Here is a 57,671-nt window from a genome sequence, read left to right on the forward strand (position 1 = left end):
GGCTATAAAAAACAATTGTGCGACCTTGTTCAAAACCTCACGGACCGGGATCGAAAACAGATACACCGCGCATTGCGGAATGCGGAAAGGAGAAAAGCATGAGTACGATTGCATTTTGGAGCCCGCTACCGGGCGGGAGCGGAAATTCGGCGCATGCAGCGGCGACGGCAGCGGCGATTGCGATGGATTACCGGTTGAAATTGCTGCTGGTGCATGGCGGCACGGCCAAAGAAAGGGTGGAAGGCGCCTTCCCGATGTCGGCCCATACACTGGATCACGGATTGCTTTCTTTTCAGGATCATGGGATGGACGCGTTGGAAAGACTTTGCTTGAACCGCAGACTGACCCGAGAAAATTTGCAGGACTATACGCTCCCGCTTCTTCCGGACCGCCTCGATTTGGTCCAGGGGAACGCCAAGCCGGAGGGAACGATGCCCGGTTACCGGAAGCAGCTGCTGCAGTCTATATGCGCAGTGGCGAGTCAATGTTACGACCTGGTCATGCTTGATGCGGGAAGCGGGAACCCGAAGGAAGGAAGCGGTGACCATGCCCTGCTTGAAGCGGCGGACCTGGTTGTGGTCAGCCTGAATCAAGGCATCGAGGGTTTGGATTCGTTTTTTAAAGGTGGAAACTGTCCGCCGATGGTTAAGGAAAAACCGCATATCGTCGTGCTTGGCCGGTACGATAAATACTCCCACTGCACCTTGAATAACGTCAAGCGCAGGTTCGGTTATAAAGGCGTCATACATGGCATTCCTTACACGACGGATTTCTTGGATGCATGGAATATGCGCGGCGTTCTGCCGTTCCTGCAGCGAAGCCGCAGCCTGAACGGCAGGCAGCCGGCTGCAGCCTTTCTGGCAAGCATCCGCTCGCTCACCAAAGACATTTTGACGCAGCTGGAAATGACCTCGTTGCTGAAGCTGGTCGAAAGGGGAGCGTAAATGATCTCCGGAATGATCGTCAACATTCTGATGATCGCGCTCATCGTTTTGTTCATCCTGCTGCTCCTTTACGTCAAATGGCTCGATTACCGGCGTCCGCTGGCCGTAAACCCTGCGGGGGGCAAACAATACACGATCGACACGATGACGGAATTCGTGAAGGAGACGCTGCATGAGCTGACCCACAGGCAGCTGACAGATCTTGGGCTTCACGAAGAGGAATACAGGCGGAGGATCAACAAGCGAAGCGAGCTGCGTAAAGCGCTGAAGGATTGCATTTCCGGCGATGTGCGCGAAAAACGATACGTCAAGCAGTTTATGGCCGATCTTCTTGTCAAAAGTTTCGGTCTCAATGAAGAACGGATTCAAGACGCGATTCCATTTGAGGACATCGGGCGGCTGACGCCTCAGGATCAATTTGAAATCATTTTTTATTTATATCAAAAGCAGTATGGCCCGGAGGCGTTGTCTATGTTGTTCGAACATTACGGACTGGCTGAACCCCGGATCCTGGAAGGTTACGGGGATCAGCCGGTGTATGCCGTGACGGCGGAAGACATCGACCTGATCTTTAAGGCCGAATATCGCGATCTTGCGTTCAGCGAGAAGCTGGATATCGTCGTGCAGCGCATCTATCAGCAGTATAAAGGATTTTCCGTCGTGGACGATTTGCGGGATCAGCGGATCGACGGCGTAAGCGGAGGGGTCAGCGGAATTTTGGCGGACGACGGGCTGCTTGACATATATCCGGAGAATGCCGGTTTTCTATATCCGCCGCTGTATGAAGATTGCCGCAGGCCGCTCTCTGTGACCGAAAGCGTATGGGTATTTTATAAAGGGAAATCGGTGCATATGTCCTTCCTTTCTTTCGGATCGGAGCTAGAGCTGAAACGGGTTTGCCAGAACATTTATAAATACAATCATCCCGGGCAGTTATCGGAATCAAGCGGCTACAAGGTCAATGAGATGAAGGACGGATCGAGGGTGGTCGTCGTCCGGCCGCCTTTTGCAGAGTCGTGGGCGTTTTTCGTGCGGAAGTTCGATATCCCGAACGCGTCACTGGAACAGCTGGTTACGGGGGAAAACGCCGAACTGCCGATCGCGCTGCTTGGCTACCTCATGAAAGGCAGCAGGATCACCGCGATCACGGGAGCGCAGGGCTCCGGCAAAACGACGCTGCTGATGGCGATGGTAGAGCATATCGATCCTACATATACGTTGCGCGTTCAGGAAATGGCGTTTGAGCTTCATTTAAGGAAAATATACAGCCGGAGGAACATTCTTTCCTTCCGCGAGACGGAACGGATTGCGGGGCAGGAAGGACTGGATCTGCAGAAGAAAACGGACGGTACGGTCAACATTTTGGGCGAAGTCGCAAGCGACGAGGTGGCCGCTTGGATGATTCAAATGTCGCAGGTGGCCAGCTTGTTCACCGTGTTTACTCATCATGCCAAAACGTTCAAGGACCTCGTGTTCTCCCTGCGGAACTCGCTTCTCAAAATCGGGGTGTTCCATCATGAACGGATCGCTGAGGAGCAGGTGATTCAGGTCATTAATTTTGACGTCCACTTGAAAAGGGACAAGGATGGCAGGCGGTACATCGAACGGATCACCGAATGCGTGCCGCAAGCGGATGCGGCGGATCAGACCGAAAGCGGACGGAGCGAAGAGGAAACGCTCACGCCGATGCCCTGCGGTATTCGCGGGTTCCAGAACGATGCAAGGAACAACGAAAGCCGAAGGCTGTTTCTTGCCCGAAATATTGTGGAATACCGGGACGGGCGGTATGTTGCCGCCAGTGCCGTTTCGGAGCGGAACGTGCTCGAGATGGCGGACCAGATGAGTCCTGAAGATGCCGGCATGTTCATCGATTTTCTAAACCAGCATTGGGGCGGACGTTATGAGTATTAAATCCATTTTGTTTGTCGTATTGGTTGCGTCTCTCGTTTTGTTTGCGTCGGCTTTTGCGGTTTTGGCCTGGATCGGCAGCAGGCGGAGGCAAGCCGTTCATTTGGAGTTTTTCGGGGCTGCGGGTAGCCGCGGCATAGGATGGAAGGCCCATCGGAACCGTGCCTTGCAAAAAGCATACGTGCTGATGGTTCGGGTTCCGCTGCTATCGGCTTACATCCGCCGGATCCGAAAACGGCTTTCAGGCGTTCACGCCTATGATGAATTTAAGCTGAGACAAGAAACGGCAAAAATCACGTCAGCCATTTTAGGCTTGTTAAGCCTTGCGTCCGTTATTTTATTGCTGCTGAATCCGAGCTTCGGATTTTTGCTTCTGGTGCTGCTGACGGCGGCCATCATCAACAGCTTATTGGTCGACATGTACGTGAACCGCTTGGAAAAGCGGCTTCTGGTCCAAATGGTAGACCTGTTTTCGGAAGTCAGGCACCGTTACCAGCAGCATGAAATGATCGACGAAGCGCTTTACGAATCGGCCGAAACGGCCGGCTACGAGGCAGCGGTCCATACGCGCAAAATCTATGAAGCGATAAATGCCAAGGACCCGGCGCAGGAGCTGGAAAAATACTACGAAACGGCTCCGAACCGATTTTTAAAGGCGTTCGCGGGCATTTCCTACATGATTATGGAGTTCGGGGACAAGGTGAAGGAGCAGGGTTCGATTTATTTAAAAGGGCTCAGCGGCTTGACCAAGGAAATCCATCTCGAGATTCTGCGCCGCGACAAGCTTGATTATCTTCTGAAAGGATTAAACGTGATCGCCCTGGCCCCCGTGTTTTTTGCCAAGCCGATCGAACGATGGGCCCGGGGAAATTTCCCGGCCATGGACGCGTTTTATACAAGCAAACTGGGGTACGTGACCAAAATCGTTATTTACGTCGTGATTATTTTGTCTTTTGTGTTGTTGCAGCGGCTGCAGCAGGACAATGAAACGGCGTACCGATCGGCAGACCGGAAAAAGCCGTGGGAGCAATGGCTGTACTCTTTTTCCGCGATTCGGGCGGCCGTTAACTTTGCGGCTCCGCGCTCCGGGACGCCGGCTTACGCCAAAATCATCCGTTTGCTTCGGGAGAGCAGCACCCATCTGCGGTACGAATGGTTTTATATCCGCCGGATTGCATTTTTCCTGTTGGCTTTCGCGGCGACGTTGACCTTATTCCTGTTTTTGCATCAATCGGCCCAAAAGCATATTCTGATCGATCCGGTGGAAGGAACGACCTTTTTCGGACAGGTATCGACTGAACAAAAGGCGGAAGGGCAAAAGCTCAGCGACCAGGACCGGGAAATCATGGAGGAGGTTGGCATGTCTTCCGCGGCCGGTTACGACGATATTGCGAGCCGTTGGACCATCAAACATGGGCAGGGAAACCCTTCGAACAAAGATACGATGGCGGCGGCCGCGAACCGGATCCTTGCCAAACTGAAAGCTTACAATGCGGAATATCTCAAATGGTGGGAACTGCTGGCCGCTTTTCTGGCGGCTTGGGCGGGATACCAGTTTCCGCTTTGGCTGCTTTACTTCCAGCGGAAGATTCGTTATATGGACATGCGGCATGAAGTATATCAGTTTCAAACCGTCATCTCCATGCTGCGGGAAATGGAACGGATTTCGGTGGAGGAGATTTTGGAATGGATGAATCGGTTCGCCATCATTTTTAAAACGCCGATACAAAAATGCGTGCTCCATTATGACCACGGGGCCGAGCAAGCTCTTGCCGTGCTGAGGGAAGAGGTCCGATTGACGGAGTTTCAAAGACTGGTGGACAAGCTGCTTTTATGCGTCGAAAAAATTCCGATCGCTCAGGCTTTTGACGATCTCGAAAACGAAATGGCCTTTTATTTCGAGCAGCGCAAGCAGGAATACGAAAAAATCATCGACACGAAAGCGGCGATCGGAAAGACGCTCGGTTTTGCGCCGATGTATGCCCTTGTATTTATGTACCTGGTCATCCCGTTGATCGTGATGAGTTTCATGCAAATGAATGTGTATTATGAACAAATCCAAAAAATTTAAGGAGATGTTGTCCAATGAATAACGCATCCAGCGCACTAAAGGTTGCCGCAGGCATTTTTCTGACCATTGCCCTCATTACCATCGTCGTTATCTTGTTTATTTCGGCCCAGGAAGCGACCAAAACGGCCCAGAACAATTTTTCGGACATTCAAACCGAACTGTCGCAAGCTTCCTTTACGGTGTATGACGGCACGAGCATCAGCGGATCGCAGGTGACGAACGCCTTGCGGAAATTCAGGGATAAGGACCAGTTCGGCATCCTCGTTAAAACGGGGAAAAACAGGGGAGGGCAATGGTATGGCAACAGCCTGTACATCGGAAACGTCGCGGACGACAAATACGGCTCGGTCGTTGACATTAATAACCGGGTCGGGGATTTGCGGAATACGATGATCGAGTCCAGCGACGAATACGTCAATCCGAGCGGAAAATTCAAGGCGAGCATCATTAAAGACAGATCCAACGTCGTGCGCGGACTAGTCTTTGAGCAGTAAACGAAACGAAGGTGAGGGAAGGCATCATGAACGACAACGTTCAGAACATGGTCGGCTTAAGCGTCATCCTTGCCCTGTTTTTGAGCGCCTGCTACTTTACGTTGGGACTGACCGGCCGGATCAATGCAGCCCTGCACGAAACATCTCCGGTTGTTGCCGGACAAAAACGGAGCGTTTATGAAACGTTGATGCAATCGAGGCCCGATCGTTACAGCGGTCCGCAAGCATTGATGCTTGCTTCGGATCAGATGAAGGCGGGGGTCCGCATTTGGGTTGATGGCGTTCCGATTGCTTCGGTCGAACCGCTGGAGCTTGCGGGAAAATCCATATTTCAATCGAATGCCGGGTACCGGGCGGAATATATAAGGAATGTGAACGGCTTGTTGGAGGAAATACGGTTTGCCAAACTGATGCCCGGCGAGGATGACCTATGAGCAGCGCCGTTTCAAAGTTTGTAGCCGTCCTGTTGGCGGTTGCGCTCATGTTCGTGTACCCGGCGGCAGAAGCATACCGGAAGCAGGATGATCTGTCGCGGATCGTCGTCTATAACGCGGTAACCCAGTTTGTTGACGCCGTTCGGAACAAAGGATACGTTACACCTGTCATGTATCAGGATTTTCTAAGTGAAATGGCCGCCACCGGCAATGAATTTGACGTTCAAATGGAACATTTGCATAAAAAATATACGCCTGTATATTCGGACGCGGCGAATCCGGCAACGTTCCAGCAGAAAGTCGATGTGTCCTATGAAGGCTTTTATACGGCGGATATTTTGTCTGTCATCTATCCGGACAATGTGCTGCCGAAAGATCATGAAGACAGAATGTACCGGATGAATGCGGGCGATTTTTTTAAGGTCACGGTTAAAAACGTCAACCGAACGGCAGGCACGATCATGACGGATTTTATTTCCGGCTCCGTTCCGGGGGATGCTCCCGTCCTGGCTTTTCCGTATGGAGGCATGGTGCTTAATGAAGATTACTGATTTTTCGATCGTGTTTGTCCTCATTTTTGTCCCGGCATTTCTGCTCAGCGGGTTTTACGTCAAAGATCAGCAGACGGTACGGTTCCTTGAATTGAAATACGTTACCGCCCTGCGGACGGCGGTGCAAGACGGAGCCAGCGTGCTGAACCGAAACGAAAAGCAGGAGTTCGAGGCGGGATACGGGTCCGAAAAGTTTTTTCGGGCCGACAAAGAAGAGGCGTTGGCGGTTTTCTACAAAAGCTTGTACGCGAATTTGGGGATCGAAGACGATCTTCCCGCGCAGGCGGCGCTGGATCATTATATACCGGCCGTGGCCGTCATCGATTACGACGGTTATTACGTTTACGCGGACGAAGAGTACACGGGTGAAGATGGACACCCGCGGGTCCGGCATGTCTGGAGCCCCAAAAAACCTTTTGCCTACGGCGACGAAAACGGCAATCTCGTCCGTTTTACGTTGGATAACGAGGTGGAAGCGTACGATTTTACCGCAGGACAGTGGATCCGCGGCTTGCAGAGGGAACTGGCGGCTTCGACGAACGTCCCTCTTCTTGCCCGTCCGGAGTTGTTTGAGCAGGTAAGGAGGACGACCATCGTGCAAACGATCCAAAACGATTTGGCCAATGTCATTAACCGGCATAACGAATTTGCCGCCAAAAACGGCGTCTCATATTTGTTCACGCTGCCTTCAATCTCCGGGGAGGAATGGAACAACTCGATTCGGGATATCGGCATGATGGCATTCATTCAGGGCATACCCGTCGGCCATGACTACATTAACAACTATGCCCTCGGCGGTGGCAGGCTCGTCAAGCGGCCGAATTTGTTCGCCGGATCGGATCCTGCGACGGGCATTCGTTATTTTGAACGCGGAAGCTGCCGGAGCGGACTCGTTTACGAAGAAACGTTTACCGATGCCAAAGAAGCCGCAGCCAACGGTTATTTCGAAAGAAGCTGCAATCGCTAAAAAAACGCGAATTTCTGGAACGGCGAAAGAGGCGGGGGTGAGTGCGGAACACTCATCACCTACATGATCGCGATCAACGTTTTTTCATGTCTTTCAACTAAACTCCTACTTATGATAAAATGGTATCTTGAATGCCCTTATTGGGATGGAATCAATCCAGCAAAGAACTATTTATCATAGACAGGAGCCAGAACGTATTTATGAGTTTATTGACCGTTGAAAACGTCTCCCATAATTTCGGGGAGCGCACATTGTTTAAAAACGTTTCCTTCCGCCTGTTGGCAGGCGAGCATGTCGGCCTCGTCGGCGCAAACGGCGTCGGCAAGTCGACGCTGATGAACATTTTGACGGGACAACTGTTAAAGGACAGCGGGAAGGTAGAGTGGACGCCTAAGGTTCGTTACGGCTACCTCGACCAGCACTCCAAGCTGACTCCCGGCAAAACGGTGCGCGACGTCCTGAAGGACGCTTTCCTGCCGCTGCTTGAGCTGGAGCAGGAAATGATGGAAATCACAAACAAAATGGCGGATGCGACGCCGGAAGAACTTGAAACCTTGCTTGAGCAGATGGGCGAAATTCAGGAGCAGCTGGAAATCGGCGATTTTTACATGATCGACGTCAAAGTCGAGGAAATGGCAAACGGACTCGGATTGTCCGCCATCGGACTGGACCGGGACGTATCCGCGCTAAGCGGCGGCCAACGCACGAAGGTACTTTTGGCCAAGCTGCTGCTGGAGAAGCCGACCGTGCTTCTGCTGGACGAACCGACCAACTATTTGGACGTCGAGCATATCGAATGGCTGACCCAATATTTGAAATCCTATCCGTACGCCTTTATTCTGATTTCCCACGACACGGAATTCATGAATCAGGTCGTCGACGTGATCTATCATTTGGAATTCGCCAAGCTTACCCGATATTCGGCCAATTACGAGAAGTTTTTGGAGATGGCCGACATTTCGAAAAACCAGCATATCGATGCTTATGAAAAACAGCAGGAATTCATTAAGAAACAGGAAGATTTTATCCAGCGCAACAAAGCCCGTTATTCCACTTCGGGTCGGGCGAAAAGCCGCGAGAAGCAGCTGAACCGCATCGAGCGGATCGACAAGCCGGAAGAAGCGGCGAAGCCGGTGTTCAACTTCAAGGAAGCCCGCGCCAGCGGCAAGGTTGTGTTCGAAGGCATCGATTTCGAGATCGGCTACAACCATCCGCTGCTGCCTAAGATGAGCATGACGATTGAACGCGGCGATAAAATCGCCATCGTCGGCTGCAACGGAGTCGGAAAATCGACGCTGCTCAAAACGATTTTGGGCAAAATTCCGCCGATCAGCGGGAAAACGTATTTGGGCGATTTCCTATATCCTGCTTATTTCGAGCAAGAGGTGCGCCCGGGCAACATCACGCCGATCGATGACGTCTGGAACGAGTTCTCTTCGCTAAACCAGCATGAGGTTCGCGCGCATTTGGCGCGCTGCGGACTGAAAAACGAGCATATTACCCGTCCGTTGAACATGCTGAGCGGCGGCGAACAAGCCAAGGTCAGATTATGCAAGCTGATGATGCGCGAATCGAACTGGATTCTGTTCGACGAACCGACGAACCATTTGGACGTCGTCGCCAAAACCGAGCTGAAACGCGCTCTGCAGGAGTATAAAGGGACCATTTTGCTCGTATCCCACGAACCTGATTTTTATGAAGATTGGGTCACGAAAACTTGGAACGTCGAAGAATGGTCGCATCAGAAGGCTTGATTCCTCGGTTTCATTCAACTGCTGCCGTGTTCCGCAAGGAACGCGGCTTTTTCAAGTCAACCGCGTGATGTCGCGGTCACCGGTTGCCGCGGGGAAAGCCATACAGGTTGGGATATCCGCCTAACGCGGATGTTTGCAACGACAGAACAAAGCATAGGAGATGGGGCATGTGAGCATCGGAAATGATCGTTATTCCAGACAAGAGCGGTTTGCTCCTTTAGGCCCGGAAGGCCAGCGCAAGTTAGGGGAAAGCCATGTGTTGATCGTCGGCGCAGGCGCGCTGGGGACTTCGATAGCCGAAACGCTCGCCAGAGCGGGAATCGGACGCTTGACGATCGCCGACCGGGATTACGTCGAATGGAGCAATCTGCAGAGACAGCAGCTTTTTTCCGAAAGGGACGCCGTGCAAAGGCTGCCAAAAGCGGTTGCCGCCAAACAAAGGCTGGAGGCGATCAACTCTTCCATCCGGATCGACAGCCATGTCATGGACGTGAGGCTCGACGAACTGGTCTCGCTGGTCCAAGGGGTGGATCTGATCATGGATGGAACGGATAATTTCGATACGCGGCTTTTGATCAACGATATCTCCCAGAAATACCGGATCCCGTGGATCTATGGAGGATGCGTAGGCAGCTACGGCATTACGTACACCATTTTGCCCGGCGAGACCCCTTGCCTGAACTGTTTGCTTGGCGCGGTTCCGCTTGGAGGGGATACATGCGATACTTCGGGCATCCTGCCTCAAGCGGTTCAAATGGTAACGGCGCATCAGACGGTCGAAGCCATAAAGCTGTTGAGCGGACATCCGGAAGCGCTTCGCGATAAGCTGCATACATTCGACCTTTGGAGAAATGAACAGATGTCCATGGGCGTGCGGCACGCCCGGAAAACGGACTGCCTTTCCTGCGGCGAAAGCCGGATCTTTCCGTATTTATCGGCATCCAATCTGGAAAAAACCGACGTGTTATGCGGTCGGGACACGGTGCAAATCCGTCCTGCCCAAAAGCGTCGGCTTGACTTGGACGAAACCGCAAAACGTCTGTCCAAGCTGGGGGAAGGGAAAGTCGAAGCCAATCCGTTTCTCGTCTCATTTGAGACGGACGGGCGGCGGCTCGTTATTTTTGCGGACGGCAGGGCGCTCATTCACGGGACGAAAGATATCGCTGAAGCAAGATCGATATATCACCGCTATTTTGGCTAATCATGTCTTTCGACAAACCATTCCGGATGGAATGGTTTTTTTGCTGGGCGGCAACCCTATGGTAAGCGTTCCAGACGGACAACTAGCAGAAACTCGGGTGATATGAATGCATGAACGGCTGCTGGCGGTAGGGGAGTTTTTTGTACAAAGCGGCTTTGTCGACGCCCTTCGGGCAGACGGATACGAAATCATGAAGGCATCAAGCGAATATGAAGCGCTCCGCGCCATCGGCGAGCATACGATCGACCTGCTTTTTTTGGACCATGCGGATTATGAAGGGAGCTCCTTGCCCAAATTTATCAAGGCGCTGCTTCGGGAACAAGCCGACCGGCCTTTTCCGATCATTTTGTTTGAAAATCCGTTTCATGAGCGTGCGGTCATTCAAGGGCTTGAAGCCGGAGCAAACGATGTGGTGCCGCGAACGGTATCAAAAGAGGAACTGATGGCGCGTATTCGAAACTTGCTCCGGATTTTCCGGATCGAGGAGGAGCGAAGCCGCAAAAAAGTGACGGTGAGGGATTTGAGCATCGACCCCGGAAGCCGGAAAGTCGTCAGGGGAGGAAATGACATTGAATTGACCGTTAAGGAATTCGATTTGCTGCTTTATTTGGCGCGCCATGCAAACGAGGTTTGTTCGCGGGAAGACATTTTGAAACATGTGTGGGATTACGATTTTGACATGGGGACCAACGTAGTGGATGTTTATATCAGGCATCTCCGAACGAAAATGGATAAAGGTTACAGCAGAAAATTGATTCAATCCGTACGCGGAGTCGGATATATAATAAAAGAAGGCGAGTAAGATTACTCTTACCGCCTTCCTATAAGCTGGGGATACCCGAATGCTACAGTACGCGACGTGCTTTCAGGTAAGTTCTTTTCCAGTTGCCGGAGTTCAAATCGGAGACCGTTACGCCGGGGGAACCGTAAGTGTGCAGGATTTTACCGTTGCCCGCATACACCGCCACGTGTGTTACGTTGTGGCCGTTGGCTCTGCCGCCGCTGGAGAAAAATACGAGATCGCCGGGTTTCAGGTTCGATTTGGAAACCGCTTTGCCGACTTTGGATTGCTCCACGGACGTGCGCGGCAATTTGATTCCATAATGTCCGAAGATGTACTTCATAAACGAAGAGCAGTCGAAAACTTTCGTTGTGCTGGTAGAAGCACCGAATTTATACGGTCTGCCCATGAATTTTTTTCCATAATTAACGATTGCTTGTCCTTTGGAAGAAGAATAGGAAGTCGCCTTTACCGACTTGGAAGAAGCTGCTTCCGTTACAGATGTTCCCGTTGCCAGCATTCCTGTAATACCTATGGTTGCACATAGCCCTACGGCTACTAATTTTTGGAATAGATGTTTTTGAGTCATGTTGTGATTACCTCCAAATTTCGTTTTCTTTCAGGCTCGATTCCGAGTATAACAGTTTTGTAACAACCTAAAATATGGATGGCATGCCTCAAACCATTGCGACTCCAACAAATTTCCCGCTTTATTAAAAAACGATTAAAAGTTACAAAAAATTAAGAAATTGATTGCAACTGGTGTGAAAATAAAGAAAAACCCTTGATACACAAGGGTTTTTCGGTGTCTTTTCGATGGTTCGATTTCAGAACGCTGTAACCATTTTAAACTCTTTCAATGGCAGCGTACCATCCTTTTTCCAATCGGTTAATCACGGCTTTGGATCACGAGCAGCAGTCCGCTTGCAATGCTTACCCGGCCGCGGTCTCCAAGAAGAACGTTGCTGATGCCGAGGGAATCGCCTATTTTGAGCGTGGCGTCTTCAAGCGGATATTGAAACCCTTCGAGGGTAATGCCCGTAACTTCTGGCGTCATCGGAAGCAAGGATACATATTTGAAGCCCCGGTCGAGCACTTCGATCGTGGAGCCGGTTAACGTAATATAATTGTTGCGATCCATGATGGCGCATTGGATTTGATGCTGGAGCGCCCAGTTCAGCATTTGCACATTGGCCAGCGTGTGGTCCATGCGCGTTCCCGTCCCGCCGATCAGCAAAATAAAGTCCGGCTCCTGCCTCGCCGCCATTTCGAACGCGAGCTCGGTGTCGGATAGGTCTTTGTCGACCGGATCGCATTCGATGATATTTCCGCTTTCCGCACGGACATGCTTCAATTCCTGCGGCGATATCGAATCGAAGTCGCCGACGGCGAGATCGGGTTTGATGCCGTGGCGAATCAAAAACAGGGCTCCTTTGTCCGCTCCAATGACAAAATCCGCCGGCTGAATTTCATTAATATATTGGGGATACAGATCCCCTCCGGAAAAAATAACGACGCGTTTACGGTTCATCGACGTTTCCCCCTAAATCCATTTCATTCCTACTAAGTTGTGATTCCAGTATAAAGGAGGAGTTCGCAAAAATCCAAAAAGATAAAATCGATCTTGCGCAATCCGGCCGGGCACGACTACAATAATGAAGACATAGGATAGGGGAGAGGTTAGAGAGAAATTGGACATGCATGCATTTGAAATATTCAGCATCATCGGCACGATCGCTTTTGCGATGTCGGGCGCATTCGTCGCCATGGAGGAAGAATACGACATCCTGGGCATCCTGGTGCTAGGACTTGTGACGGCGTTCGGCGGAGGCGTCATCCGAAACGTGCTGATCGGCGTGCCGGTTACGACGTTATGGAGCCAAGGCCTGCTGATCAAGCTGGCGATTTTGTCGATTATCGTGGCATTCCTGCTGCCATTGGGTTGGATCAAACATTGGAAGCGGACGGAGGCTTTTTTCGACGCTATCGGTCTGTCGGCTTTCGCCATTCAGGGAGCGCTTTACGCCGCAAACATGCACCATCCGCTGTCGGCCGTCGTGGTTGCCGCAGTGATGACGGGCATCGGCGGAGGGATTATTCGCGATTTGCTTGCGGGACGCAAGCCGCTAGTGCTCAAGGATGAAATCTACGCCGTATGGGCAGCCATCGCCGGTGCGATGATCGGGCTGGACTGGGTCCGTTCGACCTGGCAGGCGGTCCTTCTCTTTGCTGTGATCGTCCTGCTGCGCATGCTTTCCGTACATTATAGATGGAAGCTTCCGCGGCGCTCGCTTCACATGTCTTCTTCGACCGATCTATCCATAAAGGGAACCAAGGGCAAACAAAGCCGGAAGACAGCATAACAGAGGAGGCAATTCAACAACATGGTATCCGTATTATTCGTATGTTTGGGCAACATATGCCGTTCGCCGATGGCCGAGGCCGTCATGCGCCATAAAGTAAAGCAAGCCGGGCTTCAACACCTGATCACGGTGGACTCGGCCGGAACCGGAGACTGGCACCTTGGCCAAAAACCGCATCAGGACACGCGCCGTATGCTGGACGAGCAGGGGATCGGTTACGAAGGCATTTCGGCCCGCCGCATCGCAAGCCCGGATTTTGAAACCTTCGAGTACATCGTGTGCATGGACAACAGCAATCTCGAAAACGTGAAAAAGCTTCCGGGATCCAAAACGGAACGTTTGCTCAAATTTATGGATCTGCTGCCGGAGCATGAGCTTCGGGAAGTGCCGGACCCGTATTACACGGGGAACTTTGAGCAGGTTTACGAGTTGATCGATGCCGGCTGCGAAGCGTTATTAAATAAAATCCGTTTAGAGAAGCTGTAACCTGCTGAAGATTTTGCAAATGAACCGTACATTTTTAATGAAAAAGCGGCATTGTTGCCGTTTTTTCGGAAAAACAATGAAAACGCAATCATTTTTGAATGAGGGGAGGTTCGAAAAAAAGAAAGGTGAACAAAAGAACGTTATGCCGCAAGTCGGCGTACGTCTTCAGTTCACCTTTTTAATTCTTAACCCGCATGATTGTGCAGGATCACGCACGGAAAAAATACGTCAGCGCATTCGGCAGTTCTTTTTGCCAAAATCCCCAAATATGCTTGCCGTCTTTTTCCGCATACTCCACTTTAGCTCCTCTGTCCAGAAGCAGTTCGCGGGTCTGGCGGTTTAACTCCACGAAATTATGGGTGCCGTGATCGGTTTCGAATGCCGTTTCCTGCAGTCCGACAATCATATAAACGTCCAGCCAGGACAAGTCGTCCTGCGCTTCGAAGATGTCCTGGGAAGCCGGATAATACGCGCCGGAAAGGCTGATGATGCGCCGGAACAGCTCCGGATACCGGACAGCCAGGTGCAAAGAGACGCTGCCGCCGAGGGAGTCACCGGCCAGAACCCGCTCGGATGCTTCCCGCCGCACGGGATATTTGGCTTCGATGAAGGGAATAATCTCTTCTGCGAAGCAGCGCGTATAGGCATCGAAACGGCTGCCGAACGGCGCGTATTCATCGGTGCGGACCGAGGTATCCACGTCAACCCCGACGATGATGAAAGGGTCGGTATGACCGTCGAGAATCAAATAATTGGCGGTCGTCGCGATCCGTCCGAAGTTAAAAAACTCCTCGCCGTCCTGGCAATACACGACAGGGTAGCTCAAAATTTCATTATATCCCGGCGGGAGGTAAACGCGAAGATTGCGTGTTTCATTCAGAAACCGGCTTTCGATTTGTTCCTTAAGAATCGTTCTTTTTAAATACTTTGAATCCGTCATCCGTGTTCACCCTTCTTGCAGTTGATTTTTCATCCCCATAAACGTTGCCGTTTGCGTTTCCATCATGTGGGAATATTCAAGCTTTTGTCAAATACTCGAAAACTGTTATAGTTTTATCGATACACTGTTACATATACAAAACTCGATATTTTCGAAATTTATCCGCAATAGCTTTGACGAATCGAGTAAAACAGGTGTATAATAATTCTATAACAGCAGAGCCTGATATTCAAATTTTTTTGTTGAGGTGAAGATAATGAGCAAGGTGCCTTATGAAGTGTATACCGAGGAAGTCGAAGCACTTTCCGTGCTCTCTCCCGAAGGTGAAATCATTAACGAAGATAAAATGCCTAACCTTACTGATGATCAACTGAAAGAAATTATGTACCGCATGGTATTTACCCGCACCTGGGATGACCGCGCCGTGAACCTTGGCCGTCAAGGCCGCCTGGGCTTTTACGCTCCGGTATCCGGTCAAGAAGCGACGATGGTCGGCAGTGAATTTGCATTGGAAAAAGACGACTTCATTTGCCCTGGTTACCGCGATATGCCGCAAATCGTATGGCATGGACTGCCATTGTATCAAGCGTTCCTCTACTCCCGCGGCCATCAGCATGGCGGCCAAATTCCGGAAGGCGTCAACGTATTGATGCCGCAAATCATCATCGGCGCGCAAATTTTGCATGCGATGGGCATCGCGATGGGTTACAAGCTGAAAAAGCAAAAACAAGTGGTCATCACTTACACCGGTGACGGCGGTTCTTCCGAAGGCGACTTCTACGAAGGCCTCAACTATGCTGGACGTTACAAGCTTCCGGTCATTTTCTTTGTGCAAAATAACGGCTATGCCATTACAACTCCTTTCTCGAAACAAACGGCGGCGTTGTCCATTGCCCACAAAGCGGTAGCGGCAGGCATCCGCGGCGTCAAAGTCGACGGAATGGACGTGTTCGCAGTCATCAGCGCGGTTCGCGAAGCTGCTGAACTTGCCCGCAAAGGCGAAGGCGCTACTTTGATCGAAGCGGTAACTTACCGTTTCCGTCCGCACTCCTTGTCCGACGACGCGACAAAATACCGTACGAAAGACGAAGAAGGCGAATGGAACGCGAAGGATCCGATCATCCGCCTCGGCAAATATCTGGAGAAAAAAGGGCTTTGGTCCGAAGAAGATACGGCTCGCGTAAAAGAAGAAGCGAAAGCGAAAGTGAACGAAGAAATCAAAAAAGCGGAACAAACCGAGAAAATGACTGTTCCTGGCCTCATCGACAGCATGTTCGAAACGACGCCGAAACATTTGGAAGAGCAAAAAGCCGATTTCCAATAATCGAAAATCCGCTATTTGGACTTGCAACGTGAACAGTGAATGTTAAGGAGGAAATGAAGCAATGGCACAAATGAATATGAAAGAAGCAATCCGCGACGCAATCCGCGTGGAGATGAAGCGTGACCCTAACGTCATTGTGTTCGGTGAAGACGTTGGTAATGTGGGCGGCGTATTCCGTGCAACGGAAGGGCTGCAAAAAGAATTCGGCGAAGAGCGCATTTTCGATACGCCGCTGGCTGAATCCGCGATCGGCGGCCTGGCTGTCGGTTTGGGAATCCAAGGCTTCCGTCCGGTAGCCGAAATCCAGTTCGTCGGCTTTATTTTCGAAGCGCTGGACCAAATGTTCGTGCAGGCGGCTCGCATGCGTTACCGTTCCGGCGGCCGTTACAACGCTCCGATCGTGTTCCGCACGCCTTTCGGCGGCGGGGTTAAAGCAGCCGAACTCCATACCGACTCGCTCGAAGGTTTGGCGGTGCAAACTCCGGGTATTAAAGTGGTAGTGCCTTCGAACCCGTACGACGCCAAAGGCCTGCTTATCGCGGCCATCCGCGACAACGATCCCGTATTTTTCATGGAGCATTTGAACTTGTACCATGCGTTCCGCGCGGAAGTGCCTGAAGGGGACTACACCGTAGAAATCGGCAAAGCGAATGTGGTTCGCGAAGGTTCCGACGTAACGATCATCGCTTACGGCATGATGGTTCACACGGCGACGAAAGCTGCCGAAGAGCTTGAAAAAACGAAAGGCATCAAAGCCGAAATCATCGACCTGCGCACGCTGAATCCTTTGGACATCGACACGATCGTTGCATCGGTGAAGAAAACGAACCGTGCCATCGTCGTGCAGGAAGCGCAAAAAACTTCCGGCGTTGCCGCAGAAGTTATCGCGCAAATCAACGAAAAAGCCATTTTGCACCTGGAAGCGCCGGTTCTCCGCGTAGCGGCTCCGGACACGGTATATCCATTTGCGCAAATCGAAGATACATGGCTTCCTACGCCGGCTCGGATTATCGCTGCAGTCAACAAAGTCATGGAATTCTAAGAAAAAGAGTTTTGATAGGAGGTACTAAAGGTGGCAAAATTTGAATATCGGTTCCCGGAATTGGGCGAAGGCTTGCATGAAGGCGAAATTATTAAAATGCACATCAAGCCGGGCGATAAAGTAACAGACGACGACATCATCATGGAAGTACAAAACGACAAAGCAGTGGTCGAGGTTCCTTGCCCGGTGAACGGTACGGTGCAGGAAGTTTTCGCCAAGGACGGACAAGTGTGCCGCGTAGGCGAGGTCGTTGCCATTATCGATGCGGAAGGCGAACTTCCGGAACAAGAGGCTCCTGCAGCGGATCATGGTTCCATGGAAGCTGACGCGGCTCAAGGCGGCGCGGAAACGACTTCTTCTCCAGCCCAAAACAGCCCTGAAGCGGCTAAGCAAGGCGGAGAAAACGCTCCGGCTCCTGCAGCTCCAAACAAAGAAGTGCTGGCTACGCCAAGCGTACGCAAATTTGCGCGCGAACAAGGCGTTGACCTCACTCAAGTGACAGGCACAGGCAACAACGGCAAAATCACCAAAGAAGACGTCGAAGCATTCAAAAACGGCGGAGGCCAAGCAGCCGCTCCGGCAGCGAAAGAAGAAAAAGCCGCTCCGGCAGCGTCCGCGGCAGCTCCGGCAGTGGATGCTCGCGCAGAAGAAGAACGCGTGCCATTCAAAGGCATCCGCAAAGCGATTGCCAATGCGATGGTTAAATCGGCTTACACGGCGCCGCACGTTACCATTATGGACGAAGTGGACGTTACAGAGCTGGTAGCCTTCCGTACGCGCATGAAACCGATCGCCGAGAAAAAAGGAACGAAAGTCACCTATCTGCCTTTCATCGTCAAAGCGCTGGTTGCGGCTTCCCGCCAATTCCCTGCATTGAACGCGACAATCGACGAAGAAAACAACGAAATTGTCTACAAAAAGTACTACAACATCGGTATCGCTACGGATACGGACAACGGCCTGATCGTACCGGTTATCAAAGATGCCGACCGTAAGAGCATCTGGATGATCGCAGACGCGATCCGCGACCTCGCGGCACGCGGCCGCGAAGGCAAGCTGACTCCGGCTGAAATGAAAGGCAGCACGATCTCCATCACCAACATCGGTTCCGCCGGCGGCATGTTCTTTACTCCAATCATCAACTTCCCTGAAGTTGCGATTTTGGGTACCGGACGCATTACGGAAAAACCTGTCGTGAAAAACGGCGAAATCGTTGCCGCTCCTGTTATGGCTCTGTCCTTGAGCTTTGACCACCGCATCATCGACGGCGCGACGGCTCAAAACTTTATGAACTATATCAAATCGCTGCTCAGCAATCCTGAGCTGCTGGTAATGGAGGTATAAGACATGGTAGTAGGAGACGCTTCTCTCGATATCGACACATTGGTCATTGGTGCAGGTCCTGGCGGTTACGTTGCCGCCATCCGCGCCGCACAGCTGGGTCAAAAAGTTCTGATCGTTGACAAATCCGAAGTGGGCGGCGTGTGCTTGAACCGCGGGTGTATTCCTTCCAAAGCGTTGATCGCCGCGGCACATCAATACGAGTCGGCTAAACATGCGGACGCATTCGGCGTATCCGTCGAAAACGTCAAAGTGGATTTTTCCAAAACCCAGGAATTCAAAAACAGCGTTGTTAAGAAACTTACAGGCGGCGTTGCGGGCCTTCTGAAAGGCAACAAAGTCGAAGTTTTCCATGGCGAATGCATGTTCATCAGCGAAAACGAGGCACGCTGCTTCAACGAGCATGAATCTCCTCGTTACCGTTTCAAACACTGCATCATTGCGACGGGTTCCCGTCCGATCGAGCTGAAAGCATTCCCGTTCGGCGGACGCATCCTGTCCTCGACAGAAGCTCTCAACCTGCCTGAAATTCCGAAGAGCCTCGTCGTCATCGGCGGCGGCTACATCGGAGCCGAACTTGGCCAAATGTTCTCGAAATTCGGAACGAAGGTAACGATTCTCGAAGGTATGGATACGATCCTGAACGGATTCGATCCGGACATGACGAAGCTGGTCGTGAAGAGCATGAACAAAACCGGCGTCGAAATCATTACGAATGCCATAGCCGAAAGCGCAGAGCAAACGGATAAAGACGTTACGGTTAAATATCAGGTGAACGGCGAAACGAAAGAAGTCACGGCAGACTACCTGCTCGTAACGGTTGGACGCCGTCCAAACACCGACGGAGATCTGGGTCTGGACCTGATCGGCATCGAAATGACCGACCGCGGACTCATCAAAGTCGACCATCAAGGACGCACCAACAAGCCGAACATCTTCGCCATCGGCGACGTTGTTGCCGGACCTGCATTGGCGCATAAGGCTTCCTATGAGGGCAAAGTAGCTGCCGAAGCCATCGCCGGACATCCTTCGGTTGTCGATTATAAAGTGGTTCCTGCGGTAGCGTTCGTCGATCCTGAATGCGCAAGCGTAGGTTACACCGAAAAAGAAGCGAAAGAAAAAGGCTATAAAGCGAAAGCGGCCAAATTCCCGTTTGCGGGTAACGGACGTGCGCTGTCCCTGAACAATGCCGACGGTTTCGTGAAATTGATTTTCGACGAAGAAACCCAATTGGTTCTGGGCTGCCACATCGCCGGTATCGAAGCTTCGAACCTGATTGCCGAGCTGGGTCTCGCAATCGAGATGGGTGCTACGCTTGAAGATATCGCTTTGACGATCCATGCTCACCCAACGCTGGGCGAAATCGTGATGGAAACGGCTGAGCTTGCGCTTGGCAATCCGATTCATGTCATTGCGCCGCGCAGATAATGAGTCTTCATTAAATAACGTGATGAACAAGAGCCTTGCATGCTGCAGGCTCTTGTTTTTTTGCATTTACTTCCGATCCTTGTACATAACACCAAAATGACGCGAGCAATATACGGTTTTTCCGAACGTTTTGGATGCTAGAGGATGAAATTATGTATTTTCTCGCAGCTTTGCGGCATGGTAAACTAGTAAAAAGGATTTTGGTTAAAACGAAGGATCAGATCTTACGGAAGTCGCCCTGCGGGTATACCAAGTTAACGAACCTTTAGTGTAAGTTGGTCCCGGCAAGGCAAACAGAGCGAAGTGGAAGGGTTGGAACGAACATGAAAAAGTATTTGGATTTGCTTCATGATATTTTGGAAAATGGAACGCCAAAGGAGGACCGCACGGGAACGGGCACGATCTCGGTTTTTGGAAGACAGCTGAGATTCGATCTTTCCGAAGGGTTTCCGCTGCTGACGACAAAACGGATTCATATCAAATCGGTAGTGCATGAACTGCTGTGGTTCCTCAGCGGCGAAACCAATATAGGTTATTTGAAGGAAAACGGCGTGACCATTTGGGACGAGTGGGCCGACGAAAACGGGGATTTGGGGCCGGTATACGGCTCGCAATGGCGCCATTGGAAGTCGCCGGACGGAACGCACATCGATCAGATTGCAAACGTCATCGATTCGATCCAAAACAATCCGGATTCGCGGCGGCATATCGTCAGCGCTTGGAACGTGGCCGAAATCGAGCGGATGAAGCTTCCGCCATGCCATTTCGTCTTTCAGTTCTACGTGGCGGGAGGAAAGCTGTCCTGCATGCTGACGATGCGGTCCGTCGATACGTTCCTGGGCCTTCCGTTCAACATCGCCAGCTACGCCCTGCTGACGCATATGGTCGCGCAGCAATGCGGGCTCGAACCCGGAGAGTTTGTCTGGTCCGGCGGCGACGTGCATATTTATACGAACCATTTGGAGCAGGTCAAAACGCAGCTGGAGCGCGAGCCGTACGAACTTCCGCGGCTGGTGATCAAACGGAAGCCGGAGTCGATTTTCGATTACAAGTTCGAAGACTTCGAATTTCTCAATTATAAGCATCATCCGGGCATTAAAGCGCCGGTCGCTATATAAGCAATCAACTTCATTTTCCCTGAAAATAGGAGCGTGAATGGCATGAGCATGACGTACATTTTGGCCATGGGTAAAAACAGGGTCATCGGCCGCGATAACGCCCTTCCTTGGCGGCTGCCGAGAGACATGGCATTTTTCAAAGAGCAGACGATGGGCAAAAAAGTGCTGATGGGGCGGAAAACGTGGGAATCGTTCGGAGCCAAGCCGCTGCCCGGCCGCACCAATATCGTAATGACGCGGGATCCTCAATATACGGCTGCCGGCGCGCAGGTGATCCATACCGTCGAAGAAGCGGTCGAAACGAGCCGGGGGGAAGAAGTGATGGTGATCGGCGGCGAGGAAATTTACCGGCTGCTGATGCCCTACGCCGACCGCCTGCTCATTACGGAAATCGACGAGACGTTCGAAGGGGATACGTTTTTTCCGGAAATCGACGAAAGCGAATGGAAATGTATTCAGGAAGTACAAGGAATCCGTGACGAAAAAAATCCGTTTGATTACCGTTTTTGCACGTACGAACGACGGTAGCCTCAACGCATAACTGGCATCGCAATGTAAACAGCATGTTAATTAGTACAAATAATTATTCGGATAATCCATTTAATATTCAAAGAATGGGATGCTACTATAATTGAAATATCATTGCGTCGTTCTTATAGATGCGTAGAATCAACAGGAAAAGAACGGATGGGGGAAACACGTCATGTCTACACCTACAGGATTTATGGAATACAGCCGCCAGCTGCCGGCCGACCGCGAGCCGGCTGAACGCATAAAAGACTGGGAAGAATTCCACAAGCATTTGTCCGAAGAAGAGCTGCGCACGCAAGGCGCACGCTGCATGGATTGCGGCACGCCTTATTGCCATACGGGAATCGACATGACCGGAGGCACGTCGGGATGCCCGGTGAACAACCTGATTCCGGAGTGGAACAATTTGGTCTACCGCGGGCTTTGGAAGGAAGCGCTCGACCGCCTGCTGAAAACCAACAACTTTCCCGAATTTACCGGACGCATTTGCCCGGCTCCATGCGAAGGCTCGTGTACCGTGGGCCTCATTGGCCAGCCGGTAACGATCAAAACGATCGAGCAGGCGATCATCGACAAAGGTTTTGAAGAAGGCTGGATCGTTCCGACACCGCCGGAAAAACGCACAGGCAAACGCGTCGCCGTCGTCGGTTCGGGCCCGGCAGGCCTGGCTGCAGCCGCCCAATTGAACAAGGCGGGCCACAACGTGACCGTCTACGAACGGGCCGACCGGATCGGCGGACTTCTGATGTACGGCATTCCGTCCATGAAGCTGGATAAAGCGGTCGTGCAGCGCCGTGTGGACCTGATGGCTGCCGAAGGCATCCGCTTCGTGACGAATACCGAAATCGGCAAGGACATTTCCTCGCAGCAGCTTGTTGACGATTACGATGCCGTGGTGCTTTGCGGCGGCGCAACCAAACCGCGTGAATTCAATATCGAAGGCAGCGACCTGAACGGTGTTCATTACGCGATGACCTATTTGAACGGTACCATCAAAAGCCTGCTGGATTCCGGGTTGTCCGACGGGAAGTACATCTCCGCGGAAGGCAAGGACGTCATCGTCATCGGCGGCGGCGATACCGGCTCCGACTGCGTGGCTACGGCGCTTCGCCATGGCTGCCGCAGCATAACCCAATTCGGAACGCATCCGATGGCGCCGCTTGAACGCGATCCGATCAGCAACCCGTGGCCGCAGTTCCCGAACGTGTATACGCTCGATTACGCGCAGGAAGAAGCCAAAGCGGTATTCGGCAATGACCCTCGTGAGTTTTCCATCATGACGACCAAATTCGTCGGGGATGAGCACGGCAACCTCAAGGAGCTTCATACCGTGCAAATCCAGCGGATCGTCGACGAGACCGGACGCAAAATTTATCAGCCGATTCCGGGCACGGAAAAGGTGTTTCCGGCGCAAATGGCTTTGATCGCCATCGGTTTTGACGGACCGGAGCAAACGATCGTAAATCAGCTCGGTTTGGAAACCGACCGCAGATCGAACGTCAAGGCACCTTACGGCAAATATCAGACGAACGTCGATAAAGTGTTCGCCGCCGGCGATATGCGCCGCGGCCAAAGTTTGGTCGTCTGGGCGATCAACGAAGGACGCCAGGCTGCGCGCGAGGTGGACAAATACCTGATGGGCGCAACGGTCCTCGTATAAATAATCCGTTATTCATTATCCTTTTCCGAAAAGACTTCCCTAACTAAATAGGGAGGTCTTTTTTTAGTAGAATATCCTGGTCTGTCTTTAATGAAAGCACGTCGATAGAGTTACTCTTGTAAAAAAGGCTCGGCATAACCGCTTTTCAACAAATCAGGGGATCATTCAATGAGCATGCGCAAAGTCGCCGTTTCGAACGTGCTGAGATTGTCGCTTTCATTGAAAGAACGTCGGTTTTATGCTATCCTATTACTATTCGAATCTATGAAATGAACGAAACGCGGCCCGAGGAAGCTTCCTTTTCTCGGCCTTTTGCATTCCTAACAGCTATATGATTTAGAGCCCCGGAAAGCAGCCTGGCCATTCATGCTGAAGCTTCCATTTGCGGGGGTATTGCCGTGGAAACGCGAACGTCCACTTGAGGAGAGACGGTAGTTTGAAAACTCTAGTAATTGCAGAAAAACCCGATATGGGGCGCAACATCGCGGCCGTTATCGAACCGAAGGCCAAAAATGCCCGCACCTACATCGAAGGCGAGAATTACATCATTACTTGGGCGATCGGGCATCTGATCGGTCTGGCCGAGCCCGACGCCTATGATGACAAATATAAAAAATGGAACATCGGCGACTTGCCGATCATTCCCGATCAATTCAAGCTGAAGCCGAATCCGAAAACGAAGGATCAGCTTAAAGTGATCGCCGAGCTTGCCAAGCGCAGCGATTTGCTGATAAACGCATGCGACGCCGGGCGGGAAGGCCAGCATATTTTTTGCCTCATCCAGCAGCATCTGAAGCTGCGGCAGCCCGTCAAACGGCTGTGGATTTCGGACCTTACGCCCGAAACGATCCGGAAAGGTTTCGAGGAGCTCAAGGACGGCAGCGAATACGAAAACCTGTCCAAAGCGGCAAGGGCGAGAAGCGAGGCGGACTGGCTGATCGGCATGAACGGCTCGCGCGCTTTTACGACGAAACATAATGTGCTGCTGTCGGTAGGGCGGGTTCAGACCCCTGTGCTTGCGTTGGTATACGACCGGCAAAAGGAAATCGACGCGTTCAGCTCCGCCAAATTTTACGACGTAGAGGCGTTTTTTAAGCAGGGAGACACCGAATACAAAGGCTTATGGCAGGGCGAACGCATTCAGGATGAAGAAAAAGCCAAGGCGATTGCCGCGAAAGTGAAGGGAAAAGACGGAGTCATTCTAAGCTATGAAGTCAAAGACACAAAGGAATATCCGTTTAAGCTGTACGACCTTACGCTGCTGCAGCGGGAGGCAAACGCCAAATTCGGTTTTTCAGCCAAAAAAACGCTGGACCTGGCGCAGGCGCTGTACGAAAAACACAAGGTGATCAGTTATCCGCGAACCACCTCGAACTATGTGACCGAGCAAAACATACCGCAAATGTACAAATCGTTGGACCAGCTCCGGGGAACGGATTATGCGAAATTGGCGGAGCAGGCCGACAAGAAATTCGTACATAAAAACAATAAGTCGGTATGCAATCCGGCCAAGGTGGAAGATCACCACGCCATATTGCCGACCAACAAAACGGCCCGCAACCTGGCGCCGGACGAAGCCAAAATATACGATCTGATCGTGCGCCGGTTTTTGTCCCATTTTTACCCGCCGGCCGAATATAAAATGCATACCGTCATGACGGAAGTGGAAAAGGAATCCTTTAAAACGACGGTGAAGCAGCTCCTTTCCGAAGGCTGGAAAATCATTTATGCCGATCAGAAAAAGGACGCCAAAAAAAGCCGTTCCAAAAAAGGCAAGGAAGATGAGGACGACGCGCAGCCCGAAGAAGAGGTCACCACGCCTTTTCATCTCGATGGGAAAGCGGGCGTCCGCTGCGTCCGCAGCGAAGCGAAGGAAAAAGAAACGCAGCCGCCCAAGCCATACACCGAAGGAACGCTGCTGAAAGCGATGGAGAGCGCGGGCAAACAGATCGAAGACGAAGAGCTGAGGGATGCGATGAAGGATTCGGGCCTCGGCACGCCGGCCACTCGCGCCGCCATCATCGAGCGCTTGAAGCAGGTCGGATACATCGTGATGAAAGGCAAACGGATCGTCATTACCCAAAAGGGAAAAATGGCCGTCGAGGTCATCCGCGGGGCCGGGGTCGATCTGTTGACTTCGCCGGAGATGACGGGGCAATGGGAGCGCCGATTGAACGAAATCGCCAAAGGGATCGCTTCGGATGAAACGTTTATGGCGAACGTAAAAAAGTTTGCGACCATGATCATCAGCAAGGTGAAAATGCAGTCCCGGGTCGCCAAAGAATCCTTTGAGGAAAAGCCGGGCGAGGAAACCAAACCCGCCAGAAGCCGCAAAAAAACGGCGAAGGACGGGGACGGTACTGCGTCGGCGGCTGCGTCGGCCAAACCCAAGGCGGCGAAAAAGGCTGCTTCCCAAAAAACGGCCGAACCAAAAGGCGATGCGAACGAAGGCAGCCGGGAGGCAACCAAACCTGGCGCATCCCGATCGGAAACCCGTACCGTGACCGGCATCGCTCCTTGCCCGCGGGCCGGCTGCCAAGGCACCTTGATCATGGGGCGACGGGGTTATGGCTGTTCCCGATACAAGGAGGGCTGCACGTTCGTCATTTGGAAGGATCAATTCGGCGTTTCGCTTGAACCGGAAGACATCGCTTCGTTGGCGGCAAACGGGAGAACCGCGAGAAGTTTTCACGTAACGGGCGACGGGCGGGAGCGGCAAGGCGCGCTTGTTTTGCTGGATCGGGAAAAAGGCCTTATCGGGGTTGAGGAATCGTAAATGAAGCGATATAAAAAACAACGGACTCTTAATTCAGAGCCCGTTGTTTTTGTTCCTCTTGGACCTTCCGTTCGACGATGCCCGGAATTTCCTCGATCGAGGAGATCGTGTAAAATGAGCTGTCCGGCTTTTGCTTAAGCTCCACCATATTGAACGCCCACTCGTTGTCCTGCCGGATGTAAATGCTGTTCAGTCCGGCGGAAAGGGCGGGAGCGACGTCCGTCCGCAACGAATTGCCGATCATCCAGGTGGAGATGCGGTCAAACGCGCCGCTTTGCAAAATGTTTTCCAGCGTGGCTTCATTTTTGTGCTGCGTAATGTAGATCCGGTCGCCAAAGTAGTCGCTAAGCTTCATTTGATCGATTTTGCGCTGCTGGATCTTGGTTTCGCCTCCGGTATAAAGGTACAGCCGGTGGCCGTCCTTTTGCAGCGTTTCGAGCGTTTCCACCATGCCGGGGTATGGCTCGACATCGCGTTCGTATACGCTGAGACCGAGCTTGTTCAGCTCCAGCTCTTCCTCCGAACGGACCGGACGTCCCAATTTGCGGCAGAAAAACCGGTACGTTTCGATGAGGGATTTCGGGAAATTGCCGCTGCTGAAACCGGTCCGGCTTACCCGCTCGACGTCGATGTCGATTTGCTTTTGCCGGATTTCATCGGTTGTAAACGTGCCGGCCCCGAGCCAATGATGCATCAGCTCGAAAAATTCTCCCAGTACAAGCCCGAAATATTTATTGCAATGGATGAGCGTGTCATCCAGATCGAATATGATATGCTGCTTGAACGTATGATTCATCGTTGTCACTCCTTATAGACGCATGTAAGATTCCAGAAACATCTGGAGCTCCGACGCACCGTCCGGACGGATGCTGAATTTCTCTTTCTCCTCGACGCCCAGGTGGATCCGCAGCAAGCCGGCCACCCGCAAGATCATCAAATGATGTTTGAGCAGCTCTTCGGATTGGTCCAAATCCCGGATCATTTCTTTGAGGGAATGCGGCTTTTCCGCCACATAGCGCAGCAGGCGCAGCCGTTTCGGGTCGGAAAGCGCATGGGTCATCCGCAGCAGGCATGTAGGCGGTTCGTCTTCATCCTCCTCGGGCACGTCGACGGGATATTGGATCAGCATCATTTTTTTGTAATAACAATAAGCGTTGATCGGCCGGTTATGAACCGTCGGGAAAAGAACAATCGTTTGCACTTCCGGCGCGTTTTCGATCACGAGTCCCCCCGAAGCGTACTCCACGAGGCTCAGCGGGTCCATTTTCGTGAGCAGGATCCGTTTTTCCAAGGCGTCCTCTTCGATCAGCGGGATAATGTCCGGTTCGATGTTCTTGAAATAATGCTCGTACCACAGCTCGAGCAGCGGCGTGTAATGATCGCGAATCCGCCGGGCTTCCTCGACCGTAAAATCGGGAAGGTACGGGGACGCCGCCGCGTAAAGCACGTCCTCGGGCGTTTCGTACAGGCATTCCAAAAAGTTCGGCACCGAGTCGCCGTTGTTTCGGTGAATCGCCCAAGCATAAAGCACGTCGTAGTCGTCGAACGGCCAAGCCGCCGCCTGCGACAAGGCCGCGGACACTTCCGGCGCGAGCTTGTTTGCGACTTCACTGATCCATTCGGGCCCGATGTCCAGATTGCGGACCCATTTCTTCGATATATATACCATGAAACTGCCCAGCAGCTCGTATATGGGTGAAACGTCTACCTTCACTTCATAGTTCATGAAACTGACAACCTCCTATGAAATCAGTGCACCTTCATTCATTATGGCTTGTTGAGTAGCGGGTTGTCCACTATAATGTTCAAGTAGTTTGCCCGGAAGTCTAGAAGGAGGAATTATTTTCGTGTCTAACCATCGCAGTAAAAACAGCAGCACGTCTTTTCATTATTTCATATTGCTTACCGTGATTGTAGCGGCCGGGATCAGCCAAGGGCTGCTTTTGCCGCTGCTTTCGATATTTTTGGAACGACTCGGCGTGTCGTCCTCGATGAACGGATTAAACGCGGCGGCCCTTTACGTCGGCTCGTTTGCCATGACGCTGATCGCCGAACGGACGCTCGGAAAACTCGGCTTTAAAAAACTTGCGAGCGCCGGGCTGGTGCTTGTATTGATCTCCGTCATCCTGTTTCCGCTTGTGCCCAGCGTCACGTTTTGGTTCATCCTGCGTCTGTTGGTCGGCATCGGAGACAGCGCGGTGCATTATACCGCCCAGCTTTGGGTGCTCATGGTAACCCCGGAAGAGAAAAGAGGCAGAAATCTTTCGATATACGGCATGTCCTATGGCCTCGGATTCAGTCTGGGCCCGCTTGGCATTCCGCTGCTTAAGCTCGGGGACAGCGCGCCGTTTATCGTGCTGGCCGTTCTTGTTCTGCTCGTGCTCCTGCTGGTGCTTGTGAAGCTGCCCGACCTGCGCCCCGAGAAGGTTGACGCGGAGGAGCGTCCCGCCAAACGTTTCCGCCGCAGCTACGCGCTTGCCTGGTATGCGCTTGTTCCCGCCTTGCTGTACGGCTATATGGAATCGGGAATCAACAGCAACTTTCCGATTTACGGCCTGCGCGTCGGACTGAGCGAGCAGCAGATCGCGTTTTTGCTGCCGTTTATCGGGGTTGGCGGACTGATCCTCCAGCTCCCGCTCGGCATGCTCAGCGACCGTTTCAGCCGGAAGCGAGTCCTTATGATCTGCGGCATCCTTGGCGGCTTGTCGTTTATGCTCGTGCCGCTGGCGGGGACGTCGACGGCCGCGATCCTGGTCCTGCTTCTCCTCGCCGGCGGCATGATCGGTTCTTTCTTTTCGCTCGGGCTTGCGTATGCGGCGGACATCCTTCCGAAACTGCTGCTGCCCGCGGCGAACGTCATCGCGTCCTTTCATTTTAACGTCGGCAGCATCGCCGGACCGAATATCGGCGGGACGCTGATGCAGTACGGATGGAACGGAGGGCTGTTCGTCGCGCTCGGTTTGGGATTTATCGTCTTCGGGCTGCTGGGCGTTTTCTTCGGAAAAAGGCGAAAAGCCGATTCCGGCGTATCGCTGTACTCCTGATTGTGAATGCATTATGATAGAAGAAAGAGAACGAGAGACAAGAGGAGAAATGTCATGATCAGAATTCAGCATTTGACCAAATCCGTCGGAGTCGATAAAATTCCCGTTTTAAAAGGCGTCTCTCTCGATTTCCAGCGGGGGGAAATGATTGCGCTCGTGGGGGCGAGCGGAAGCGGAAAAAGCACGCTGCTGCGCTGTTTGGCGCTGAAGGAAAAATGGGATCAAGGCAGCTTTGTCGTCGACGGAACCGACATTTTAAAAGATCCGTTTGCCGGCAAAAGAAAAATAAGGCGCGAATGGGCATACTTAGAACAGAACCCGCAGTTGAACCTGAACCGTACGGCTTTGAAAAACGTGTTGATCGGTCAATCCGGCCAAACGCCGCTGTGGCGGATGGCGACGGGCATGGTGCGGTCGGACGATTATATGGGTGCGATGGACGTCATCGAACAGCTGGGCCTGCTGGAGAAGGCGCATGATAAATGCGAGAAGTTAAGCGGCGGCGAACGGCAGCGGATCGCGATCGCGCGCGCCCTGGTGCACGGCGCCAAGGTGATCCTTGCGGACGAGCCCGTCATCGGGCTGGACCCGAAATCGCAGGAGAGCGTCATGGAAACGCTGAAAAAGCTCTGCGAAGAAGAGCGGGCCACCGTGCTGACCGTGATCCCGATCGAACTGGCCGAACGCTACGCGACGCGGATCGTCGCATTATCCGGCGGCGAAATCGCCTTCGATATTTCCGGACGGCGGCTGACGGTGCGCGAACGAAATATGCTATAAGCCTGCAAGCCAAGGCTTTGGATAGAAAGAGTGATCATGTTTGGTAAAACGCTACTGGTTTTATATTCCCGCAGCTTTGCTGCTGATGATGATGCTTAGCGGCTGCTCGTTTATAAGCGATCCCGTGCTGCTCATGAAAACGCCGGAGCTTTCGGCCGAAAAGGAATCGTTGCGCTCGATTATCGAGGCGAACCGTCCGGAAAATTCCAGCCTGATCCGTTCCAACCAGGAAGAAGACACCAATATTATTCACTTTGTCGATCTGGATGGGGACGGCGTGAACGAAGCGGTCGTTTTTTACGAGACACAGGATCAGAATGTCGGCATTCATGGCATGATTTTTAAAAAGACCGGCGACGCATGGACGAAACAAACCACGTTCGACGGCGAAGGCAAAGTTCTCGAGTCTTTATATTTTAAAGACATGACGAACGACGGCCGCGTGGATATCGTTGCGGGTTTTTCCGGGAAAAGCGACAACGAATCCGAAGAGGACCTTCAAAACGGACTTATCGTATACAGCTACAACGGCAAAAACGTCGAACGGATCCTCGAGCTGCCTTACACCAACTACGTCATCAGCGACATGAACCGGGATCACGTGAACGATCTGACGATCGTGAACCTGAAACGGGGCGAAAGCAATTTCATCACGACGTATCAATATAAGGATGGCAGCTTTCTGGAACTGGATAAGCTTGAGCTGAAACCGTATATTTACAATTATTACAATGTTGTCGCAGGTAAAGTATACACCGATCCAGAAGGCAATAGCGTGGATGGCATCGTGCTGGACGCTTCGCTTTCCCCGGTCGGGGAGTCCTCGATTACCAGCATCATCGTCATGGAAGACGGCAAACTGAAATCGGTGCTTCCGAAAGAAGACCAGACTTTACGGATGTACCGGGTGTACAGCGAGGATATTAACGATGACGGAATCATCGAAATCCCGCTGCTCGAGCCGCCTGTTGGCTGGTCGTATTTCAAGAACCAGGACGATGTGCCTTATTTTTATGCGTACTACCGCTGGGACGGCAAAAGCGGTCTGAAGTTCGTGGCGGAGAAATTCCACGATTTCAAAAATGATTTCGATTTCGGATTTTTCCCTCCGCAGCTGCATAACAAAATTACGGTGGACACCAAATCGCAGCTTGGCAAATATTTGCGTTTCGTAGCGACCGACACCGGCAAAACGATCGCCGAAATCAAATATTTCACGCAAAGCGAATGGGATAAGCAAAGCGATGACTGGAGGTACCTGTACCGGAACAACGGCAAAGTGATCGGCTACAAGAAAAACTTCGATTTTGACATCACAAACAACAAAAACAAATCCAAAGACGAAGTACCGCCAATAGAAAGGAAGGACAGGCAAAGTGAGTAAAGTTTTGATTTTGGAAGACGAAGATTCGATCCGCGGGTTTACCGTGATCAATTTGAAGCGCAACGGGTTTGAAGTTCTGGAGGCGACAAACGGGAACGAGGCGCTCGAACTGCTGCTGAGCACGCCGGACATCGATATTGCGCTGCTGGACGTTATGGTGCCGGGCATCGACGGGTTCGAGGTATGCCGCCGGATCCGCGAAACCAACCAGCGTGTCGGCATCATTTTCCTGACGGCGAAGGTCCAGGAGCAGGACAAGGTTTACGCGCTGTCGGTTGGCGCCGACGACCATGTCAGCAAGCCGTTCAGCCCGACCGAGCTGATCGCGCGGATTCAGTCGCTTTTGCGGAGAGTCAACATTCACCGCGAAACATCCGCCAAGGTGACGTTCCAATCCGGGCCGTTTTCGCTGGATTTGATTTCCAAGCAATTTCGAAAAAACGGGCATATCATTGAGCTTACGCCAACGGAGTTTTCGCTGGTGCAATTTTTCCTCGAAAAAGAAAATACCCCGCTCAGCCGGGATGTGCTGTTGGATCATGTATGGGGCAAGGATTATATGGGCGACCCGAAAATCGTGGACGTCAACATCCGCCGTCTTCGCCAGAAGATCGAGGATAATCCTTCCGAGCCCGAGTTCCTCCAGACCGTATGGGGTCACGGGTATAAATGGAAGGGTCAGGGACAATGATCAAAAAAGGCATTCGCCGGCAGATCGTCATGCACTACTTTATCGTGGTGTTTTCGACGCTGTTGCTGGCCGAAGTCATTTTTTTGTTTGCGATAAGAAGCTATTATTATGACAGCATATACAGCCATATTACCCAGCATATCAAGCTGATGGAGGAATACCAGAAGTTCATTACCACGTCGGACGACGGCAGAACCGATCTTGCCAACCTGCTCTCGAACTATAAGCTCAATTATACCGAGCTGCAGATTTTGAACATGCAGGGCGACGTGCTGATCAACTCCTCGGAGTTCCAGCCCGACGTGTCGATCAAAACGAGCGACATTTCCCAAGCCCAATCCGGCAATATCGGGCGCTGGGTCGGGCGCCAGCCGATTACGGGCGAAGACGTCATGGCCGTTTCCAAAATGGAGCAGACAAATGGACAGGACACGTATATCGTCCGATACGTCACCTCCCTGGAAAGGGTGAACGAAAAGCTGCTGAACGTCACGCTGCTCGCCACGGGCGTGGCCGCCGCGGTGCTTGCCCTCGTGCTTGCTTTCAGCCTGGGGTTGGCCAACTCGATCGTCAAACCTTTGAATACCATTACGGCGGTGTCCGCGCAAATGGCCAAAGGCAAATTTAACGTCCGGATCAAGGGCGACTACAAATACGAATTGGGCGAGCTGGCTTCGACGCTGAACTATATGGCACAGGAAATCGTACGCAGCAATCAGGTAAAAGATGATTTCATATCGTCGATTTCCCATGAGCTGCGAACGCCGCTCACCAGCATCAAGGGCTGGAGCGAAACGATCAATTCCGGCGGATACGATCCGGAGGAAACGAAAATCGGGATGGAAATCATCACGAAAGAGACCGAGCGCCTGATCGGGCTGGTGGAAGAAATCCTCGATTTCTCGAAGCTGCAGCAAAACGAGATGAAGGTCGTGTTCGGCCGGGTGGATTTGAAGGAGCTTCTCCAGGAGATCATGCTGAATCTGTGGACCAAAGCGGAAAAACGCTCCATTCAACTTCGGCTCGATTCGGTTGACAAACCACTCGTGGAAGGGGACGCCAACCGGCTTAAGCAGGTGTTTTTGAACCTGGTGGACAACGCTATCAAGTTTTCGCATGAAAACTCGTTTATCGACCTGCAGGTGACGTTTGAAGGCAACAACGTCGTCGTCAAGGTTCACGATACGGGCATCGGCATCAGCGAGGACCATTTGGTCAAGGTGAAAGACCGTTTCTTCCAGGTGGATCCGCTGAATGGCGGCACCGGGCTCGGATTGGCCATTTCACAGCAGCTGGTCGAACTTCATCACGGCATCCTGCTGATCCAAAGCGAGCTGGGCGTCGGGACGACGATTGTCGTCCGGCTGCCGAGATTGCTGGGAGAAGAGCAGGCTGAAGGCCCGCAGGCAACGCCCTATGAAATTCCCGACGGGGATCAAGGCATACACGAATCATAACGGAAAAGAGCGGAATCCGAACAAAGGACTTCGCTCTTTTCGTTTTTGGGGCATAGGTTTGAAGATTGCGCGAAAAATAAAGAACAAGCTTTTCCCTTTTGTTGAATATTATGAAGATAAGCCTTCCGCGCGCAGCCGTCCGGTCTTTTCGTACACTTCCTGCAGCAAGCGGGTCGGTTGGGTGCGGATCGTTGGTTTCGGAAACACCGTTTCGTGCGGTCCGATGACCATCACTTGATCGGGACTGCCTTTCAGGATCGCTCCGTCTTTGATCACGGCTCCTTCGCCGATGATGGCGCGTTCGATATGGACGTTTCTGCCGATTTTGACGTTTGGCATCACGATACTGTCTTTGATTTCCGAAAATTTGCCGATTTCCACCCCGCAAAAAACAACGGATTGATGCGCCGTGCCTTCGACGGCGGACGATTCGGAAACCAGGCAGTTCGCCGTCATACCGGCTTTTGAACGATGGGCAGCCGTTCTTGCCGACCAAGGGCGTGTGTACATCGGCCATTCACTGTTGTGGAGCTTCCAAGCGTTGTCGTTTCTCAACAGGTCCATATGGGCCTCCCATAGGCTGTGTACGGTGCCGACGTCTTTCCAGTAGCCGTCGAAACGGTAGGCATACATCCGGTTTTGCTCATTGAGCATTTTAGGGATGACGTCTTTGCCGAAATCATGGCTCGATGCGGCGTCGGCCGCATCCTCGATCAGATGGCGACGGAGGTAATCCCATTCGAATAAATAAATGCCCATCGAAGCCAAATTGCTTTGCGGAACCGCCGGTTTTTCGGCAAATTCGGAAATGCGGTGATTTCCGTCCACGCTCATGACGCCGAAGCGGCTTGCTTCCTCCCAAGGAACCTCCATGACCGAAATGGTCGCTTCCGAACGATGCTCTTTATGAAAACGGAGCATTTTTTTGTAATCCATATGGTAAATATGATCACCCGAAAGGACGAGAACATGCTCGGGTTGTTGGCGATCAATGTATTCCATGTTTTTGTAGATCGCATCGGCCGTCCCTAAATATGTCAAAGAGCCGGAGGTGCCTGCAGGCAAAAGCGTGATGCCTTCATCTCCGCTGCGTTTCAGGCCCCAAGGTTCGCCTTCTCCGATATGGCTGTGAAGCGACTCCGCCTCGTACTGCGTGAGGACGCCGATCGTATCGATCCCCGAATTCACGCAGTTGCTGAGAGGAAAATCGATAATCCGGTAATAGCCGCCAAACGGAACGGCAGGCTTTGCCTGTTTGGATGTCAAAGGAGCGAGCCTGCGGCCTTCGCCCCCGGCAAGCAACATGGCGATGCATTCTTTCTTCTTCATGTCGTTTCCCTCCCAAAAATTTGTCAAGGTAATTACTGCTTAAACGGGGCCCCGCCCACTGAAACGATTATATTGAAAAAAAATTGAAAAATTACGGATTTATTTTTCAGGAGTCATTTTTATGTTTAATCTGGCTAAAATGGGGTAATGGTACACGTTCACTCTTTGTATAAAGAAGGTGATGATCGCTTGGTGATGACGAAAGCTGTTTCCGGACCTATGCCGACGGAGGAAGATATATACCTATTCCATGAAGGGACCTCCTACCACAGTTACAGAATTTTGGGCGCTCATCCTGCTGTGGAAGATGGTCTGGAAGGCGTCCGGTTTACCGTCTGGGCCCCGCATGCCCGGCACGTCGGCTTGGCTTCCGACTTCAACGGTTGGAACGGAGCAAAGGATTCATTACATAAGATACCCGAATCGGGCTTTTGGACTCGTTTTTTTCCGGGGATCCGGACAGGTACTTTTTACAAATTCGATATCGAAGGCCCGCATCGCGAGCGTTTTTTGAAAGCCGATCCTTACGCATTTCAGGCGGAGGTGCGTCCGGCAACGGCTTCGGTCGTGACCGACCTGAGCGGTTACCATTGGGGAGACGCTGCCTGGCGGCGGAAAAAACGGGGGGTGTACGGCAAGCCGGTCAACATCTATGAAATGCATCTGGGAACATGGCGGCAAAAAAAAGACGGGACACTGCATACGTACAGGGAAATCGCCGACCTGCTGATCCCTTACCTGAAGCGGATGAATTACACGCATGTAGAGTTTATGCCGCTGGCCGAACATCCATACGATTTGTCATGGGGGTATCAATGCACGGGGTATTACGCTGTGACAAGCCGCTATGGGTCGCCGCATGATTTTATGTACCTCGTCGATCAATGCCATCAGGCCGGTATCGGGGTCATTTTGGATTGGGTTCCGGCCCATTTCACAAAAGACGCCCATGGACTGCGCTTGTTCGACGGTACGCCGCTCTTTGAATATGCAGATCCGTTAAAAGCGGAAAAGCCGGGCTGGGGAACGCTTAGCTTCGATTACGGGAAACCCGAAGTCCGCTCGTTTCTCATTTCCAATGCCCTGTTCTGGCTGGACGTGTTTCATATCGACGGGCTTCGCGTGGATGCCGTGACCAGCATGATTCGGCTTGATTTCGAGAAAAATGAAGGGCACTATCCTTTAAACGAGCGGGGCGGCGTCGAAAATTTGGAAGCGGTCCGGTTTTTGCAGCAGCTGAATACGACCGTTTTTTCCTATTACCCGCACACGCTGATGATGGCCGAGGAATCCAGCGCATGGCCGGGCGTAACGGCTCCCGTAAGCGAAAACGGGCTTGGTTTCAATTACAAATGGAACATGGGCTGGATGAACGATACGCTGGATTATGTGGAGGCCGCCTTCGAGGAGCGTCCGTCCAAGCATCATTTGCTGACGTTCCCGGTCGTGTACGCCTACTCGGAAAATTTCGCTTTACCGCTGAGCCATGACGAAGTTGTCCACGGCAAAAAATCGCTGCTTGGCAAAATGCCGGGAACCTATGAGCAGCAATTTGCCGGCCTTCGCCTCCTGCTAGGCTACCAGATGACGTTTCCGGGAAAAAAGCTGCTGTTTATGGGCGGGGAATTCGGGCAGTTCATCGAATGGAGGGACCAGCATGAACTGGATTGGCTTTTGCTCGAATATGAAACACACCGTCAGCTGCAGCGATACGCGTCGGACCTGAATCGGTTATACGTGGAGGAAAAAGCCCTTTGGGAGCTGGACCATGCCTTGGAGGGGTATGAATGGATCAGTCCGCACGACGCTTCGCAGAGCGTCATTTCATTCATGAGGAAAAGCAAGAAGCAAAGCGATACGCTGATCGTGCTGATCAATTTTCTTCCGGTTCGGCGCGAACGTTACCGTATCGGCGTCCCGCGATCGGGATCGTACGTCCCGGTTTTCCAAAGCGAACACGAAATGTACGGGGGACTGGGCGCGTCCGTCAATGGTTCCATTGAAACGGACCGCATCCCTTGGCATCATCATAAACACAGTCTGGAACTGACGCTGCCGCCGCTTAGCCTCATCGTTTTAAAGCGGGCAGCGGTCGTCAGAGACGAGAGGACATCCCCTCCCAAGGAGAGACGGCAAAAACGCCTCAAAAAGGCCGTTAAAACGCCGCCGCGGGCAGACCGAAAAGAAATCGGGCATCATGCCCCCGTGATGATCTTGCAGACAGAGGAAGGAGCGAACGAAACATGAACGTTTTATTTGCCGCCGCAGAAGCCGTCCCGTTCATGAAAATCGGCGGTTTGGCCGACGTCATCGGCGCGTTGCCCCAGGCGCTTGCGAAAAACGGGGTAAATGTCAGCGTCGTCCTGCCGAAGTACCGCGGCATTCCGGAGCCATTCCGGGAAGAAATGGAGCATGTAAGCGAGATTTACGTTCCGGTCGGCTGGCGAAGCCAATATTGCGGCATCGAAACGTTAAGCCGTGACGGCATCACGTACTATTTCGTCGACAACGAGTATTACTTCGGCCGCGACGACGTGTACGGATATATGGATGACGGGGAGCGGTTTGCGTTTTTGAACCGGGCCGTCCTGGAGCTGCTTAAGGCGATTGATTTTCAGCCGGACGTCATTCACTGCCATGATTGGCATACGGCGTTAATCCCGGTGCTGCTTGACGCCCATTACAGGCATGATCCGCTTTATAGCGGCATCCGGACCGTTTATACGATCCATAACCTGCTGTATCAAGGCATTTACCCGTATGAAGTGCTGGGCGAGCTGCTTGAGCTGGATGACCGGTATTTTACGATCGATGGACTTGAATATTACGGGAAGGTCAATTTCATGAAAGGCGGCATCGTCTATGCGGATCATGTGACGACCGTCAGTCCGACGTACGCCAGGGAAATTCAAACCGCTTATTTCGGTTACGGGCTGGAAGGGCTGTTATTTGCGCTTGGGCCGAAGCTGAGCGGCATCGTCAACGGGATCGACACCAAAAGCTACAACCCGGCGACGGATCCGCATATCGCTGTCCAGTACCGTTCAAGCCTCGCCAAGAAAAAGGAAAACAAAATCCGGCTGCAGGAGGAGCTTGGCCTTCCGGTTTCGGCGGAAACGCCGCTGATCTCCATGGTGACCCGCCTGGTCGAATCCAAAGGATTGGAACTGGTCATCCGCGTGCTGGACGAAATGCTGACGTTCGATGACGTTCAGTTCGTGATCCTTGGCACCGGAGACGGCAAATATGAGCATTGGTTCAGGGAAGCGGAACGCCGCCATCCGCAAAAAATGTCCGCCCAAATCGCGTTCAGCGACGCCTTGTCGCGGAAAATTTACGCATCGAGCGACATTTTCCTGATGCCGTCGAATTTCGAGCCGTGCGGCATCAGCCAGCTGCTTGCGCTAAGGTACGGAAGCATTCCGGTCGTCAGGGAAACCGGGGGCCTGAACGACACCGTGCATGCCTATAACGAATTTACGGGGGAAGGCAACGGCTTCAGCTTTGCCAACATCAATGCCCATGACATGCTGCATACGATCCGGCGCGCCGTTTCTTTTTACCGTCAGCCGCAGCACTGGAACACGATCGTCAAAAACGCCGTCAGCGGGGATTACAGCTGGAATGAATCTGCCAGAGCATACATGGATATTTACGGTCAGGTGACCGGCCGAGCGTAGCTTTTACGCCAAATAAAAAGAGCATTCGGCGTCTTTCAGAAGACGTTCCGCAATGCTCTTGTGCTTTTTTCGATCATTTTTTGGCGATGTTCCGGTATAAAATCCGGTAGCCGAAAGGCTCAAGGGTAACGTTCATAACGCCGTTTACGGGGGTTACCTTTTCGCCGCTTAACGCATCTTTCCAATCCGTCGTTTCCATCGGATGCGACAGCGTCTGTTTTTGCCCGGTATTGTTCATCCAGACGGTAAAATGATCCTGATTGTCGACGCGCTCGTAAATGATGCACGGATTCCCCGGCTCGGCTTTTAGAAAGCGGAATCTGCCTTCGCGCAGTGCCTTGTGGGTTTTGCGCAGGTTGATCATCATTTTGTAAAAGTCGTACAGGTCGCGGTCCTGCTTCTCCCGGTCCCAAATCATGCATTTGCGGCAATCCGGGTCGATGGCTCCGGTAATGCCCACTTCATCGCCGTAGAAAATGCACGGAGTTCCCATATACGTGAACAGAAACACGACGGAAAGCTTCATTTTTCGTTTGTCCCCGCCGACCCGGGTCAACAAGCGCGGCGTATCATGCGTGCACAGCATGTTGAACACCACCTCGTTCGTTTGCTGGGGGTACCTCATCAACAGCGAGCTCATCCGGTCGGAAAACGTCGCTCCGTCCATGCCGCCGTTAAAAAACTCCAGCACCTTGTCCGCAAACGGATAGTTCATCACCGAATCGAACTGGTCGCCGACAAGCCAAGCAAGCGAATCGCTCCACACTTCCCCGACGATGTAGGCTTCGGGGTTGGCTTTTTTCACAACGGTTCTGAAGTCGCGCCAGAAATGATGATCGACCTCGTTCGCCACGTCCAGGCGCCATCCGTCCAGCTTGATTTCCTTGATCCAGTATTCGGCCACGCCCAGCAGATAAGCTTTGACCTCCGGGTTGGCCGTGTTGAACTTCGGCATGTTGCCGAAAAATCCGAAGGTATCGTAGGTGGCGATCCCGTTTTCAACGCGGGCGGGAAACTTGTTGATATGGAACCAGTCTTTGTATTTCGATTTTTCGCCGTTTTTAAGCACGTCCTGGAACTGCGGAAACTGCTCGCTGCAGTGGTTGAAGACGGCGTCGAGCATAACGCGGATCCCTTTGGCATGGCACGCCTCGACGACCTGCTTTAACAGCGCGTTGTCTCCGAAATGCGGGTCCACCTGCTTGTAATCGACGATATCGTATTTATGGTTTGACGGGGACTTGAACAGCGGCGTGAAATAAATCGCGTTGATGCCCAGATCCGCCAAATCGTCCAGATGGTCCAGCACTCCTTTCAAGTCTCCGCCGAAAAAATTGTCGGTTTTGGGCTGCCCTCCCCAAGGTTCGGTTCCGGGAGGGTCGTTGCTCGGGTCGCCGTTGGCGAAGCGTTCGGGCATGATCTGATAAAAAACGGCATCCTTGGCCCATTCCGGCACTTTGAACACGTCGATCTCATGTATGTAAGAAAACTCGTAATATCCCCCCGTCGGCGGAGGGCAATCGCGAAAAATTCCGCTGTCGAGCATGTAAATCGTTTCGGAGCCTGCCGTAATGCGGAATGCATAGGACAGCCGCTTGTATTTGGGCTTCACGGACGCTTCCCAAAAATCGAACATTTCATCCGAAGCCGCCTTGTCCATCGTAATTTCAAAATAAGTGCCCTTCCAGTCGTATTTGTCGCCCGTCATGGCAACGACCGAAGTGACGTCGTTTTTTTTCGTTCGTACTCTCAGGTGAATGGTTTGCGGATCATAAGCATATGCCCATTTGTTGCGGGGCACGTGATATAAAGCCTCCAGCAGCATCGCTACCACCTCCAATAATTCCTCTTTAGCAGCCTTCGTCTCGGAGCCCGCGCTTTGTAGTATGCTCCGAATGGCGGCTTCACAATGTATCGTTTAGGTTAATTTACCAATGTGGGGCGGAAATGAAACTGAAGCTAGGAAAATGGGAATGTATTACAAACCGATGAATTTGCATGAAAATACATTGCATAAACATACAGATTGTTGTACTATAAAACATGTTTTCTGAAAGCTGATGGCGATAAACAATCATGTCCATACTAGGGTTAAAAAAACAACATTCATACACAAAGAACAAGGGGAGATAGATCATGAAAAAATGGGGCATTTTAACGGTATGCCTGGTTTTGGCGGGAAGCTTGCTTGCAGGCTGCGGCAATAAACCTTCCGAACAGGCGGGGGATACAACCGGAAGCGCGAAGGAAAGCAAAACGATCGTCCTCGGGACAAGCGCCGATTTTCCGCCGTACGAGTTTCATAAAATGGTCGACGGCAAAGACCAGATCGTCGGTTTCGATATTGAGATTGCCAAGCAAATCGCTGCGGATATGGGCGCGAAACTCGAAGTCAAAGATATGGACTTTAAAGCGCTGCTCGGCGAATTGTCCAGCGGACGCGTCGACTTCGTCATTTCGGGCATGACGCCGGACGAAAACCGCAAAAAAGAAGTGGACTTTTCCAACAATTATTATAAAGCGGAACAAGCCGTCGTCGTTCGCGAGCAGGATAAGGACAAATACAAAACGATGAAGTCGCTTGAAGGCGTGTCCTTCGGCATCCAAACCGGTTCGATCCAGGAAGACATCGCGAAGTCGATCCCGGGCGCCAAGATTACAGGCCTCGGCAAAATCAACGACATTATCATGCAGCTGAATTCCGGCCGCGTCGACGCTTCCATCATGGAGAAGCCGGTGGCCGAAGCATTCATTAAAAACGTCAAAGGGCTGACGATCGCCGAAGCCGTGCCGGAATATCAGGAAGACGGTTATGCCATCGGCGTCAAAAAGGGCAACAAAGAGCTTGTCGATCAAATCAACAAAACGCTGGACCGCTTGAAATCGGAAAACAAAATCGACCAATTCGTATCCGAGGCGAGCGATCTCGCCGTTCAAAAATAATTCATAAGGATCGGCGGAAAAATATGCGGAAGTCATTTCCGCTATTTTTTCTGCCCGGGATGCCGCAGTCGGTCGATGCCGGACGGTCATCGCATGCAGCAGCATCCCAATCGGCATTTTTGAAGGAGGATCAAAGCGATATATGAATATTATCGATACTTTCTGGACGTACCGCTCCTATTTTGGAACGGGCATTCAATATACGCTGCTGCTTGCAGTCATCGGCGTTTTTTGCGGGTTCATTCTCGGCATGCTCGTTTCCCTGCTGCGGATGTCCCGAATCTGGATTTTGCGCTTCATCGGTTCGATATGGGTCGAGTTTTTGCGTGGCACGCCGATGCTGGTGCAGCTGTTTATTATCCACTATGGCCTGGTTGCGTTCGGCGTCAAATTCACCCCGATCGAATCGGGCGCCATTACATTGACCATCAATAGCTCGGCTTATTTGGCGGAAATTTTCCGCGCGGGCATTCAAGGCGTCGACAAAGGCCAGTCCGAAGCCGCCCGGTCGCTCGGGATGACCAAAGGGATGACGATGAGGCATATCGTCCTTCCGCAAGCGGTCAAAAGCGTCCTGCCGGCGATCGGCAACGAATTTATTACCATCATTAAAGAATCCTCGATCGTGTCGTTTATAGGGGTTAGCGATTTGATGTATCAGGCGCAGGCCGTTACCACCATTACTTATGATACCCTTAAGCCGTTTTTGATCATCGCAGCGTTGTATTTCATCATGACATTTACGTTGTCCAAGCTGCTCGGCCTGTTCGAAAGGAGGTTAAGAACGGATGATCACCGTTAAAGATCTGCATAAATCGTACGGAAAACTGGAGATTTTGAAAGGCGTCGACATGGAAATCGCCAAAGGGGAGGTCGTCGTCGTCATCGGCCCGAGCGGATCGGGGAAAAGCACATTTCTCCGTTGCCTTAACCTGCTGGAGGTTCCGACAAGCGGCGAAATTACGTTCGAAGGCGAATCGATTACGAACAAACGGCATAACATCAACCTGACCCGCGAAAAAATGGGCATGGTGTTCCAGCAGTTTAACCTGTTTCCGCATAAAACGGTGCTGCAGAACATTACGCTGGCACCGGTCAAGGTAAAAAAGATGCCGCAGGCGGAAGCGGAAAAAATCGCGATTGATCTGCTGCGGACGGTCGGCCTCGAGGACAAAAAGGATGCGTATCCTTCCCAGCTTTCGGGCGGCCAAAAGCAGCGTATTGCCATTGCCCGGGCGCTGGCGATGCAGCCCCATGTCATGCTGTTCGACGAGCCGACGTCGGCGCTGGACCCCGAAATGGTCGGCGAGGTGCTGGAGGTCATGAAAAAGCTCGCGGAAGGCGGCATGACGATGGTGATCGTGACGCACGAGATGGGTTTTGCGAGAGAGGTCGGAGACCGGATCATCTTTATGGACGGCGGCCGGATCATGGAAGAGGGAACGCCTTCTGATGTGTTCGGCAACCCGCAAAATGCGCGGACCAGAGATTTTTTGAGCAAAGTGTTGTAACAGCCGAATTGACGCAAGCTTCGGGCGAGACATTCTTGCCCGGGGCTTTTTTTGTTTTGCAATCGTAACTTTTATTTAAAAGAATGTCATTTTTAAAGAAGTTTTTTATGACGAAAAACCACTGATATCCGAATTTATCGAACCAAAGATTGCAATATGGTAACATTTTCATGCGCACTGGTTACAAAATTGTGATATATTGAATGAGCCAAAACTTTGAACGCAAAGTGCGGGGGACCAAAGTCCACCGTGAAAGTCCTTTTCACTTGGGGTGAATCGTTATTCGAACGAAGGGTTGTCTCCTCAATCCGAACCCGACAGCTAACCTCGCAGGCATCGATGGATTTTAAGGAGGAACTATGAAAAAGAGATTTTTGAAAGTGAAAATTCTGGCAGCAGCACTCGGCATCACCTTGGCGGTACAAGCCGTTCCGATTCATGCGGATTCGGTACACGTAGCCAAGGAAGGAGACACCTTTTACACGCTTTCAAAAGAGTACGGCGTGGACATGAACAAATTGATGAACGCAAATCCGAACATCCCGGCAACCAACATCTATGCAGGCTTGAAATTGAACATTCCGGGCGAAACGATGAAAGCATTTGCGGATCCGGCTCCGCAGCTGATCACCGCATCGCTGAACGTGGATTCCGGTCAAAAAATCGTAGAAGCCTGGGGTAAATCCTTCACCTATAATAAAACGCTGAAAGTCAAGGCGACAGCATATTCCTCAGCCGCAAACGAAAACGGCAGATGGGGAGCGGTCGATTACTTCGGCAATCCACTCGAGCTTGGAACGATTGCAGTCGATCCGTCCATTATCCCGCTCGGCACAAGGGTACTTGTAACAGGGCACAGCTTCCCGGGCCTTCCGAAAAAAGCGTTCGTCGCTACGGCCAGAGATACGGGCAGCGCCATCAAAGGCAACCGCATCGACATTTTCGTGCCGGGCAGCCCGCAAGAAGTAAGCAACTTCGGGTTCCAGGACGTCGAACTGTATTTCATTAATTAACTGAAATCCGAAACGTTGACATAGCGCTTTTTCCAACATACACAACGACAAAAACGGCCTCCACGGCAATCGCGGGGGCCGTTTTGCGGCTGAAGCGTCATTTGTCTTTTGGCACCTTCAGCAGCTTTGGCACCGTAACGAAAGAATATCCTTTTTTCTTCAGTTCCCGGATGACCTCCGGCAAAGCTTCGATCGTTCCGGTCAAATCGGAAGTGCTTCCGCCTCCGGCATGCTGCAATATGATGGAGCCTTGTCCGGCAGAAGCCATGATGTTTTTTTTGACCTTCTCCTTGCCGATGCCTTTCCAGTCCAACGAATCCACGTTCCAGTTGACGATTTTGTATCCTTCCCGTTTGGCCCAGCGCAGCTGGCTTTCGGTGATGTCGCCGTAAGGCGGCCGTATCAGCTTCGGCTTGTAGCCGGTCAATCCGTACAAAATGTTCTCCGTCCGTACGATTTGGTCGATGTATTCGGACATCGTCAGTTTATGGAACTGGGGATGGTTATAGGAATGATTCCCGATGACATGCCCCTCCCGCATGATCCGTGCAACCAGGTCGGGATGTTTTTTGGCCCGGCTGCCGACGACGAAAAACGTGGCTTTTACGTTGTTTTGGGCCAAAATGCGAAGCACCTGCGGCGTAAACCGGGGATCCGGGACGTCGTCGAATGTCAGTGCGATTTGCTTGACATGCGGGCCGTGGATTTTGAACGTATCCGGATATTTTTTGATGAGCTGACCCAGGGTAAGCACCTGTTTTTCCTGCTTTTTTTCCGTCCGGTTAGCCGCGCTTGTTTCCTGTACGTTGTCGGAGGTTGGCGGTTCCTCCTGCTTTGCGGCCTGAAGGCCGGCCTCGGGACAAAGCAGGCTCATCAGAAGCAGCATCAATAAGGCCTTGCCGAGATATGTTTTTCTCACGTTCGCGGCTCCTTTCCCAGTATGTATTCGAGGATTTTGCAAAATCCTGATCCATGAAATGAACGGTCTATACTGTTATGTCCCGAATTGGCAGAAATTATGATCGTTTGTCGAAACGATCACCGCACTTTACCAATCTTCCCTGCCGAAGGTGTATAATAATGTGTGCAAACTTGTCCTGATGAGCAAAATAACAGCATAACCAATAACTAGCTGGAAGGAGACTAAAGCATGGCGGATTTATTTACACCTTATGTATTAAAGGGATTGTCGCTAAAAAACCGAATCGTGATGCCCCCGATGTGCCAATATTCGGTTCAGGCGGAAGACGGCGTTCCTAACAACTGGCATTTTGTGCATTACGTTTCCCGGGCGGTGGGCGGAACAGGACTGATCATCGTGGAAATGACGGCGGTACATCCGGACGGACGCATTACGAACCGGGATACGGGGATTTGGAGCGATGAGCAGATTCCCGCATACCGTAAAATCGTAAACGAGGTACATACGTACGGCACGCGGATCGGCATTCAACTTGGGCATGCGGGCCGGAAAGCCGAAGATGCGAATCCGCCGGTTGCGCCTTCCGCTATCCGTTTTAGCGAAAAATACAACATTCCCAGGGCGCTGACGACCGAAGAGGTTCGCGACCTGGTGCTTGCCTATAAAGAAGCTGCGAGAAGGGCCGTGGAAGCGGGATTTGACACGGTCGAGATTCACGGCGCGCACGGGTATTTGATCCACCAATTCCATTCTCCGCTCACAAACCGGCGCGACGACGTCTACGGCCGGGATTTGCCGCTGTTCGGCGAAGAAGTCGTAAAGGCGGTCAAAGAGGTAGTGCCCGAAGAAATGCCTGTCATCATGCGGGTATCCGCGCAGGAATATGTCGAGGGCGGTTACGGCGTGGATTACATTGCGGAGGTATGCCGTCGTTACCGTGATGCCGGAGTGGATCTGTTCCACGTATCGTCCGGCGGGGAAGGACCCGTCGGTTCGAACGGGGGACCGAAGGCGGGTCCCGGTTATCAGGTGAATCTGGCCGAGCAGCTGAGAAGCAAATTGGACGTGCCGGTCATCGCGGTCGGGCTGCTGGAGGCTTTCGAGGACGCCCAGAACGTGGTGCTGAACGGGAAGGCGGACTTGGTTGCGGTCGGCCGGGGTATGTTGAAGGACCCTTACTGGGCGCTCCATGCTTCCCAGGCGTTGGAGGGCGGCGCGAAAATTCCAAAACAATACCTTCGCGGGTTCTGATCCGGAGAAAAAAATTTTTTTTCGTTTTTTGAAACGACTTCAATTTTGCTCCGTAGAAGAATATCATAAAAACAACTTTAAACCTTTTAGGAGGAAATACCCAATGGCTATTTTTAAAAGATTACGCGACCTGACGATGTCCAACATTAACGCAATTATCGATAAAGCCGAAGATCCGGTGAAAATGACCGACCAATACATCCGCGACATGACCGAAGACCTTGAGGACGCGGAAAAAGCGGTAGCGGCCCAAATCGCCATCGAGAAAAAATTCAAGCAGCTGTACGAGGAACAGCAAGCGCTGGTAGAAAAACGCACCCAGCAAGCCCACACGGCCGCGCAAGCGCAAAACGTGGAATTGGCGCGCCGGGCTTTGGAAGAAAAGAAAGCCGCCGAACAAAAAATGGCCGAATACAAAGCAAGCTACGATCAAAACAAAGCGGCTGCGGATAACCTTCGAAACAAGCTCGACGAAATGCGCAAGCAGCTGACCGAAATGAAAAACAAGCGCGAAACGCTGGTAGCCCGCTACAACGCGGCCAAAGCGCAAACCGAAATCAATAAAGCGATGGCCGGCTTCAGCACGGACAGCGCGACAAGCGGAATGAAGCGCATGGAAGAAAAAATGCTGCAAATGGAAGCGCAAGCCGAGGCGAGCAACGAAATGTCCTCCAAAGGCAAATCCTTGGACGAAGAGTTCGAACAGCTCGGCAAAGACAAAGCGGTGGAAGACGAGCTTGCTGCTTTGATGAAGCAATACGAAAACAAGTAATAACGAAAGCCATCAAAGCGTAAGTTTGTAAAAGCAGCGAAGGGGACCGGCTTAGCGGCATCCCGCTTCGCTGCTCTGCTGTAATAGCCAAAAAGCTGATCTGTGGAGGCATATGCCAATGGATTTTAATACGATTATGGCGATCCTCGTTTGGACGGGATCCGGAGCGCTGCTCCTTTTTATTCTCATGTTCGTGGACTCGCTGTTCACGAGATACAAGGATTTTGAGGAAGTCAAGGCTGGAAATATGGCGGTGACGACAAGGCTGGTGCTGAAGCTGCTGGCGCAAGGGTACATTTTGTCGTCTTCCATCAGCGCTTCCAACAATCTGCTGGACGCCATCATGGTATCCGTCATTTCATTCCTCATATTGTTGGTGCTCGAAGCCATCGTCCGCGTTCTGCTCCGCGTGTGGGCCAAACTCCAGCTGGATGTGGGAACGCAGCAGGGGAAAATCGGATACGGATTGTTTGCAGGCACGCTTCATCTGGTGGGTGCGTTAATTATTACCGCCTGCCTATAAAACGACCATTCGTCGCAGACTAAGTTTGTAACCTAAGGAGTTATCGCATATGAGCGTATTTAAACGTATCGGCAACCTGTTTGCCAAACCCGAGCCGCCCAAGGCGGAAAAAAGCATGCTGTCCCTTATGCCGGGGGATATTTGCGAAGTATCCCTCGTGACGTACGAAGTGACGGGGAGAGTTCATAACCGCGGCCGCAATGCCGTCGTTTTGACGCTGCAGGACGGCAACGCCATCGCATACCTGCACATCGAAGAGCGCGAAACGCTGCAATACGCGCTGTACAGCCCGCTTGACGGGCGTCTGGACAATCCGAGCGAGGTTCCGACCGAACTCGAATTGGACGACAGCATTTTTTATCTTGAGGAAGAGTACGAAGGCCATGTCATGATAAACGGCAAAACACCGTTCACCCAAAGCGGCGCGCAGCATGTATGGCAATATCAATCGGACGATTACCGTCTGGTGCGCATCGAATGGCAAAACGGGCGGTTTATGCTTTACGAAGGAGAGAAAGTTTTGCCGGGAGACGTGAAAGTGATCCGGGCCAATTAGGAGTGATTGTATGAAAAGACGGCAGGGGCGGTCGCTGCTCAGCTTGAAAATCCTGCTTGTCGTCAGCCTCGTCATGTCGCTGCTGACCGGATGCGGGATCGGCGCTCCGAACGTAAAGGAAACATATCCGCTGGAATCGGTAAACCGAAGCGGCAATGCGACGTCATACGTATACCGCGCCGCGGACAAAACCGTTCCGGAAGTGGCCAAAGAGTTATCCGACGAGAAAAAGCCGGACCAAATGTCCAAAGAAGACCCTGAGCATATGTTTCTCGTATACGGCAAAGATTATTACCATTTGCAAAAGGATCCAAAAAAAGATACCGACACGCTGATCGAAGTGGACTCCCAGGAATACGTCCAGAAAAACTACGATTCCAGCTTTTTGCAGGGATACCTTGCGGCAACGCTGATCGGGCATCTTTTTGATTCGTTTGGCGGCGGGGGCGGATACAGGGGTTATTCCAGCCGCGACATTTACCAGCCGAAGCAGGGCACGTATCACGCGCCGACCTCCAGCGACAAAAAAGTGGCGCCTCCGCTGACGGTCGAGAAGAAAGGTTCGATCTTCCGCCGCGGCGCGGGCAAAGGGGATACGAGCGTCGGCTCGGGCGGCAGCATTTTTGACCGCAAACCGGATTACTCCACCCCATCGAGAGGGAAAATATCCCGCGGCGGCGGTTCGGGCGGATTGTTCGAATCCCCGAAGAAATCTTATACGAAGCCGAAAACGAGGGTAGGTTCCGGGAAAATTACGCGAAGGTCGCGGAGATAATGGAAAACAAGCGCACGAAGCATGGATTCGTGCGTTTTTTTGTGTCATGATAGAGGGGTATGTTGTGTGGGGTTAAAGTCACAAGGAAGGTGTTGTTTCAACATGATCAATCCATCGAAAGACGATCCGGATAAATTCCGCCGCAAGCCGATGCAGGTGAAAGAGGCGCAGCGGCTGCTGGCATCGTACGGAAAACCGGGCGAGGCCGAAACGGTCCCTTTGCAGGAGAGCCACGGCCGTTACTTGGCTGAGCAAGTAAAGGCGCCGCATCCTTTTCCGCGCTTCCGCCGTTCCGGCATGGACGGATATGCCGTCAGGTCGGAAGATACGGCGGGGGCAAGCTCGGAGCAAACGGTTTGGCTTGACGTGATCGATGAAATACCGTGCGGCTTCGTCTCGGACAAAACGATTACGCCCGGTACCGCCGCGCGCATCATGACGGGTGCACAGGTTCCGGAAGGCGCGGACAGCGTGGTGATGCTGGAGATGACGGAGCTTCGCGTCCATGACGGCCAAACCCAAATGGGATTGAAGCGGCGAATGCAATCCGGGCAAAACGTTACGCCGATCGGCTTCGAGGTGGAAGAAGGAGAGGTCCTGCTCCGGCCCGGACGCCGGATTCAGGCTGGAGAAATTTCGGTGCTCGCCACTTTTGGCGTTCATCAAGTGAAAGTGTACAAAAAGCCGCGCATCGCGATTTTTTCGACCGGTTCCGAGCTTCTGACCGTGGACGAACCGCTTCAGCCGGGGAAGATCCGCAACAGCAACACGTATATGCTGGCCTCCCAGGTTCGGGAAGCCGGAGGCGAACCGTACATCCTGGAAGCGGTCGCGGACGAGCTGCCGCTTGCAAAAGCCAAGGTGGAGAAAGCGCTGGCGGAATATGACGCGGTAGTTACCAGCGGCGGTGTATCCGTGGGAGATTACGATATTATGGGCGATTTCGTGCGCAGCGGCAGCGTGGACATGCTGTATAACAAAATCGCGATGAGACCGGGCAGCGTGACGACGGCGGCGGTAAAAGACGGCAAGCTTTTGTTCGCCCTTTCCGGCAATCCGGGCGCATGTTTTGTCGGTTTCGAGCTGTTCGTGCGTCCGTTCATCCAGCAGGCGCTTGGAAGCGAAGCTCCTTACCTCACGGAGTGGACCGCTGTTTTGGATCGAGACTATACGAAAGTAAACGCCTTTACGCGTTACGTCCGGGGCAGGGTCGAGGCCAGGGACGGCGTCCTGTACGCTATTCCGGCCGCGGTCGACGAATCGAGCGTCATGGTAACGATCAAAGACAGCGATTGCCTGATCGTCATTCCCCCTGCGAAAGAGGCGACGCCGGCCGGCACGAAAGTGAATATCGTGATGCTGAAAGGAAACAGGTTCTGATGAAACCGTTCGTCTGCCAAATCGTCGGTTACAAAAACAGCGGCAAAACGACGCTCGTCTGCGCATTGGTGGAAAGGCTGAAGGCCGGGGGCTGCCGCGTGGCGGTCATTAAACATGACGCCCATGATTTCGAGATGGATCATCCCGGCACCGATACCTACCGCCACCGGGCAGCGGGCGCGTCGGCCATCGCCCTCGTGTCCGCGCGGAAAACGGCGGTCATACGCGAAGAAGAAACGTCTTTGGACGAACTCATCGAAGATTTTTGCGATTATGATGTCGTCCTGGTGGAAGGGTTCAAGCAGGAGCATTATCCCAAGCTGGTCATGGTCCGGAGGGCAGAGGATCAAGAGTTGGTCCGGAGTCTGGACCACGTTGCGGGCGTCGTCAGCTGGCTGCCGGAGAAGCAAGTTGTTTCGGCCGGGGAAGCGCGCGAACGCATGCTGCTGTTTGGCAAGGACGAGCATGAGCGAATCGCGGATTGGCTGCGGCGGCAGATGACGAATCCGTCATAATCGCCACATTATTTTGTTGGCAGGTCGTTTTTTTGGGGGGCGTGTATTCGGCTCTTGACCCTCACGTTGCGTAATAGAATATGCTGATGGCAAAGCGGCATTTTCAAAGAGGAGGGTCGGGCAAGATGGTCGATAACGATACGATCATGGAAAACGGCAGATGCATAGAATGCGGGGCAATGGAGACCGACGGGCTTTCCTGCCACGAGATGTTTCATTTCCCTTTGGTGTGGGAGCATAACGATCCCGAATTGTATGCCTTGCATTTTTGGCTTGTTTCCTGTTATATGATCCAGCATCCCTCAAATTATACCGAGGAAGGATACAAGCTTCAGGTAAAACTGTTTACCGATGCATATGATCATCAATGGGGAACGGACTATATTCTAAGGAAAAACAGGGAGCTTGTCGCAAAGGCAGGCAAAATAACGAATCCGTTGCCGAACCGGCAAAGAAAGCGAAGTTTCAAACCCTGGTCCATGACGATCGAGGATCTTTATCGGGCGGGGAAGAGAATGCCATCGAAGGCATCCAAAAATGGAGGGACGCCGTACGAGCGGATATCGATAAGTAAGCTTGCGACGGCGGCTCATCCATTCATGATGGGGCAGTAACCTCATTAAAAGAGGGAAAACCTTGCGATAAGGTTTTCCCTCTTTTGATATGCCGGATCAATCGTCCGCGCGGCGTTCGATGGCTTCGGACATCGTTTTGTCGGTGAGATGGGCGTACACTTCGGTCGTCTCGGTCGAAGCATGTCCCAGCTGTTCTTTCGTTTTATAAATGTCGTTTTGCAAATAATAGTCGGTAGCAAAGGAATGGCGGAGTTTGTGCACGGTCAAATAAGGCTTGCCGAAGCGTTTTGCGTACTTGATGATCATCGCCTGGATCGCCCGTTTCGTCATGCGCCTGCCTTCGTTTTGGCCGTTGGCCATCGCGAGGAAGAGAGCTTTTTCCTTTTTCGGCGCTTTATAGCGGGTTTGCCGCAGGTTCAGGTACGCCGCCAGATCGTCTTTCGCCTGTTCCCGGAAATAGACCGGGGTTTTGAACGTTTCGTCGTTGTTGCCTTTGCGGTAGACGTACAGCATTTTGTTGTTTAAGTCGATATCGTCGATATTCAGGTTCACGACTTCGGATACCCGCAGCCCGGAATTCAAAATCAAACTCGTTATGCTGGCATCCCTTTCCTTGTTAAGCTCATGGGCGTATAAGGCCTGTTTGTTGTTTTCGACGTCTTTGGCGTAACCTTCGAGAATGTACCCGATGAACTCGAGCAGCTCATCTTCTTCAAGGATTTTGCCCTTCAGCTTGGCGGCGGTATCTTTCGGTTTATGGATCCGTTTGATTTCGATTTTCGCCATGATATTCCGCTTCAGCAGCGGGTAAAATTCTTCATCCTCCGCGATCTGGCTCAAATAATGGAATAACGAACGGAGCGAAGAAAGCTTTCGGGACACGGTAATGCGGGAATTGGTCCCTTCCCGTTTGGTGGTGAGGAAAATCCGGTAGCTGGTCACGTTCTCCATCCGGAGCACCTCGAGCTCCTGCAGCGTAACTTCTTTGTTTTCCGCCGCGCTCGAAAGCCCTTCGGCACGCAGCCAATTGAAAAACGTCTCATAATCCCTCACATATTCAAGCAGCGTCGAAGGCGAAAGATCCGGCAGCTTGTAGTCGATGAATTGCTGGACGAACCACGGCATGCCCAGTACTTTGTCGTCAAGTTTGATCCGGTCGATTTCTTTTTGTACGTTCATGGGGCATCACCTCGAGTATTCATAGAATTTTCAAGTATATTTTACCATAGGAAACGTCCGGACGGGCGGACGAAAGGCCGATTTGAGCCGGCGAAAAACGGTTCATCTTGCTCCGTGGCGGCCAAAGATATATATTGGATATGATACGATGTACATAAAAACGAGGTGAATTCATGGATTTCAGATTGGATCTCGTGCCTGCGAGGCGAAAACAGGTCATTACCGGCTTGATGCAGCTGTATTTATATGATTTCACCTTATATACGAATCTCGAAGTCAACCGGGACGGCGAGTTTCCCGCTTACCCGGGTCTGGACGATTATTGGAAAAGAGGCTCCGGAAAATATCCGTTTTTGATGACGCATGGTGGGCATCCGGCAGGGTTTGCGCTGGTGGACCGCCTGATCGACCCGGAAGAGGGCGACTATTACATGACCGAATTTTTCGTTATGCAAAAATACCGCCGCTGCGGTTTGGGCAGCTGGGCCGCTTGCGAGCTGTTCGACCGGTTTCCGGGACGCTGGAAAGTGACCCAGGTGAAAAAGAATCTTCCGGCCCAAGCATTTTGGCGGAAAGTGATCGGCAATTACACCGGACAACAGTTTGAGGAGAAGACGCACCAATCAAACGGAAACATCAGTCAATATTTTACGTCGCTAAAAGTAAATACGATAAATTAATAAGCAGCAACGGAGAGGGGAGTTATCATGTATTTGCCATCTTTTGGATTGGAAGGGAAAACGGCGCTTGTGACGGGCGCGGGGCGCGGCATCGGGCGCGCGCTTGCCGTCGGTTTGGCGGAAGCGGGCTGCGACGTCGGGTTGGTATCCCGAACGGCGGCGGATTTGGAAGAAACGGCCGAACTCATTCGCAGCGGCACGAAAGCTAAAGCTTACGTCCTCCCGGCGGACATTACGGTGCGGGAAGAGATCGAAGGGGCGTTTGAGAAGCTGATCGCGGAAGCGGGACGCCTCGATGTTTTGGTGAACAATGCCGGAATGAACATTCGCACGCCGGCGCTGGAAGTGACGGACGACGAGTGGGAAAGGATCGTGCAGACGAATTTGAAGTCGGCGTTCATGGCGTCGCAGACGGCGGGACGATACATGAAGGATCACGGCGGGGGCAAAATCGTCAACATTTCTTCGGTCGGCGGCCATACGGCGCTTCGCACGGGCGTGGTGTACGGTTCAACCAAAGCGGCGCTGATCCACATGACGAAAATATTGGCCTTGGAGTGGGGGAAATACGGGATTTCGGTCAATGCCGTCGGTCCATGGTATTTCCGCACACCGCTGACCGAAAAGCTTTTAAGCGACGAAACCTACGTACGGGACATTTTGGATCGAACGCCGCTTCGCCGGATCGGCAATCTGGAGGAGGTCGTCGGACCGGTTGTCTTCCTGGCTTCCGATGCAGCCAACTACATTACCGGGCAAACGCTGCTTGTTGATGGAGGCATGAGCATTTACGGTTTTTAAGGAATGGTTGGTATTCCCGCCTGCGGGGATGATCGCAAGACGCTCTCGTCGGAAAGACACCTGGTTCACATGGATCATGATGAATAAGGAGGCAGGAGGATGGAAAAGCGTATCTTTGGCAAAACGGGGATGGAAGTCAGCATATTGGGCTTCGGCGGTTCGGAAATCGGGTCCGGGACCGACGTCGCCAAAGCAGGGAAACTTCTCAACGAGGCGCTGGATGCCGGGCTGAACGTCATTGACACGGCCGAGTGCTACGGCGACAGCGAGGAACTGATCGGGCAAACGTTGTCCCACCGTCGTGACGACTTTTATTTGTTTACGAAATGCGGCCATGCTGCCGGATTCGAAGACGAGGACTGGAATCCCACGATGCTGGAAAAAAGCATCGACCGCAGTCTGCAGCGCCTGAAAACGGATTATGTGGACGTCATTTATCTTCACAGCTGCTCGGAAAAAATATTGCGTCAAGGCGTCGTCATCGAGGTGCTGCAAAAAGCGAAGGAGCAGGGCAAAACGCGTTTTATCGGCTACAGCGGCGACCGGACGGATGCTTTGTACGCGGTGCAGACCGGATTGTTCGACAGCCTGATGATATCGCTGAACATCGCCGATCAGGAGGCAATCGACCTGGTGCTGCCGGAAGCCGTCGAGAGGCAGATGGGCATTGTCGCAAAACGGCCGGTCGCCAATGTCGCCTGGACCTACGAGACGCTGCCGGAAAAGGCGTATCCATACGTGTACTGGCAAAGGCTGAAAGAGCTGGGATACGATTTTCTTTCGGATCATCGTCGGACGATCGCCACGACGCTTCGTTTTGCATTGACCGTTCCCGGCGTGGCCACGGCGGTCGTTGGAACGCAAAAGCCGGGCCGATGGGTAGAAAACGCCGAGCTGCTCCGTACAAGCACATTGTCCGAACAGGAATACGGGAACATACGCGCCCGCTGGAAGCAGGTCGCCGGAGAAGATTGGGTGGGAAAAACCTGATCGGCGGCTGCGGCGGCGCGAAAAAGCGGCCTATGCAGGCCGCTTTTTCGATCTATTAGGATATTTTCCGGGCTCCGCCAGGTACATGAATAGGCTTTGAAGTAATAGATGCCTCGCTTTGTGGGGTGGATTCATATTCATTTCTTGCCTTGGGAATGAAGCGATGAAGATAAATGGTATGCACATCAAAACTTCACCATATGAAAAATTCACAATAGAAGAGACAAAGGAGGAATACGAAATACGATGGGCACGTTATGGAAAGGCGGCACAATCTATACGATGAAGCGGGAGCATGATTCGGTTGAGGCGGTATATACCGAAGGCGGAACCATTGTGGAAACCGGTGGAGCGGACGAGCTGGAGGCAAAATACCGCGGACGGATCGTCGAGGTAACGGATTTGAAAGGGGGCGTCATGCTGCCGGGCTTCGTTGACAGCCACATGCATTTGATCGGCCATGGGGAAACCTTTCTCAAGCTTCAGCTCGGGGGCTGCAGCAGCAGGGAAGAAGTGCTCGAGGCCGTAAAGAAGCAGGCTTCCGCGCTGCCGAAAGGGATGTGGATCATCGGGGAGGGCTGGAACGAAAACGAATGGTCCAAGGGGGGCTTGCCTGAACGCAGGCTGCTGGACGCCGTGGCCCCCGATCATCCGGTGCTCCTGCGCAGGGTATGCAGGCATGTTATCGCGGTTAATACGGCGGCGCTACGGGCGGCAAGAGTTGACGAGGATACGCCAAGTCCGGCAGGAGGGGTGCTCGAAACGGACGAAGAGGGGCGGCTGAACGGCATTTTGAAAGAGCAGGCGCAGGATCTCGTGCTTCGGGTTTTGCCGGGGCCGACGGATGAATATTTGGAAGCCGCGCTTACGGCTGCGATCGAAGACTGTTGGGCAAAAGGGCTGACGGGAGGCCACACGGAGGATTTAAGCTATTACGGCAGCTGCCGCCGGACCATGCGCGCTTTTCATACGGTCATTCATGGGCGGAAAAAGCATTTCCGGGCGCATTTGCTCGTGCATCATTTGGCCTTGGATGAGTGGCTGGGGGAGGGAAAAGGCGAGGCAATCCTATCGCCGCTGCTTGAATTTGGAGCGATGAAGCTGTTTGCCGACGGCGCGCTTGGAGGAAGAACCGCGCTGCTAAGCCGTCCGTATGCGGATGACCCGTCGACAACGGGCGTGGCCGTTCACGCGGAACATGAACTGGAGCAGCTGATTGCGAAGGCAAGGGGGCTCGGCATGGCCGTCGCCGCACATGCGATTGGGGACGGAGCGGCGGATCTGGTGTTAACTTATTTGGAGAAACATCCTTGCCCGAACGGGAAAAGAGACCGTCTGATTCACGGCCAAATTTTGCGCCCGGAACTGATCGAGCGGATGAAACGGATGCCTGTCGTGGCCGATATACAGCCGAGTTTTGTGACATCGGACTTTCCTTGGGTCATGGAGCGGATCGGCGATCCGAAGGATTTACTGGTTTATGCCTGGAAGACCATGTTAAGCCGGGGCGTTCCTTGCGCCGGAGGTTCCGACGCGCCGATTGAAAAGGTATCCCCGCTCGAGGGCATTCATGCCGCGGTTACCCGCACTCAGCCGTACCGGAACACCGTTTACGGGGCGGAGGAGCGGCTGAGCATGTATGAGGCCGTTTCCTTGTATACGAAAGGGAGCGCTTATGCATGCGGACACGAATCGGATCGGGGAATGATCGAAAAAGGGTATGCGGCGGACTTCACGATTTTGGGCAGCGACCCGTTTCTCGAAAACCCGGACGCGCTGCTGGGGAACATCGTTCGAATGACGGTGGTAAACGGAAACGTCGTCTACGAGGCAGGCGGCTCAAAATAAACGAATATTCGTACGCGAACGGACGTTGCCTGATCAGAGCCGTTCTTTTTTGAAACAAAACGTTTTTGGGCTATTATTTTAAAATTTCAACATATGAAAAATTCACAATAGAAAAACCAACAAACCCTTGCTTATCTTGACCATTCGAACCTACCAGCTTCAACTTCCGTACTTATCCACACATCATCGAAAAAGGGGCGGGGACATCGTAAAAGCAAGGATATAAACCGAAAATCACATTCCCGACGTCCTCCGGAATACGTCCTAATCCGTGCCTTCTGCTGCATACACATGTAGAAGAAGGAGGATTGATGGGAACGTGGACAAGATCGTCAAAAGATACTTTCAGCTGAAACAGCAGCAAAAAGAAACCGAACAGGAGCTAAAGGAGCTTCGCGACGAGATCGTCGGCTATTGCCGGGAGCAGGGAACGGCGGAATGTGTCTTCGGGCCGTACAGGGTCAGATTAATCTCGCAGTTGAGGAAAGAATACGACGACGACAAGCTGTTTGACGCTTTGCCGGATCTGGAAGTGTGGAGGCTGCTCTCCAAACCCGACCCTGGCAAAATAGCCGGGTTGGTCAAGCTCGGCGTCGTCACCGAGGAAGCGCTTCGAGGCACCTATGAGCAGAAAGATGTAACGCTGCTGCAGGTAGACCGGGTGAAATGAAAAAAGCAGCAGGCTTGCGGAAGATCTCGCTTCGCAGCCTGCTGCTTTCGTATTATTTGGATTGCAAATCCTGAAGAATGCGGTACAAGATGATGCCGGCTTCGGCTCGGGTCAGTTTTCCTTTCGGATTAAAGGTTCCGTCCGGATTGCCTTTCAGATAACCTTTTTCCACGGCATACGAGACCGCCCCTTTGGCGGAATCCTGGATGCCGTCCCGATCCTTGAAAGCAAGCTCGGAGCCTGGTCCGGTCGAATCGGCGCCCAATGCTTTAGCTAGCAAAATCGCGA

At 52.4% G+C, this 57,671-nt stretch carries 55 protein-coding genes and 1 riboswitch (2 of these 56 only partly in view); of the genes, 45 read left to right on the forward strand and 10 right to left on the reverse strand.

The annotated features are described in order from the left end of the window. From RJP21_RS10865 to RJP21_RS10915, 11 genes are all read left to right on the forward strand, one after another. A protein-coding gene (locus tag RJP21_RS10865) for a hypothetical protein (RefSeq protein WP_310859271.1) crosses the window boundary here: on the forward strand, nt 1–102 show its 3' end. 615 nt of this gene lie to the left of the window's left edge; only the last 102 of its 717 coding nucleotides appear in the window; the start codon falls outside the window, past its left edge; it ends in the stop codon at nt 100–102. Beyond that, nucleotides 99–944, forward strand: a complete 846-nt coding sequence (locus RJP21_RS10870; RefSeq protein ID WP_310859272.1) for a hypothetical protein — start codon at nt 99–101, stop codon at nt 942–944. The genes RJP21_RS10865 and RJP21_RS10870 overlap by 4 nt, the downstream gene beginning before the upstream one ends. After that, nucleotides 945–2,855, forward strand: coding sequence for an ATPase, T2SS/T4P/T4SS family (locus tag RJP21_RS10875; protein ID WP_310859273.1), 1,911 nt, complete (start codon nt 945–947; stop codon nt 2,853–2,855). Beyond that, a complete protein-coding gene (locus RJP21_RS10880) occupies nt 2,845–4,923 on the forward strand; it encodes a hypothetical protein (RefSeq protein ID WP_310859274.1) in 2,079 nt (692 codons plus the stop codon). The genes RJP21_RS10875 and RJP21_RS10880 overlap by 11 nt, the downstream gene beginning before the upstream one ends. Before the next feature lie 14 nt (nt 4,924–4,937). Continuing rightward, nucleotides 4,938–5,417 carry an ABC transporter permease gene (locus RJP21_RS10885; RefSeq protein ID WP_160044440.1) on the forward strand — a complete coding sequence of 160 codons (480 nt, stop codon included), beginning with the start codon at nt 4,938–4,940 and terminating at the stop codon, nt 5,415–5,417. A 26-nt stretch (nt 5,418–5,443) separates the two neighbouring features. Further along, entirely contained in the window at nt 5,444–5,851 is a 408-nt protein-coding gene (locus tag RJP21_RS10890; RefSeq protein WP_310859275.1) for a hypothetical protein, read from the forward strand. Next, nucleotides 5,848–6,402, forward strand: coding sequence for a hypothetical protein (locus RJP21_RS10895; protein WP_310859276.1), 555 nt, complete (start codon nt 5,848–5,850; stop codon nt 6,400–6,402). The genes RJP21_RS10890 and RJP21_RS10895 overlap by 4 nt, the downstream gene beginning before the upstream one ends. Further along, nucleotides 6,389–7,369: a hypothetical protein gene (locus RJP21_RS10900; RefSeq protein WP_310859277.1), complete on the forward strand. Its 981-nt coding sequence runs from the start codon at nt 6,389–6,391 to the stop codon at nt 7,367–7,369. The genes RJP21_RS10895 and RJP21_RS10900 overlap by 14 nt, the downstream gene beginning before the upstream one ends. Before the next feature lie 200 nt (nt 7,370–7,569). Next, the gene (locus RJP21_RS10905) at nt 7,570–9,123 is read left to right on the forward strand and encodes an ABC-F family ATP-binding cassette domain-containing protein (RefSeq protein WP_310859278.1); all 1,554 of its coding nucleotides are present in this window, start codon (nt 7,570–7,572) and stop codon (nt 9,121–9,123) included. Between the two features lie 169 nt (nt 9,124–9,292). Next, on the forward strand, nt 9,293–10,324 hold the full coding sequence (locus RJP21_RS10910; protein WP_310859279.1) for a MoeB/ThiF family adenylyltransferase: 1,032 nt from the start codon (nt 9,293–9,295) through the stop codon (nt 10,322–10,324). A 106-nt stretch (nt 10,325–10,430) separates the two neighbouring features. Beyond that, on the forward strand, nt 10,431–11,126 hold the full coding sequence (locus RJP21_RS10915) for a response regulator transcription factor (RefSeq protein WP_310859280.1): 696 nt from the start codon (nt 10,431–10,433) through the stop codon (nt 11,124–11,126). Nucleotides 11,127–11,169: 43 nt separating this feature from the next. On the opposite strand, the gene RJP21_RS10920 is transcribed toward RJP21_RS10915, so the two are convergent. Further along, a complete protein-coding gene (locus RJP21_RS10920) occupies nt 11,170–11,694 on the reverse strand; it encodes a C40 family peptidase (RefSeq protein ID WP_212957785.1) in 525 nt (174 codons plus the stop codon). A gap of 300 nt (nt 11,695–11,994) precedes the next feature. Further along, complete coding sequence (locus RJP21_RS10925; RefSeq protein WP_310859281.1) at nt 11,995–12,636, reverse strand: thiamine diphosphokinase; 642 nt, start codon at nt 12,634–12,636, stop codon at nt 11,995–11,997. A 166-nt stretch (nt 12,637–12,802) separates the two neighbouring features. On the opposite strand from RJP21_RS10925, the gene RJP21_RS10930 reads away from it, so the two are divergent. Both RJP21_RS10930 and RJP21_RS10935 read left to right on the forward strand, forming a co-directional pair. Then, nucleotides 12,803–13,468: a trimeric intracellular cation channel family protein gene (locus RJP21_RS10930; protein ID WP_160044449.1), complete on the forward strand. Its 666-nt coding sequence runs from the start codon at nt 12,803–12,805 to the stop codon at nt 13,466–13,468. A gap of 21 nt (nt 13,469–13,489) precedes the next feature. Beyond that, entirely contained in the window at nt 13,490–13,954 is a 465-nt protein-coding gene (locus RJP21_RS10935) for a low molecular weight protein-tyrosine-phosphatase (RefSeq protein ID WP_310859282.1), read from the forward strand. Nucleotides 13,955–14,162: 208 nt separating this feature from the next. Here RJP21_RS10935 and RJP21_RS10940 read toward each other — a convergent pair whose 3' ends face one another. Continuing rightward, nucleotides 14,163–14,894 carry an alpha/beta hydrolase gene (locus RJP21_RS10940; RefSeq protein ID WP_310859283.1) on the reverse strand — a complete coding sequence of 244 codons (732 nt, stop codon included), beginning with the start codon at nt 14,892–14,894 and terminating at the stop codon, nt 14,163–14,165. Between the two features lie 256 nt (nt 14,895–15,150). Here RJP21_RS10940 and pdhA point away from each other — a divergent pair, with 256 nt between their 5' ends. From pdhA to RJP21_RS10980, 8 genes are all read left to right on the forward strand, one after another. Further along, entirely contained in the window at nt 15,151–16,218 is a 1,068-nt protein-coding gene (gene pdhA, locus RJP21_RS10945; protein WP_160044452.1) for a pyruvate dehydrogenase (acetyl-transferring) E1 component subunit alpha, read from the forward strand. 61 nt (nt 16,219–16,279) lie between these two features. Next, nucleotides 16,280–17,260 (forward strand): alpha-ketoacid dehydrogenase subunit beta, encoded by a 981-nt coding sequence (locus tag RJP21_RS10950; RefSeq protein ID WP_160044453.1) that lies wholly within the window; start codon nt 16,280–16,282, stop codon nt 17,258–17,260. 30 nt (nt 17,261–17,290) lie between these two features. Continuing rightward, nucleotides 17,291–18,604 carry a dihydrolipoamide acetyltransferase family protein gene (locus tag RJP21_RS10955; protein WP_310859284.1) on the forward strand — a complete coding sequence of 438 codons (1,314 nt, stop codon included), beginning with the start codon at nt 17,291–17,293 and terminating at the stop codon, nt 18,602–18,604. A gap of 3 nt (nt 18,605–18,607) precedes the next feature. Next, nucleotides 18,608–20,029 carry a dihydrolipoyl dehydrogenase gene (gene lpdA, locus RJP21_RS10960; protein WP_310859285.1) on the forward strand — a complete coding sequence of 474 codons (1,422 nt, stop codon included), beginning with the start codon at nt 18,608–18,610 and terminating at the stop codon, nt 20,027–20,029. A gap of 323 nt (nt 20,030–20,352) precedes the next feature. Beyond that, nucleotides 20,353–21,147, forward strand: coding sequence for a thymidylate synthase (thyA, locus tag RJP21_RS10965; protein WP_310859286.1), 795 nt, complete (start codon nt 20,353–20,355; stop codon nt 21,145–21,147). 42 nt (nt 21,148–21,189) lie between these two features. Then, complete coding sequence (locus RJP21_RS10970) at nt 21,190–21,675, forward strand: dihydrofolate reductase (protein ID WP_160044457.1); 486 nt, start codon at nt 21,190–21,192, stop codon at nt 21,673–21,675. Nucleotides 21,676–21,850: 175 nt separating this feature from the next. Then, nucleotides 21,851–23,338, forward strand: a complete 1,488-nt coding sequence (locus RJP21_RS10975) for a glutamate synthase subunit beta (RefSeq protein ID WP_310859287.1) — start codon at nt 21,851–21,853, stop codon at nt 23,336–23,338. Between the two features lie 436 nt (nt 23,339–23,774). Next, entirely contained in the window at nt 23,775–26,114 is a 2,340-nt protein-coding gene (locus RJP21_RS10980) for a DNA topoisomerase 3 (protein WP_310859288.1), read from the forward strand. Nucleotides 26,115–26,142: 28 nt separating this feature from the next. Here the strand turns inward: RJP21_RS10980 and RJP21_RS10985 are convergent, their stop codons facing one another. Together RJP21_RS10985 and RJP21_RS10990 are read right to left on the reverse strand one after the other, a co-directional pair. Next, nucleotides 26,143–26,910, reverse strand: coding sequence for an HAD family hydrolase (locus RJP21_RS10985; protein WP_310859289.1), 768 nt, complete (start codon nt 26,908–26,910; stop codon nt 26,143–26,145). A 12-nt stretch (nt 26,911–26,922) separates the two neighbouring features. Beyond that, on the reverse strand, nt 26,923–27,840 hold the full coding sequence (locus RJP21_RS10990) for an ArsR/SmtB family transcription factor (protein ID WP_310859290.1): 918 nt from the start codon (nt 27,838–27,840) through the stop codon (nt 26,923–26,925). A gap of 121 nt (nt 27,841–27,961) precedes the next feature. Here RJP21_RS10990 and RJP21_RS10995 point away from each other — a divergent pair, with 121 nt between their 5' ends. From RJP21_RS10995 to RJP21_RS11015, 5 genes are read left to right on the forward strand one after another with little or no spacing between them, the layout of a single operon-like run. After that, nucleotides 27,962–29,158 carry an MFS transporter gene (locus RJP21_RS10995; protein ID WP_160044462.1) on the forward strand — a complete coding sequence of 399 codons (1,197 nt, stop codon included), beginning with the start codon at nt 27,962–27,964 and terminating at the stop codon, nt 29,156–29,158. A gap of 54 nt (nt 29,159–29,212) precedes the next feature. Beyond that, nucleotides 29,213–29,938, forward strand: coding sequence for a phosphonate ABC transporter ATP-binding protein (locus RJP21_RS11000; RefSeq protein WP_310859291.1), 726 nt, complete (start codon nt 29,213–29,215; stop codon nt 29,936–29,938). A gap of 40 nt (nt 29,939–29,978) precedes the next feature. Continuing rightward, nucleotides 29,979–31,322 carry a hypothetical protein gene (locus RJP21_RS11005; RefSeq protein WP_310859292.1) on the forward strand — a complete coding sequence of 448 codons (1,344 nt, stop codon included), beginning with the start codon at nt 29,979–29,981 and terminating at the stop codon, nt 31,320–31,322. Continuing rightward, nucleotides 31,315–32,013 carry a response regulator transcription factor gene (locus tag RJP21_RS11010; protein ID WP_310859293.1) on the forward strand — a complete coding sequence of 233 codons (699 nt, stop codon included), beginning with the start codon at nt 31,315–31,317 and terminating at the stop codon, nt 32,011–32,013. Before RJP21_RS11005 ends, RJP21_RS11010 begins: the two co-directional genes overlap by 8 nt. Then, nucleotides 32,010–33,470, forward strand: coding sequence for a HAMP domain-containing sensor histidine kinase (locus RJP21_RS11015; RefSeq protein WP_310859294.1), 1,461 nt, complete (start codon nt 32,010–32,012; stop codon nt 33,468–33,470). The genes RJP21_RS11010 and RJP21_RS11015 overlap by 4 nt, the downstream gene beginning before the upstream one ends. Before the next feature lie 108 nt (nt 33,471–33,578). Here the strand turns inward: RJP21_RS11015 and RJP21_RS11020 are convergent, their stop codons facing one another. After that, a complete protein-coding gene (locus RJP21_RS11020) occupies nt 33,579–34,799 on the reverse strand; it encodes a glucose-1-phosphate adenylyltransferase (RefSeq protein ID WP_310859295.1) in 1,221 nt (406 codons plus the stop codon). 195 nt (nt 34,800–34,994) lie between these two features. Between RJP21_RS11020 and glgB the strand changes: the two genes are divergently transcribed. Beyond that, nucleotides 34,995–37,046 carry a 1,4-alpha-glucan branching protein GlgB gene (gene glgB / locus RJP21_RS11025; protein WP_310859466.1) on the forward strand — a complete coding sequence of 684 codons (2,052 nt, stop codon included), beginning with the start codon at nt 34,995–34,997 and terminating at the stop codon, nt 37,044–37,046. Next, nucleotides 37,043–38,479, forward strand: coding sequence for a glycogen synthase GlgA (gene glgA, locus RJP21_RS11030; RefSeq protein WP_310859296.1), 1,437 nt, complete (start codon nt 37,043–37,045; stop codon nt 38,477–38,479). Before glgB ends, glgA begins: the two co-directional genes overlap by 4 nt. Before the next feature lie 73 nt (nt 38,480–38,552). Here the strand turns inward: glgA and RJP21_RS11035 are convergent, their stop codons facing one another. After that, nucleotides 38,553–40,304 (reverse strand): alpha-glycosidase, encoded by a 1,752-nt coding sequence (locus RJP21_RS11035; protein ID WP_310859297.1) that lies wholly within the window; start codon nt 40,302–40,304, stop codon nt 38,553–38,555. Nucleotides 40,305–40,615: 311 nt separating this feature from the next. Between RJP21_RS11035 and RJP21_RS11040 the strand changes: the two genes are divergently transcribed. The 4 genes from RJP21_RS11040 (at nt 40,616) to RJP21_RS11055 (ending at nt 43,946) form a co-directional block, all read left to right on the forward strand. Beyond that, nucleotides 40,616–41,422, forward strand: coding sequence for a transporter substrate-binding domain-containing protein (locus tag RJP21_RS11040; RefSeq protein ID WP_310859298.1), 807 nt, complete (start codon nt 40,616–40,618; stop codon nt 41,420–41,422). A gap of 142 nt (nt 41,423–41,564) precedes the next feature. Next, nucleotides 41,565–42,224 (forward strand): amino acid ABC transporter permease, encoded by a 660-nt coding sequence (locus tag RJP21_RS11045; RefSeq protein ID WP_397386204.1) that lies wholly within the window; start codon nt 41,565–41,567, stop codon nt 42,222–42,224. Further along, nucleotides 42,211–42,933 (forward strand): amino acid ABC transporter ATP-binding protein, encoded by a 723-nt coding sequence (locus RJP21_RS11050; protein WP_310859299.1) that lies wholly within the window; start codon nt 42,211–42,213, stop codon nt 42,931–42,933. Before RJP21_RS11045 ends, RJP21_RS11050 begins: the two co-directional genes overlap by 14 nt. A 196-nt stretch (nt 42,934–43,129) precedes the next feature. After that, a riboswitch (cyclic di-AMP (ydaO/yuaA leader) is annotated at nt 43,130–43,284 on the forward strand. An 8-nt stretch (nt 43,285–43,292) separates the two neighbouring features. After that, a complete protein-coding gene (locus tag RJP21_RS11055; protein WP_310859300.1) occupies nt 43,293–43,946 on the forward strand; it encodes a 3D domain-containing protein in 654 nt (217 codons plus the stop codon). A gap of 97 nt (nt 43,947–44,043) precedes the next feature. Here the strand turns inward: RJP21_RS11055 and RJP21_RS11060 are convergent, their stop codons facing one another. After that, nucleotides 44,044–44,865, reverse strand: a complete 822-nt coding sequence (locus RJP21_RS11060; protein ID WP_310859301.1) for a polysaccharide deacetylase family protein — start codon at nt 44,863–44,865, stop codon at nt 44,044–44,046. A 231-nt stretch (nt 44,866–45,096) separates the two neighbouring features. Here RJP21_RS11060 and RJP21_RS11065 point away from each other — a divergent pair, with 231 nt between their 5' ends. The 8 genes from RJP21_RS11065 to RJP21_RS11100 all read left to right on the forward strand — a co-directional run bounded on the left by RJP21_RS11065 (nt 45,097) and on the right by RJP21_RS11100 (nt 51,254). Then, on the forward strand, nt 45,097–46,119 hold the full coding sequence (locus RJP21_RS11065) for an NADH:flavin oxidoreductase/NADH oxidase (RefSeq protein ID WP_310859302.1): 1,023 nt from the start codon (nt 45,097–45,099) through the stop codon (nt 46,117–46,119). A 103-nt stretch (nt 46,120–46,222) separates the two neighbouring features. Continuing rightward, a complete protein-coding gene (locus RJP21_RS11070) occupies nt 46,223–46,891 on the forward strand; it encodes a PspA/IM30 family protein (RefSeq protein WP_160044854.1) in 669 nt (222 codons plus the stop codon). A gap of 118 nt (nt 46,892–47,009) precedes the next feature. Then, nucleotides 47,010–47,414, forward strand: coding sequence for a DUF350 domain-containing protein (locus RJP21_RS11075; RefSeq protein ID WP_310859303.1), 405 nt, complete (start codon nt 47,010–47,012; stop codon nt 47,412–47,414). 49 nt (nt 47,415–47,463) lie between these two features. Beyond that, nucleotides 47,464–47,970, forward strand: a complete 507-nt coding sequence (locus RJP21_RS11080) for a DUF4178 domain-containing protein (protein WP_160044852.1) — start codon at nt 47,464–47,466, stop codon at nt 47,968–47,970. 10 nt (nt 47,971–47,980) lie between these two features. Further along, nucleotides 47,981–48,745 carry a DUF4247 domain-containing protein gene (locus RJP21_RS11085; RefSeq protein WP_310859304.1) on the forward strand — a complete coding sequence of 255 codons (765 nt, stop codon included), beginning with the start codon at nt 47,981–47,983 and terminating at the stop codon, nt 48,743–48,745. A 105-nt stretch (nt 48,746–48,850) separates the two neighbouring features. Then, on the forward strand, nt 48,851–50,125 hold the full coding sequence (locus RJP21_RS11090) for a molybdopterin molybdotransferase MoeA (protein ID WP_397386209.1): 1,275 nt from the start codon (nt 48,851–48,853) through the stop codon (nt 50,123–50,125). After that, nucleotides 50,125–50,640: a molybdopterin-guanine dinucleotide biosynthesis protein B gene (gene mobB / locus RJP21_RS11095; protein ID WP_310859306.1), complete on the forward strand. Its 516-nt coding sequence runs from the start codon at nt 50,125–50,127 to the stop codon at nt 50,638–50,640. The genes RJP21_RS11090 and mobB overlap by 1 nt, the downstream gene beginning before the upstream one ends. 125 nt (nt 50,641–50,765) lie before the next feature. Beyond that, nucleotides 50,766–51,254 (forward strand): DUF5946 family protein, encoded by a 489-nt coding sequence (locus RJP21_RS11100; protein ID WP_310859307.1) that lies wholly within the window; start codon nt 50,766–50,768, stop codon nt 51,252–51,254. A gap of 57 nt (nt 51,255–51,311) precedes the next feature. Here RJP21_RS11100 and xerS read toward each other — a convergent pair whose 3' ends face one another. Further along, entirely contained in the window at nt 51,312–52,394 is a 1,083-nt protein-coding gene (gene xerS, locus RJP21_RS11105; protein WP_310859308.1) for a tyrosine recombinase XerS, read from the reverse strand. A gap of 173 nt (nt 52,395–52,567) precedes the next feature. Here xerS and RJP21_RS11110 point away from each other — a divergent pair, with 173 nt between their 5' ends. From RJP21_RS11110 to RJP21_RS11130, 5 genes are all read left to right on the forward strand, one after another. Next, nucleotides 52,568–53,074, forward strand: coding sequence for a GNAT family N-acetyltransferase (locus RJP21_RS11110; protein ID WP_310859309.1), 507 nt, complete (start codon nt 52,568–52,570; stop codon nt 53,072–53,074). Between the two features lie 27 nt (nt 53,075–53,101). Next, nucleotides 53,102–53,875, forward strand: a complete 774-nt coding sequence (locus RJP21_RS11115; protein WP_310859310.1) for an SDR family NAD(P)-dependent oxidoreductase — start codon at nt 53,102–53,104, stop codon at nt 53,873–53,875. A gap of 99 nt (nt 53,876–53,974) precedes the next feature. Beyond that, nucleotides 53,975–54,865 (forward strand): aldo/keto reductase, encoded by an 891-nt coding sequence (locus RJP21_RS11120; protein ID WP_310859311.1) that lies wholly within the window; start codon nt 53,975–53,977, stop codon nt 54,863–54,865. A gap of 246 nt (nt 54,866–55,111) precedes the next feature. Then, nucleotides 55,112–56,713, forward strand: coding sequence for an amidohydrolase (locus RJP21_RS11125; RefSeq protein ID WP_310859312.1), 1,602 nt, complete (start codon nt 55,112–55,114; stop codon nt 56,711–56,713). 319 nt (nt 56,714–57,032) lie between these two features. After that, nucleotides 57,033–57,383: a hypothetical protein gene (locus RJP21_RS11130; protein WP_310859313.1), complete on the forward strand. Its 351-nt coding sequence runs from the start codon at nt 57,033–57,035 to the stop codon at nt 57,381–57,383. 52 nt (nt 57,384–57,435) lie between these two features. On the opposite strand, the gene RJP21_RS11135 is transcribed toward RJP21_RS11130, so the two are convergent. Further along, on the reverse strand, nt 57,436–57,671 hold the final stretch of the coding sequence (locus RJP21_RS11135; RefSeq protein ID WP_310859314.1) for a S8 family serine peptidase. The gene runs 4,582 nt beyond the window's last position; the window shows 236 of its 4,818 coding nt (coding positions 4,583–4,818); its start codon lies beyond the right edge, outside the window — the gene reads right to left on this strand; the stop codon is at nt 57,436–57,438.

The sequence above is a fragment of the Paenibacillus sp. VCA1 genome (assembly GCF_031583795.1).
GTDB classification, from domain to species: Bacteria; Bacillota; Bacilli; order Paenibacillales; family Paenibacillaceae; genus Paenibacillus_AQ; species Paenibacillus_AQ albilobatus.

What these genes read in the sequence shown, in the direction of transcription:
- RJP21_RS10915 (WP_310859280.1), top strand. Translation starts at nt 10,431, where the DNA reads ATGCATGAACGGCTGCTGGCGGTAGGGGAGTTTTTTGTACAAAGCGGC.
- glgB (WP_310859466.1), top strand. Translation starts at nt 34,995, where the DNA reads ATGACGAAAGCTGTTTCCGGACCTATGCCGACGGAGGAAGATATATAC.
- RJP21_RS10870 (WP_310859272.1), top strand. Translation starts at nt 99, where the DNA reads ATGAGTACGATTGCATTTTGGAGCCCGCTACCGGGCGGGAGCGGAAAT.
- RJP21_RS11080 (WP_160044852.1), top strand. Translation starts at nt 47,464, where the DNA reads ATGAGCGTATTTAAACGTATCGGCAACCTGTTTGCCAAACCCGAGCCG.
- RJP21_RS11050 (WP_310859299.1), top strand. Translation starts at nt 42,211, where the DNA reads ATGATCACCGTTAAAGATCTGCATAAATCGTACGGAAAACTGGAGATT.
- RJP21_RS11035 (WP_310859297.1), bottom strand. Translation starts at nt 40,304, where the DNA reads ATGCTGCTGGAGGCTTTATATCACGTGCCCCGCAACAAATGGGCATAT.
- RJP21_RS10895 (WP_310859276.1), top strand. Translation starts at nt 5,848, where the DNA reads ATGAGCAGCGCCGTTTCAAAGTTTGTAGCCGTCCTGTTGGCGGTTGCG.
- RJP21_RS11045 (WP_397386204.1), top strand. Translation starts at nt 41,565, where the DNA reads ATGAATATTATCGATACTTTCTGGACGTACCGCTCCTATTTTGGAACG.
- RJP21_RS11120 (WP_310859311.1), top strand. Translation starts at nt 53,975, where the DNA reads ATGGAAAAGCGTATCTTTGGCAAAACGGGGATGGAAGTCAGCATATTG.
- RJP21_RS11055 (WP_310859300.1), top strand. Translation starts at nt 43,293, where the DNA reads ATGAAAAAGAGATTTTTGAAAGTGAAAATTCTGGCAGCAGCACTCGGC.
- thyA (WP_310859286.1), top strand. Translation starts at nt 20,353, where the DNA reads ATGAAAAAGTATTTGGATTTGCTTCATGATATTTTGGAAAATGGAACG.
- RJP21_RS11020 (WP_310859295.1), bottom strand. Translation starts at nt 34,799, where the DNA reads ATGAAGAAGAAAGAATGCATCGCCATGTTGCTTGCCGGGGGCGAAGGC.
- RJP21_RS10935 (WP_310859282.1), top strand. Translation starts at nt 13,490, where the DNA reads ATGGTATCCGTATTATTCGTATGTTTGGGCAACATATGCCGTTCGCCG.
- pdhA (WP_160044452.1), top strand. Translation starts at nt 15,151, where the DNA reads ATGAGCAAGGTGCCTTATGAAGTGTATACCGAGGAAGTCGAAGCACTT.
- RJP21_RS10900 (WP_310859277.1), top strand. Translation starts at nt 6,389, where the DNA reads ATGAAGATTACTGATTTTTCGATCGTGTTTGTCCTCATTTTTGTCCCG.
- RJP21_RS11115 (WP_310859310.1), top strand. Translation starts at nt 53,102, where the DNA reads ATGTATTTGCCATCTTTTGGATTGGAAGGGAAAACGGCGCTTGTGACG.
- RJP21_RS11040 (WP_310859298.1), top strand. Translation starts at nt 40,616, where the DNA reads ATGAAAAAATGGGGCATTTTAACGGTATGCCTGGTTTTGGCGGGAAGC.
- RJP21_RS10880 (WP_310859274.1), top strand. Translation starts at nt 2,845, where the DNA reads ATGAGTATTAAATCCATTTTGTTTGTCGTATTGGTTGCGTCTCTCGTT.
- RJP21_RS10885 (WP_160044440.1), top strand. Translation starts at nt 4,938, where the DNA reads ATGAATAACGCATCCAGCGCACTAAAGGTTGCCGCAGGCATTTTTCTG.
- RJP21_RS10975 (WP_310859287.1), top strand. Translation starts at nt 21,851, where the DNA reads ATGTCTACACCTACAGGATTTATGGAATACAGCCGCCAGCTGCCGGCC.
- RJP21_RS11125 (WP_310859312.1), top strand. Translation starts at nt 55,112, where the DNA reads ATGGGCACGTTATGGAAAGGCGGCACAATCTATACGATGAAGCGGGAG.
- mobB (WP_310859306.1), top strand. Translation starts at nt 50,125, where the DNA reads ATGAAACCGTTCGTCTGCCAAATCGTCGGTTACAAAAACAGCGGCAAA.
- RJP21_RS10925 (WP_310859281.1), bottom strand. Translation starts at nt 12,636, where the DNA reads ATGAACCGTAAACGCGTCGTTATTTTTTCCGGAGGGGATCTGTATCCC.
- RJP21_RS10920 (WP_212957785.1), bottom strand. Translation starts at nt 11,694, where the DNA reads ATGACTCAAAAACATCTATTCCAAAAATTAGTAGCCGTAGGGCTATGT.
- RJP21_RS11110 (WP_310859309.1), top strand. Translation starts at nt 52,568, where the DNA reads ATGGATTTCAGATTGGATCTCGTGCCTGCGAGGCGAAAACAGGTCATT.
- RJP21_RS11070 (WP_160044854.1), top strand. Translation starts at nt 46,223, where the DNA reads ATGGCTATTTTTAAAAGATTACGCGACCTGACGATGTCCAACATTAAC.
- xerS (WP_310859308.1), bottom strand. Translation starts at nt 52,394, where the DNA reads ATGAACGTACAAAAAGAAATCGACCGGATCAAACTTGACGACAAAGTA.
- RJP21_RS10950 (WP_160044453.1), top strand. Translation starts at nt 16,280, where the DNA reads ATGGCACAAATGAATATGAAAGAAGCAATCCGCGACGCAATCCGCGTG.
- RJP21_RS10875 (WP_310859273.1), top strand. Translation starts at nt 945, where the DNA reads ATGATCTCCGGAATGATCGTCAACATTCTGATGATCGCGCTCATCGTT.
- RJP21_RS11100 (WP_310859307.1), top strand. Translation starts at nt 50,766, where the DNA reads ATGGTCGATAACGATACGATCATGGAAAACGGCAGATGCATAGAATGC.
- RJP21_RS10890 (WP_310859275.1), top strand. Translation starts at nt 5,444, where the DNA reads ATGAACGACAACGTTCAGAACATGGTCGGCTTAAGCGTCATCCTTGCC.
- RJP21_RS10970 (WP_160044457.1), top strand. Translation starts at nt 21,190, where the DNA reads ATGAGCATGACGTACATTTTGGCCATGGGTAAAAACAGGGTCATCGGC.
- lpdA (WP_310859285.1), top strand. Translation starts at nt 18,608, where the DNA reads ATGGTAGTAGGAGACGCTTCTCTCGATATCGACACATTGGTCATTGGT.
- RJP21_RS11015 (WP_310859294.1), top strand. Translation starts at nt 32,010, where the DNA reads ATGATCAAAAAAGGCATTCGCCGGCAGATCGTCATGCACTACTTTATC.
- RJP21_RS11085 (WP_310859304.1), top strand. Translation starts at nt 47,981, where the DNA reads ATGAAAAGACGGCAGGGGCGGTCGCTGCTCAGCTTGAAAATCCTGCTT.
- RJP21_RS10930 (WP_160044449.1), top strand. Translation starts at nt 12,803, where the DNA reads ATGCATGCATTTGAAATATTCAGCATCATCGGCACGATCGCTTTTGCG.
- RJP21_RS11000 (WP_310859291.1), top strand. Translation starts at nt 29,213, where the DNA reads ATGATCAGAATTCAGCATTTGACCAAATCCGTCGGAGTCGATAAAATT.
- RJP21_RS10985 (WP_310859289.1), bottom strand. Translation starts at nt 26,910, where the DNA reads ATGAATCATACGTTCAAGCAGCATATCATATTCGATCTGGATGACACG.
- RJP21_RS11075 (WP_310859303.1), top strand. Translation starts at nt 47,010, where the DNA reads ATGGATTTTAATACGATTATGGCGATCCTCGTTTGGACGGGATCCGGA.
- RJP21_RS11065 (WP_310859302.1), top strand. Translation starts at nt 45,097, where the DNA reads ATGGCGGATTTATTTACACCTTATGTATTAAAGGGATTGTCGCTAAAA.
- glgA (WP_310859296.1), top strand. Translation starts at nt 37,043, where the DNA reads ATGAACGTTTTATTTGCCGCCGCAGAAGCCGTCCCGTTCATGAAAATC.
- RJP21_RS10990 (WP_310859290.1), bottom strand. Translation starts at nt 27,840, where the DNA reads ATGAACTATGAAGTGAAGGTAGACGTTTCACCCATATACGAGCTGCTG.
- RJP21_RS10905 (WP_310859278.1), top strand. Translation starts at nt 7,570, where the DNA reads ATGAGTTTATTGACCGTTGAAAACGTCTCCCATAATTTCGGGGAGCGC.
- RJP21_RS10940 (WP_310859283.1), bottom strand. Translation starts at nt 14,894, where the DNA reads ATGACGGATTCAAAGTATTTAAAAAGAACGATTCTTAAGGAACAAATC.